47 protein-coding genes, 1 pseudogene and 1 riboswitch (1 of these 49 cut by a window edge) are annotated in these 56,518 nt (G+C 66.3%); of the genes and pseudogenes, 21 read left to right on the top strand and 27 right to left on the bottom strand.

The window, feature by feature from the left end; translation table 11 throughout:
* Positions 1-784: the final stretch of a DEAD/DEAH box helicase gene (locus AB4Y44_RS28405; RefSeq protein WP_368701468.1), read on the top strand. The gene continues 839 nt to the left of window position 1, outside the view; only the last 784 of its 1,623 coding nucleotides appear in the window; the start codon falls outside the window, past its left edge; it ends in the stop codon at positions 782-784.
* A 66-nt stretch (positions 785-850) separates the two neighbouring features.
* On the opposite strand, the gene AB4Y44_RS28400 is transcribed toward AB4Y44_RS28405, so the two are convergent.
* Positions 851-1,684, bottom strand: a complete 834-nt coding sequence (locus AB4Y44_RS28400) for a ferritin-like domain-containing protein (protein ID WP_342921210.1) — start codon at positions 1,682-1,684, stop codon at positions 851-853.
* 628 nt (positions 1,685-2,312) lie between these two features.
* Between AB4Y44_RS28400 and AB4Y44_RS28395 the strand changes: the two genes are divergently transcribed.
* Entirely contained in the window at positions 2,313-2,510 is a 198-nt protein-coding gene (locus AB4Y44_RS28395) for a hypothetical protein (protein WP_028205977.1), read from the top strand.
* Between the two features lie 258 nt (positions 2,511-2,768).
* Here AB4Y44_RS28395 and AB4Y44_RS28390 read toward each other — a convergent pair whose 3' ends face one another.
* Complete coding sequence (locus AB4Y44_RS28390) at positions 2,769-3,146, bottom strand: hypothetical protein (RefSeq protein WP_342921211.1); 378 nt, start codon at positions 3,144-3,146, stop codon at positions 2,769-2,771.
* A gap of 210 nt (positions 3,147-3,356) precedes the next feature.
* Between AB4Y44_RS28390 and glpK the strand changes: the two genes are divergently transcribed.
* Positions 3,357-4,892, top strand: coding sequence for a glycerol kinase GlpK (glpK, locus tag AB4Y44_RS28385; RefSeq protein WP_368701467.1), 1,536 nt, complete (start codon positions 3,357-3,359; stop codon positions 4,890-4,892).
* Between the two features lie 142 nt (positions 4,893-5,034).
* Complete coding sequence (locus AB4Y44_RS28380; RefSeq protein WP_069262876.1) at positions 5,035-5,721, top strand: HAD family phosphatase; 687 nt, start codon at positions 5,035-5,037, stop codon at positions 5,719-5,721.
* 11 nt (positions 5,722-5,732) lie between these two features.
* Here the strand turns inward: AB4Y44_RS28380 and ribB are convergent, their stop codons facing one another.
* From ribB to AB4Y44_RS28360, 4 genes are all read right to left on the bottom strand, one after another.
* Entirely contained in the window at positions 5,733-6,461 is a 729-nt protein-coding gene (gene ribB / locus AB4Y44_RS28375; protein ID WP_368701466.1) for a 3,4-dihydroxy-2-butanone-4-phosphate synthase, read from the bottom strand.
* A gap of 163 nt (positions 6,462-6,624) precedes the next feature.
* Positions 6,625-6,798, bottom strand: a riboswitch (FMN riboswitch).
* Between the two features lie 113 nt (positions 6,799-6,911).
* Positions 6,912-7,643, bottom strand: coding sequence for a helix-turn-helix domain-containing protein (locus AB4Y44_RS28370; RefSeq protein ID WP_368701465.1), 732 nt, complete (start codon positions 7,641-7,643; stop codon positions 6,912-6,914).
* A 202-nt stretch (positions 7,644-7,845) separates the two neighbouring features.
* Positions 7,846-9,033: an MFS transporter gene (locus tag AB4Y44_RS28365; RefSeq protein ID WP_368701464.1), complete on the bottom strand. Its 1,188-nt coding sequence runs from the start codon at positions 9,031-9,033 to the stop codon at positions 7,846-7,848.
* A gap of 57 nt (positions 9,034-9,090) precedes the next feature.
* Entirely contained in the window at positions 9,091-9,495 is a 405-nt protein-coding gene (locus AB4Y44_RS28360; protein ID WP_368701463.1) for a VOC family protein, read from the bottom strand.
* Between the two features lie 113 nt (positions 9,496-9,608).
* Between AB4Y44_RS28360 and AB4Y44_RS28355 the strand changes: the two genes are divergently transcribed.
* From AB4Y44_RS28355 to AB4Y44_RS28300, 12 genes are all read left to right on the top strand, one after another.
* Positions 9,609-10,592, top strand: coding sequence for a LysR family transcriptional regulator (locus tag AB4Y44_RS28355; RefSeq protein ID WP_368701462.1), 984 nt, complete (start codon positions 9,609-9,611; stop codon positions 10,590-10,592).
* Positions 10,593-10,872: 280 nt separating this feature from the next.
* A complete protein-coding gene (miaB, locus tag AB4Y44_RS28350) occupies positions 10,873-12,246 on the top strand; it encodes a tRNA (N6-isopentenyl adenosine(37)-C2)-methylthiotransferase MiaB (RefSeq protein ID WP_342921218.1) in 1,374 nt (457 codons plus the stop codon).
* Between the two features lie 45 nt (positions 12,247-12,291).
* A complete protein-coding gene (locus AB4Y44_RS28345) occupies positions 12,292-13,425 on the top strand; it encodes a PhoH family protein (protein WP_368701461.1) in 1,134 nt (377 codons plus the stop codon).
* Between the two features lie 35 nt (positions 13,426-13,460).
* Positions 13,461-13,922 (top strand): rRNA maturation RNase YbeY, encoded by a 462-nt coding sequence (ybeY, locus tag AB4Y44_RS28340; RefSeq protein ID WP_342921220.1) that lies wholly within the window; start codon positions 13,461-13,463, stop codon positions 13,920-13,922.
* Between the two features lie 9 nt (positions 13,923-13,931).
* Positions 13,932-14,621 (top strand): gamma-glutamylcyclotransferase, encoded by a 690-nt coding sequence (locus AB4Y44_RS28335; RefSeq protein ID WP_368701460.1) that lies wholly within the window; start codon positions 13,932-13,934, stop codon positions 14,619-14,621.
* Positions 14,622-14,797: 176 nt separating this feature from the next.
* Entirely contained in the window at positions 14,798-15,691 is an 894-nt protein-coding gene (locus AB4Y44_RS28330) for an HlyC/CorC family transporter (RefSeq protein ID WP_324155991.1), read from the top strand.
* A 198-nt stretch (positions 15,692-15,889) separates the two neighbouring features.
* Complete coding sequence (gene lnt / locus AB4Y44_RS28325) at positions 15,890-17,578, top strand: apolipoprotein N-acyltransferase (protein WP_368701459.1); 1,689 nt, start codon at positions 15,890-15,892, stop codon at positions 17,576-17,578.
* Positions 17,579-17,828: 250 nt separating this feature from the next.
* On the top strand, positions 17,829-18,836 hold the full coding sequence (glyQ, locus tag AB4Y44_RS28320; protein WP_342921223.1) for a glycine--tRNA ligase subunit alpha: 1,008 nt from the start codon (positions 17,829-17,831) through the stop codon (positions 18,834-18,836).
* 16 nt (positions 18,837-18,852) lie between these two features.
* Positions 18,853-20,952, top strand: a complete 2,100-nt coding sequence (glyS, locus tag AB4Y44_RS28315) for a glycine--tRNA ligase subunit beta (RefSeq protein WP_368701458.1) — start codon at positions 18,853-18,855, stop codon at positions 20,950-20,952.
* A 20-nt stretch (positions 20,953-20,972) separates the two neighbouring features.
* On the top strand, positions 20,973-21,536 hold the full coding sequence (gene gmhB, locus AB4Y44_RS28310) for a D-glycero-beta-D-manno-heptose 1,7-bisphosphate 7-phosphatase (protein WP_342921225.1): 564 nt from the start codon (positions 20,973-20,975) through the stop codon (positions 21,534-21,536).
* A 41-nt stretch (positions 21,537-21,577) separates the two neighbouring features.
* A complete protein-coding gene (locus AB4Y44_RS28305; protein ID WP_342921226.1) occupies positions 21,578-22,339 on the top strand; it encodes a lysophospholipid acyltransferase family protein in 762 nt (253 codons plus the stop codon).
* Positions 22,340-22,508: 169 nt separating this feature from the next.
* On the top strand, positions 22,509-23,408 hold the full coding sequence (locus AB4Y44_RS28300; RefSeq protein WP_342921257.1) for a SprT family zinc-dependent metalloprotease: 900 nt from the start codon (positions 22,509-22,511) through the stop codon (positions 23,406-23,408).
* Positions 23,409-23,516: 108 nt separating this feature from the next.
* Here AB4Y44_RS28300 and gloA read toward each other — a convergent pair whose 3' ends face one another.
* Positions 23,517-23,903 carry a lactoylglutathione lyase gene (gene gloA, locus AB4Y44_RS28295; protein ID WP_110855180.1) on the bottom strand — a complete coding sequence of 129 codons (387 nt, stop codon included), beginning with the start codon at positions 23,901-23,903 and terminating at the stop codon, positions 23,517-23,519.
* Between the two features lie 183 nt (positions 23,904-24,086).
* Between gloA and panE the strand changes: the two genes are divergently transcribed.
* Positions 24,087-25,037, top strand: a complete 951-nt coding sequence (gene panE / locus AB4Y44_RS28290) for a 2-dehydropantoate 2-reductase (protein WP_342921227.1) — start codon at positions 24,087-24,089, stop codon at positions 25,035-25,037.
* A gap of 42 nt (positions 25,038-25,079) precedes the next feature.
* On the opposite strand, the gene rsmA is transcribed toward panE, so the two are convergent.
* The 4 genes from rsmA to AB4Y44_RS28270 all read right to left on the bottom strand — a co-directional run bounded on the left by rsmA (position 25,080) and on the right by AB4Y44_RS28270 (position 30,813).
* Positions 25,080-25,907 carry a 16S rRNA (adenine(1518)-N(6)/adenine(1519)-N(6))-dimethyltransferase RsmA gene (gene rsmA, locus AB4Y44_RS28285; protein ID WP_342921228.1) on the bottom strand — a complete coding sequence of 276 codons (828 nt, stop codon included), beginning with the start codon at positions 25,905-25,907 and terminating at the stop codon, positions 25,080-25,082.
* A gap of 15 nt (positions 25,908-25,922) precedes the next feature.
* Positions 25,923-26,945, bottom strand: coding sequence for a 4-hydroxythreonine-4-phosphate dehydrogenase PdxA (gene pdxA / locus AB4Y44_RS28280; protein WP_342921229.1), 1,023 nt, complete (start codon positions 26,943-26,945; stop codon positions 25,923-25,925).
* A 21-nt stretch (positions 26,946-26,966) separates the two neighbouring features.
* A complete protein-coding gene (locus tag AB4Y44_RS28275) occupies positions 26,967-28,334 on the bottom strand; it encodes a peptidylprolyl isomerase (protein ID WP_342921230.1) in 1,368 nt (455 codons plus the stop codon).
* A 94-nt stretch (positions 28,335-28,428) separates the two neighbouring features.
* A complete protein-coding gene (locus AB4Y44_RS28270; protein ID WP_342921231.1) occupies positions 28,429-30,813 on the bottom strand; it encodes an LPS-assembly protein LptD in 2,385 nt (794 codons plus the stop codon).
* A gap of 247 nt (positions 30,814-31,060) precedes the next feature.
* Between AB4Y44_RS28270 and AB4Y44_RS28265 the strand changes: the two genes are divergently transcribed.
* Positions 31,061-32,134 carry an aminoglycoside phosphotransferase family protein gene (locus tag AB4Y44_RS28265; protein ID WP_368701457.1) on the top strand — a complete coding sequence of 358 codons (1,074 nt, stop codon included), beginning with the start codon at positions 31,061-31,063 and terminating at the stop codon, positions 32,132-32,134.
* A gap of 62 nt (positions 32,135-32,196) precedes the next feature.
* On the top strand, positions 32,197-32,907 hold the full coding sequence (gene murU / locus AB4Y44_RS28260; protein WP_342921258.1) for an N-acetylmuramate alpha-1-phosphate uridylyltransferase MurU: 711 nt from the start codon (positions 32,197-32,199) through the stop codon (positions 32,905-32,907).
* A 47-nt stretch (positions 32,908-32,954) separates the two neighbouring features.
* On the opposite strand, the gene AB4Y44_RS28255 is transcribed toward murU, so the two are convergent.
* A complete protein-coding gene (locus AB4Y44_RS28255) occupies positions 32,955-34,871 on the bottom strand; it encodes an ABC transporter ATP-binding protein/permease (RefSeq protein WP_368701456.1) in 1,917 nt (638 codons plus the stop codon).
* 279 nt (positions 34,872-35,150) lie between these two features.
* On the opposite strand from AB4Y44_RS28255, the gene AB4Y44_RS28250 reads away from it, so the two are divergent.
* Complete coding sequence (locus AB4Y44_RS28250; RefSeq protein WP_028206008.1) at positions 35,151-35,546, top strand: acyl-CoA thioesterase; 396 nt, start codon at positions 35,151-35,153, stop codon at positions 35,544-35,546.
* Between the two features lie 40 nt (positions 35,547-35,586).
* On the opposite strand, the gene AB4Y44_RS28245 is transcribed toward AB4Y44_RS28250, so the two are convergent.
* A complete protein-coding gene (locus AB4Y44_RS28245; protein ID WP_368701455.1) occupies positions 35,587-39,102 on the bottom strand; it encodes an EAL domain-containing protein in 3,516 nt (1,171 codons plus the stop codon).
* 248 nt (positions 39,103-39,350) lie between these two features.
* Entirely contained in the window at positions 39,351-39,833 is a 483-nt protein-coding gene (locus tag AB4Y44_RS28240) for a nitrate reductase associated protein (RefSeq protein WP_342921235.1), read from the bottom strand.
* A gap of 175 nt (positions 39,834-40,008) precedes the next feature.
* On the opposite strand from AB4Y44_RS28240, the gene fdhD reads away from it, so the two are divergent.
* The gene (gene fdhD, locus AB4Y44_RS28235) at positions 40,009-40,878 is read left to right on the top strand and encodes a formate dehydrogenase accessory sulfurtransferase FdhD (RefSeq protein WP_368701454.1); all 870 of its coding nucleotides are present in this window, start codon (positions 40,009-40,011) and stop codon (positions 40,876-40,878) included.
* A gap of 14 nt (positions 40,879-40,892) precedes the next feature.
* Here the strand turns inward: fdhD and AB4Y44_RS28230 are convergent, their stop codons facing one another.
* The 13 genes and pseudogenes from AB4Y44_RS28230 to AB4Y44_RS28170 form a co-directional block, all read right to left on the bottom strand.
* Positions 40,893-41,663: an enoyl-CoA hydratase gene (locus AB4Y44_RS28230; RefSeq protein WP_368701453.1), complete on the bottom strand. Its 771-nt coding sequence runs from the start codon at positions 41,661-41,663 to the stop codon at positions 40,893-40,895.
* A gap of 103 nt (positions 41,664-41,766) precedes the next feature.
* Complete coding sequence (locus tag AB4Y44_RS28225; RefSeq protein WP_368701452.1) at positions 41,767-42,966, bottom strand: acetyl-CoA C-acyltransferase; 1,200 nt, start codon at positions 42,964-42,966, stop codon at positions 41,767-41,769.
* Between the two features lie 34 nt (positions 42,967-43,000).
* Positions 43,001-45,442: a 3-hydroxyacyl-CoA dehydrogenase/enoyl-CoA hydratase family protein gene (locus AB4Y44_RS28220; RefSeq protein WP_368701451.1), complete on the bottom strand. Its 2,442-nt coding sequence runs from the start codon at positions 45,440-45,442 to the stop codon at positions 43,001-43,003.
* 127 nt (positions 45,443-45,569) lie between these two features.
* A complete protein-coding gene (locus AB4Y44_RS28215) occupies positions 45,570-47,357 on the bottom strand; it encodes an acyl-CoA dehydrogenase C-terminal domain-containing protein (protein WP_368701450.1) in 1,788 nt (595 codons plus the stop codon).
* A gap of 70 nt (positions 47,358-47,427) precedes the next feature.
* Entirely contained in the window at positions 47,428-48,027 is a 600-nt protein-coding gene (locus AB4Y44_RS28210) for a TetR/AcrR family transcriptional regulator (protein ID WP_028206015.1), read from the bottom strand.
* 242 nt (positions 48,028-48,269) lie between these two features.
* A pseudogene (locus AB4Y44_RS28205) lies at positions 48,270-49,562 on the bottom strand (phosphatidylserine/phosphatidylglycerophosphate/cardiolipin synthase family protein); the annotation flags it as partial.
* Positions 49,563-49,665: 103 nt separating this feature from the next.
* Positions 49,666-50,151: a dihydroneopterin triphosphate diphosphatase gene (gene nudB, locus AB4Y44_RS28200; RefSeq protein WP_368701449.1), complete on the bottom strand. Its 486-nt coding sequence runs from the start codon at positions 50,149-50,151 to the stop codon at positions 49,666-49,668.
* Positions 50,152-50,299: 148 nt separating this feature from the next.
* Positions 50,300-52,105 carry an aspartate--tRNA ligase gene (aspS, locus tag AB4Y44_RS28195; protein WP_342921242.1) on the bottom strand — a complete coding sequence of 602 codons (1,806 nt, stop codon included), beginning with the start codon at positions 52,103-52,105 and terminating at the stop codon, positions 50,300-50,302.
* 63 nt (positions 52,106-52,168) lie between these two features.
* Positions 52,169-52,810: a DUF502 domain-containing protein gene (locus tag AB4Y44_RS28190; RefSeq protein ID WP_042266455.1), complete on the bottom strand. Its 642-nt coding sequence runs from the start codon at positions 52,808-52,810 to the stop codon at positions 52,169-52,171.
* Positions 52,811-52,908: 98 nt separating this feature from the next.
* Entirely contained in the window at positions 52,909-53,256 is a 348-nt protein-coding gene (locus AB4Y44_RS28185) for an FmdB family zinc ribbon protein (RefSeq protein WP_368701448.1), read from the bottom strand.
* A gap of 216 nt (positions 53,257-53,472) precedes the next feature.
* Positions 53,473-54,123 carry a methyltransferase domain-containing protein gene (locus AB4Y44_RS28180; protein ID WP_342921244.1) on the bottom strand — a complete coding sequence of 217 codons (651 nt, stop codon included), beginning with the start codon at positions 54,121-54,123 and terminating at the stop codon, positions 53,473-53,475.
* 27 nt (positions 54,124-54,150) lie between these two features.
* Entirely contained in the window at positions 54,151-55,728 is a 1,578-nt protein-coding gene (ubiB, locus tag AB4Y44_RS28175; protein ID WP_368701447.1) for a ubiquinone biosynthesis regulatory protein kinase UbiB, read from the bottom strand.
* An 18-nt stretch (positions 55,729-55,746) separates the two neighbouring features.
* Positions 55,747-56,382 (bottom strand): SCP2 sterol-binding domain-containing protein, encoded by a 636-nt coding sequence (locus tag AB4Y44_RS28170; protein ID WP_342921259.1) that lies wholly within the window; start codon positions 56,380-56,382, stop codon positions 55,747-55,749.
* Between the last annotated feature and the right edge of the window lie 136 nt (positions 56,383-56,518).

The raw sequence follows: 56,518 nt of genomic DNA, 5'->3' as shown, positions 1-56,518 counted from the left end.
CCAGTCGGCACGCACGCGTGCCCTGAGCGAGTTCAAGGACGGCACGCTCCAGGTGCTCGTCGCGACCGACATCGCCGCACGCGGGATCGATATCGACCAGCTGCCGCACGTCGTCAACTACGATCTGCCCAACGTGCCCGAGGACTACGTGCACCGCATCGGCCGCACCGGCCGCGCGGGCGCGACGGGCGAAGCCGTGTCGCTCGTGTGCGTGGACGAGCATCAGCTGCTCAAGGACATCGAGAAGCTCATCAAGCGCGCGGTGCCCCAGGAGGTCATCGCGGGCTTCGAGCCGGACCCGAACGCGAAGCCCGAGCCGATCCAGCGCCGCAGCCAGCCCCAAGGGCGCTCGCCGCGCCAGGGGCAAGGCCAGGGCCGTGGTGCGTCGAATGGCGCCAATGCCGCGAACGGCGGACGCCCCGCGCAGGCGCGTGAACCGCGTGAATCGCGCGGCGGTAATCGCGAAGGCAACCGCGAAGGCAACCGTGAAGGCAACCGCGCGCATGCAGCCAACGGTGGCGGCAACGGCGGCCAGCGCCCGGCCAAGCCGGCCTCGAACGGCGGCGTGCGCACCGCCAAGCCCGTGAAACAGCAAGGCGCGAATCACGGTGCACAAGGCGCGCGGGGCGAGCATACGCGTCGCGAAAGCCAGCGCGGCGTTTCGCACGAAAGCGCACTGGGCCGCCCGCAACAACGCAAGCCGCAAGGCAACCCGGGCGCCCTGCTCGGCGGCCGCCCAGGCGGCAATTCGCGCCGCGACGGCAACGGCCAGCGCGATCGCTGATCTTTGCGCCCAGAAACGAAAAAGCCCGCTCCAGCAGCGGGCTTTTTGTTTTCGCGGGCCGATGTCCTAGCGGAAGAAAACGTGTTGTGTGATCTTCGCGAGCGGATAGTGCACGCCGGGCCGGATCTTCGCGGGCAGGTTGAGCGGCTTGAGCAGCATCTTCACGCACATGTCGGCGGAAAGATTGTGGCGCACCAGCCTGTTCACGCGCGCGGTGAGCTCGCGGCTATAGGCGTCGTCGCGCACGCGGTCGGGGTAGCGGCCCGCGTACACATGGCGCAGCGCGATCTCGGAATCTTCGTTCTTGATCTCCATCACGCGGCGCATGAGCGCGCCGAGCACGGCGAGACGCCCGTGCCCTTCTATCTGGTTGTACTTCTTGAAATAGCGGAAAAAGTGCTTGTAGTGACGCACTTCGTCGCTGCGAATGTTGTCGGTGATTTCCTTGAGCACGGGCTCGTCCGAATACTCGCCGATCGCGCGATAGAGCGTGGCGGTGCCGGTTTCGACGACGCAGCGCGCGACCATTTCGAGCGCGCGCGTTTTCTCGAACTCCTCGAACGAACAGGTCTTCGAATACTCTTCGATGAAGGTCTGAAACGCCGCGTCCCAGTCGAACTCGGGCCACACGTACTGAATGTACGTCTTCAGCGCGCGCCCATGCTGAAGCTCCTCGGGCTCCCATTCGCCGTTGAGCCACTCGGAGACCTCGGGGTCGCCGTTGAAGAACACGTTCAGGTTGCTCGTGTAAAGATCGGAACCGCTTTCAATGAACGAAGAGGCGGCGAGGAGCAGCATCAGGTCTTCGTTGGCGGCGGCACGTTGACGGTCGATACGGGTGAGATCGATGTCTTCGATGCGCCAGGGCATCACATGGCGAGGCTCATTGTCGTTACGCATTATGTCCTACTCCCGAAGCGGCGTTTTACGCTCACCACGCGCGGCGCCCTGCCCGAAGCCCGAGGCCCGGCGAGCTGCGCAAGTCACGCGGCGAACGTTACAAGCCATCCCTAATTCCATCTTAGCTGTACTTTCGCGTAGCTGCAGTCACAAAGCACAGACCGGGCCCGCTTCCCGCAGTTCCGGGAATAGACGACCTCTCCGCGTTACGTCATATGACGATCACTGGCCGACGCGCAAACGCAATACCCGCAGGCCTACCGTGCGTTTGATGCGTAGCGAATCGAAGCGGATTCGCGCGCTGTGTGCCGCGCTGCGGCATGAACTTCAAGTGATTTCGCGAATCTGGGCGGCTCGCACGACCGCTGCGTGCGGGCTCAAATGTCAAAGGGAAAATTTTCGGGGCGTGGTTTGTACAACGCAGCGGCGTTGACTACACTCCAGTTCCCCGAGGTAGATCCCGGGCTGGGTGCCGTTTGGGCCGCGCACAGGCGGTCCGGGCGGCCGGTCCCTCCAGTCAGTCGATCTGCCCGGTCGCAGGCTTTCGCTCACACCACCGCATTCCTGTCGCTGCGCCGCCCCGCGGGCCGCAACCGGCGACCTCTGATGCGGCAACACGGAGAGAACGATGCTGAGTCCGCATGAATTCGCCACCCTGCTGCTAGTACAGGACGCCCCCAACCAGCTCGACATGGAGCGAGAAGAACTGGACGCCTTGCTCGAACGACAGCTCGTCCAACTGGAGCGCCTTGCATCCGGCCTTCAGCAATGGCGACTAACCGAAATCGGCGACTCTGCGTTGCGCGCCATCAAACGGTGTTCGTAGCCTGATCCCGCGGGCCGAGCACCCGCGCAGCCACAGGCTCCATTGCCCTTTATCGATTTGCGCGGACGCATGGATCGTCCGCTAGCCCGACTTGTCGGGCACGTCCCCGATGCAGGCGCACGGCAGTAGACGTACGCGCCTGCAGTGCATGGTCACGCGGACCCGCGCGCTTCATGCCCGCGTGACCATTTTTTTGCGCATGCCTCCGTGCAGCGCGCGTGCGCGCGCACCCTGCCGCAGCGCTATTCGCCTGTTCGCCTACCCGGCTCTCAGCGTGGGGTCGACCGCCGACCGCCAGCTCAGCGCTTGGGCGCGCTGTGCGTTGAGGAAGTTCACCCACTCACCCCGCGCCTCGCCATTGCCGCTCTTGCCGAGCGTGGTGTATTGCTGCGCGAGCTGAGCCTGGAAGCCGCAAAACTGGTCCTGGGGCAGCCTGCCGCGCCGATTCGCCACCCACGCGTCGAAGATGGCCGCGTAGACGCCCGGCGCATACGCACCGAAATCGACCGTCTGGCCGCCGCACATCTGCTGCAAGGCGGCGAGCGACGGCGCGCGCCCCCCGCCTTCCGGGCCCGGCGGCGCGCCCACGCACCCCGCGAGCAGCACGGCCGCACCGATCATTGCAATTGCACGCATGATTGCCTCGTTATCGTTTTCGACTGGTTGAAACGACTGCATCCCGACTCGGTTATTGTCGCACCGCGCCGCGCGAGCGACACCCCGGCCGTTCCGTTGCGCCGAAGCGAGCGCAAATCGCTTTCGGGCTATGCTGGGTTCGATGCCACGCGCTTCAGTGCGCGCCGGTCGACGCGCGTACCGCCGCGCACCCTCCAGGGAGACTGCACGATGCCTCAGTCGCACGCCGAGTCGTACATCCTCGCGCTGGACCAGGGCACGACGAGTTCCCGCGCCCTGCTGCTCGAGCGCAGCGGCGCGATCGTCGCGCTCGCGCAGAAGGAGTTCGCGCAACTTTACCCGCGGCCCGGCTGGGTCGAGCATGACCCGCGCGACATCTGGTCGAGCCAGGCTGGCGTCGCGGCGGAAGCGCTCACGCGCGCGGGCGTCGGAGCCGCCGCGATTGCGGGCATCGGCATCACGAACCAGCGCGAAACGACCATCGTGTGGGACCGCGCGACGGGGCAGCCCGTGTACAACGCGATCGTCTGGCAGGACCGCCGCACGGCCGGCTATTGCGACGAACTGAAAGCGCGCGGGCTCGAGCCGATGGTGCGAGCGAAAACCGGCCTGCCGATCGACGCGTACTTTTCGGCCACGAAAATCCGCTGGATTCTCGATCATGTCGAGGGCGCGCGCGAAAAAGCGCGCGCGGGCCGGCTCGCGTTCGGCACCGTGGACGCCTGGCTGCTGTGGCACTTTGCACGCGGCGCGCTGCACGCCACCGACGTCACCAATGCCGCGCGCACGATGCTTTTCGACATCCACACGCTGCGCTGGGACGACGACCTGCTCGCGCTCTTCGAGATTCCGCGCAGCATGCTGCCGGAAGTGCGTTCGTCGTCGGAGGTCTATGCGCGCACGGCGGCGTCGCTCTTCGCGGCCGAAATACCGCTTGCCGGCGTGGCCGGCGACCAGCATGCGGCGCTCTTCGGGCAGATGTGCATGCGCCCCGGCATGGTGAAGAACACCTACGGCACCGGCTGCTTTCTCGTGATGAATACCGGCGCGCAACCTGTCGAGTCGAGCCACAATCTCGTCACGACCATCGCGTGGCAAGCGCTCGGGCAAACACAATACGCGCTGGAGGGCAGCATCTTTATCGCGGGCGCGGTGGTGCAATGGCTGCGCGACGGGCTCGGCATCATTCGCAGCGCAGCGGAAATCGAACCGCTCGCGGCCAGCGTGCCGCACAGCGACGGCGTATACCTCGTGCCCGCGTTCGCCGGCCTCGGCGCGCCGCACTGGAACGCGCACGCGCGCGGCACGCTGTTCGGGCTCACGCGCGGCACGACTGCGGCGCATATCGCACGCTCGGCGCTCGACTCGATCGCCTATCAGTCGTTCGACGTGCTCGACGCCATGGAGGCCGATTCCGGTATGCGTGTGAACGAATTGCGCGTGGATGGCGGCGCCAGCGCGAACGATCTGCTGATGCAGTTCCAGGCAGATCTGCTGGGCGTGAACGTGTTGCGGCCGCGCTCCAGCGAAAGCACCGCGCTGGGCGCGGGATATCTGGCCGGGCTCGCGGTGGGGTTCTGGCGCGATATCGATGAACTCCAGCAGCACTGGAGCCTCGAGCGCCGCTTCACGCCCTCGCTGCCGCGCGACGAGGCGGCAAGGTGCCTCGCCGGCTGGCAGCGCGCGATCGGCGCAGCAAAAGCGTGGGCCGACACCCGCGAGGCAAACGCAGCGGACGACCACTGAGCATCGCAGGCCGCGTGTGCGCTGCTTTCAAAAAGCAAAAGCACGTATGATTGGAGGTTTCCACCTTGCCCCCTGCCTGGCCCAGGCGCACGCACCGGCCGCCGTCCGCTGGCCGCGCGTTGCCCGGCCTCTCGTTTCACGCATGATCGACCATCTCATCTGCGACTGTGACGGCGTGCTCGTCGACAGCGAAGTCATCGCCGACCGCGTTCTGTTCGACACGCTCAGCAGCACCTTTCCCGGCATCGATTTTCACGCCGCCGTGAATGCGGCGTTCGGCCAGCAGACCTCGCGCTTTCTCGCCGACGTCGCCGCGCGCTTTGACCTCACGATGCCCGAGGACTTTCTCGAGACCATCGAACATCGTTGCGAAGCCGCGATTGCCGAGTCGGTGAGCCCGATCAACGGCGTGCGCGACGCCTTGCGCCGGGTGACGCTGCCTGCCGCCGTCGTTTCGAACAGCCGGCTCACGCGCGTGCACGCTTCGGTGCGGCGCGCCGGGCTCGACACGATCTTCGGCGAGCGCATCTTCAGCGCCGAGCAGGTCGCGCGGCCCAAGCCTTATCCGGACGTGTACCTGCACGCGGCGAAGCAACTCGGCGTAGAGCCGGCGCGCTGCATCGTCGTCGAAGACAGCATTTCGGGTTTGAACGCCGCGCGCGCCGCAGGCATGAAGACGATTGCGTTCGTGGGCGCGAGCCACATACCTTCGGGCTACGCCGACGTGCTGCGCGAGATGGGCATCACGCGCATCATGGCGCACATGGAAGAGCTGCCGGCGCTCGTCGAGGCCGGCGTGCGCGGCGAATTCGGCGACGTGCAGTCGTAAGGCCGCGCGTCTCAGGCCGGCTCGGCGCAGCGCTCGCGCGCCACGGCGAGCGACTCGCGAAACGCCACCAGCTCGGCAATCGAAAGCACCGGCAGATCGTGCAGCTTCGCGAAGTCGTCGACCTGCTTGCCACGCGCCATCGTGCCATCCGGGTTCATCAGCTCGCACAGCACGCCGGCGGGCGCGAGGCCCGCGAGCACCGCCAGATCGACGGTGCCTTCGGTGTGGCCGCGGCGCGCCAGCACGCCGCCCTTCTGGGCACGCAGCGGGAACACGTGGCCGGGGCGCACGATATCGGCAGGCTTCGCGTCCGCGGCGATCGCGGCGCGGATCGTCGTCACGCGGTCGGCGGCCGACACGCCCGTGCTCACGCCGTCGCGCGCTTCGATCGAGACCGTGAACGCGGTGCGGTTGCGGCTCTCGTTGTGGGCCACCATCGGCGGCAGTTCGAGCGCGCGCACTTTTTCGTCAGACAGACACAGGCACACGATGCCGCTGCATTCGCGGATGAAGAGCGCCATCGTTTCGGGCGTGAGGCGTTCGGCGGCGACGATCAGGTCGGCCTCGTCCTCGCGGTCGTGGTCGTCCTGCAGCACGACCGGGCGGCCTTCGCGCATGGCTTGCAACGCGGCGGCAATGCGCGGCGGCACCGGCTCGGAATCGATGAACGGGAGATCGGCGGCGGCGTCGAGCGGCGCGCCCTGGGATGCAGCGAGAGGGGTACTGGCAGTAAGGGACATGTGAAACGCTCCTCGCGAGAGTTAGGCGAAAAACGTTTCAGGGCATTGCAAACAGACAGGAATCCCCGGCGCGCGTGATTCGCACGGATGCCGCGCGCCCCGAAAATGCGGACGCACGCACATCGGCCGAAACGCCGCGGCGGATGGGCAAACATGACCATCTGCACATCTTCTTTCATCCGGACTATGACCGTCGGCTCTGGCTTCGCACCAGATCTGCTGACCCTGCGCACGACACAATGAAGCTCGCGCAGGCGCTCGCGGGCTCGTCGACCTTGCCTTGCGGCGCGGCCGGCATACCGCCGGTGGGGAATTTCGCCCCGCCCTGAAGACGCACTGATTACCGGCTTATTACCTGACTTAACCGGCGGGCAAAGGATACAACAGGCTGCGCAACTGTGCAGCGCAAAAAAGTACGACTAGAGAATTTTCTCGACGATGCGACGCGGCTCATGCAGGCTGCGCCGCCACGGCTGCGACCGCCTCCACCGTCCGGACCGCTTCGGCTGCCGATGCCGCTTCGCCGCCAGCCGTCCCGACCGGCACGTCCCAGCGCGGCGGCGTCTCGGCGTTGAGCGTCACGCGAAACACGCGCGCCTCGGTGTCGCCCGGGTTGCGCAGGCTGTGCGGCTGGTCGGCATCGAACAGGATCGCATCGCCGGTTGCGAGCAATTGGCGCCGATCGTGCACGCTCACTTCGAGCGTGCCCTCGCTCACCACGAGGTTCACCGTCGTGCCGGGCGGCCGGCGCACGCCGGGCTCGGTATGCAGCGGCGCGATGCGCAGTTCGTGAAATTCGGCGGCGGCGGGCTCCCCTTCCGGATAGAGCGCGCGCGCCGAATAGCGGCCGTCGGCGGAAACGAGACGCGACGCCCGCTCGGCGGGCAAATGCTCGAAGCCGTTCACGGCATGCCGCCGCAGGAACGCCGACACGGAAACTTTGAGCGCCGCCGCCACCTTGCACAGCACCTTGATCGACGGCACGCTGCGCGCCGACTCGACTTGAGCGAGCATCGCGCGCGAGACACCCGAGGCGCGTGCGAGCGCATCGAGCGAAAGCTGGCGTTCGGCGCGCAGCCGGGCGAGGTTGACGCCCACAAGATGTTCAAGCGTCTCGTAGGATCCTTCGGTGTGCGCAATATCGGGTCGTGCATCGCGTACGAGCGCGAGGGGTGAATGCATGGCTGCCTCCAGGCAGCGCCGCGTCATTGCGGCGCAAGAGCATGAATGGAGGCAAGACTAGCATCGCGATTTGCCGCGCCCAACGAAGTTATCTTCACACTGTTATCAGCATTGCAGAGCGCGAATCGTGGATTGCTTTCGCGCCCTGCGCATAAGGCGCGCTGCCTTCTGCACGGCCTTGCGCATTGCCCTCATCCGGCGCTCACGTATTCTGCCGCGCCGCCACGTGCGCGTCGCGCAGCGGTTCGGCGCGCGTGTCGAGCCGCGCCGCCGCCCATGTGAGCACGAGCGCCGCCACCGAGACGGCCGCGGCCACCCACGGCAGCGAGTCGAGCGCCACGCCGTGTGCAATGGCGAGCCCGCCCATCCATGCGCCCATTGCGTTACCCACGTTGAACGCGCCGATGTTCAGCGTCGAGGCGAGATTCGGCGCCGCCGCGGCCTTCGCGACCACGCGCATCTGCAACGGCGGCACGGTCGCGAACGCGGCGATGCCCCACACGAATACGGTGATCGCGGCGGGCCACATGGCGTGGCTCGTCTTCGTGAAGATGGCCATGATCACGGCGAGCACGACGAGAATGCCCATGAGCGAAGGCATCAGCGCGCGGTCTGCGAGCTTGCCGCCCAGTGTATTGCCAAGCGTCAGGCCTACGCCGAACAGCACGAGCATCAGCGTCACGCCGCGCGGCGAGAAGCCGCCCACCTGCTCGAGAATCGGCGCGATGTAGGTGAACACGACGAACACGCCGCCAAAGCCGAGCACCGTCATGCCGAGCGCGAGCCACACCTGCGGGTCGCGCAGCACGCGCACTTCGTGGCCGAGCCCGGCAGGGCCGCTGTCGTGATGGTTGGGCACCAGAGCCGTCACGCCGGCGAGCGAAATCACGCCAAGGCCGCTCACGATCCAGAACGCCACGCGCCAGCCGAACTGCTGGCCAATGGCTGTGCCGAACGGCACGCCCAGCACGGTGGCGAGCGTGAGCCCCGTGAACATCAGCGCGATGGCGCTCGCGCGCTTTTCCTGCGGCACGAGCGAGGCGGCCACGACGGCGCCGATGCCGAAGAACGAACCGTGCGCGAACGACGCGACGACGCGCGCAACCATCAAGAGCGAATAGTTCGACGCGACCGCGCACATCACGTTGCCGACGATGAACACGCCCATCAGCAGCTGCAGCGCGAGCTTGCGCGGCATGCGGCTCGTCAGCGCGGCAAGCAGCGGCGCGCCGGCCGCCACGCCGAGCGCATAGCCGGTCACGAGCAGGCCTGCGGCAGGAATCGTCACGTTCAGATCGCGCGCGACATCGGGCAACAGGCCCATGATGAGGAACTCGGTGGTGCCGATGGCAAAGGCGCTGATGGCCAGCGCGAGCAAGGGGATAGGCATCGAAATCTCCGAAAATCAGCCTGGATTCAAATGGGCTTCAGTGGCAGCCAGCGGCCGTCAAGCCGCCGCGCCGGCCGCCAGCGACGTCACGAACTCGACGACGACACCGGGCGCGAGCGCAACGAACAGCTGCACTTCCGCGCTCGCGGGCACCTCCGCCAGCTGGTACGGCACGCGGTGCGCGGCAAGCCGCTCGACGAGCGCGCGCCACTCGATGCCCGGCGCCACGCGAAACGCCACGTGGTCGATGCGCGGCGCGACAAGCGCAGACGCTCCGCCTGGCAACCGCGCGGGCTCGGTCGCATCGACCAGATGGATGACCGCGCGGCCGTTCGCGTAGAGCCAGTGGCCGTCCACGCGAAACGGCGGACGCGACCCGTCTTCGAGGCCGACGACGTCGCGAAAGAAGCGGCATGTGCCTTCAAGGTCTGGAGTGACGAGGGTGACGTGATCGAGTTGCATGGCGTGCGGGCCGAGGCCGTTGTCCTGAAAACACGCGCATTGTCGCGGCTGCGCTCGAATTTGATAATTGGCGTAGCATTTGAATCATTTTCAATCCATTTCTAATAATCGCGATGGACAACCTCGGCGACGTGCGCCTGTTCGTGGAGGCGGCACGCCTCGGCAGCCTTTCCGCGGCGGGCCGCAAGCTCGGCCTCACGCCCGCGGCGGCCAGTGCCCGGCTCGCGCGGCTCGAAGCGGAGCTGCGTGCGCGTCTGTTCGATCGCACCACCCGCCAGCTGCGCCTCACCGACGAAGGCCGTCTCTACCTCACCTGCAGCGAGCACGCGCTGCGCTCGCTCGATGACGCCAAGGCGGCCTTGCAGGAGGGCCAGAACGCGGTGCGCGGCAAGGTGCGCATTTCGGCGACCTCGGATTTCGGCCGCAATCTGCTGATGACCTGGCTCGACGAATTCCGCGCACTCTACCCCGACGTGCGTTTCTCGCTGATGCTGACCGACTCGCTCTCGAATCTCGTGCTCGAAGACATCGATCTCGCGATCCGCTTCGGCACGCCGCAGGACAGTTCGCTCGTGGCGCGCTGGCTCGCGCCGAACCGCCGCGTGCTGTGCGCCTCACCCGAGTACCTCGCACGCTGCGGCGAGCCGTGGGAGCCGAACGATCTGGCCAGTTTCGACTGCATCGTGATCGGGTCGGCGGCGGGGCCGGTCAACGAGTGGCGCTTCACGCGCGGCAGCGGTTCGCAGACCGAAACGCAGACCTATACGGTGCCGCTCGACGGCGCGCTCGAGTCGACGGATGGCGAAGTCGCGCGCCAGTGGGCACTGTGCGGCTACGGCCTCGCGGTGAAGTCGATCTGGGATGTCGCGGACGACCTGCGCGCCGGGCGGCTCAAGACCGTGATGCCCGAGTGGCGCTACCCCGACGCCCCGCTGCACGCGCTCTATCACCGCAACCGCTTTCTCGCGCCGCGCGTGCGGGCGCTGCTCGATTTCCTCAGCGAGCGCTTCGCGCAGACTTCGGGCGAACTCGAGGCGCTCGTCCCCTGCACGGATCCGGCCGAAGCGACGCAAAGCCGCAGACGCAAACGGATATAATGGCGGATTGCGCAGAAAGCGATCCGCAGCCGCATCCGCACTGGCCAGTATCGGCAAATGCGGCACCGGCAAAAACAACAAAAGAGCAACGCGGAACGTCCCAGGTCGCCAAACGCGCATGGCCAGAAACAGGATGCCAACGCCGGCCTCATAGCCGGTTTCGCCGCACCCCGATTCAGCCCCCATAAAACACCGTAGTCCTGACGTGCAGACCGTGCATCACGCGCGTGCATCAAGCGGACGACGCCCCCAGGTCAACCACTGCGAACGGCGAAACCCGATGACCAAGAAAGTTTATGTAAAGACCTTTGGCTGCCAGATGAACGAGTACGACTCCGACAAGATGGTCGACGTACTCGGCGCCGCCGAAGGTCTCGTGAAGACCGACACCCCCGAAGACGCGGACGTCATCCTCTTCAACACCTGTTCGGTGCGCGAAAAGGCGCAGGAGAAGGTCTTCTCCGACCTCGGCCGCGTGCGCGAGCTCAAGGAAGCGAACCCGAACCTGCTGATCGGCGTGGGCGGCTGTGTGGCGAGCCAGGAAGGCGCGGCGATCGTCGCGCGCGCGCCGTACGTGGACCTCGTGTTCGGCCCGCAAACGCTGCACCGCCTGCCGCAGATGATCGACGCGCGCCGCGCCTCGGGCCGCGCGCAGGTGGACATCACCTTCCCCGAAATCGAGAAGTTCGACCATCTGCCGCCCGCGCGCGTGGAAGGCCCGAGCGCGTTCGTCTCGATCATGGAAGGCTGCTCGAAATACTGCAGCTACTGCGTCGTGCCCTACACGCGCGGCGAGGAAGTCTCGCGTCCGCTCGACGACGTGCTCACCGAAATCGCGGGCCTCGCCGACCAGGGCGTGCGTGAAGTCACGCTGCTCGGCCAGAACGTCAACGCCTGGCGCGGCGCACTGACGGCCGGCGCGCACGACGCCGCCGACTTCGCCACGTTGATCGAATACGTCGCCGAGATCCCCGGCATCGAGCGCATCCGCTACACGACTTCGCACCCGAAGGAATTCACGCAGCGCCTGATCGACACCTACGCGAAGGTGCCCAAGCTCGTGAGCCATCTGCATCTACCGGTGCAGCACGGCTCGGACCGCGTGCTCATGGCGATGAAGCGCGGCTACACCGTGCTCGAGTACAAGTCGATCATCCGCAAGCTGCGCGCGATCCGCCCGGACCTGTCGCTCTCCACGGACTTCATCGTCGGCTTCCCCGGCGAGACCGAAGAGGACTTCCAGAAGATGATGGCGCTCGTCGAGGAGATGAGCTACGACACGAGCTTCTCGTTCATCTACAGCCCGCGCCCGGGGACCCCCGCCGCGAATCTCGAAGACGACACGCCGCGCGAGGTGAAGCTCAAGCGCCTGCAGCACCTGCAGGCCACGATCGAAGAGAACGTGGCGCGCATCAGCCAGTCGATGGTTGGCCGGGTCGAACGCATTCTCGTGGAAGGCCCTTCGCGCAAGGACCCGAGCGAACTCTCGGGCCGTACGCAGAACAACCGCGTGGTGAACTTCCCGGCGCCGCTCGCTTCGCACGCGCGCCTGATCGGCCAGATGATCGACGTGAAGATCAACCACGCGTACCCGCACTCGCTGCGCGGCGAACTCGTGCTCGCGCACGAAGACGCTTCGACGCTCGCGCACTAATCGGCTCGGCGCACCCAGCCAGGAATTCAGGAGTTCAGAGACACCTTGAAGCCCAATCAGCAGCATCTGGAATTCACCGCGCCGCGCGACGACAACGCGCGGCTCGCCAACCTCTGCGGCCCGCTCGACGAAAACCTGCGCCAGATCGAGCAAGCGCTCGACGTGACGCTCGCGCGGCGCGGCCATCGCATCACCATTCGCGGGCGTGGCGCCAGGCTGGCGCTCGCGGCGCTCGAGAACTTCTACAACCAGGCGCGCGATCCGCTCTCCGTCGACGACATTCAGCTCGCGCTCGTCGAGGCCCGGCACCCCGCGAACTTCGGCGGCAACTCGGCGAACGATCCGCGCGGCAATGGCAACGGTGGCGTGCGCGGCAAGGTGAACGGCGGCAACAGCGGCGGCAACGAAGCCGCCGAGATCGACCCGCGCTTTCGCGGCGACCCCGATCATCCGTTCGACGAGCCCGCGAGCGAAGGCGTCGATGTCGAGGAACTCGGCCCGAAGCTCTACACGCGGCGCGCCGACCTGCGCGGCCGCACGCCCGCGCAGCGCGAGTATCTGAAGCAGATCATCTCGCACGACGTGACGTTCGGCATCGGCCCCGCAGGCACCGGCAAGACCTATCTCGCCGTAGCCTGCGCCGTGGACGCGCTCGAGCGCGATCAGGTCAAGCGCATCGTGCTCACGCGTCCGGCCGTGGAAGCGGGCGAGCGTCTGGGCTTCCTGCCCGGCGATCTGTCGCAGAAGGTCGATCCGTATCTGCGTCCGCTGTACGACGCGCTTTACGATCTGCTCGGCTTCGACAAGACCGCGAAGATGTTCGAGCGCCAGATGATCGAAATCGCGCCGCTCGCCTACATGCGCGGACGCACGCTCAATCACGCGTTCATCATTCTCGACGAGGCACAGAACACCACGCCCGAGCAGATGAAGATGTTCCTCACGCGTATCGGCTTCGGCTCGAAGGCGGTCGTGACCGGCGACACCACGCAGATCGACTTGCCGCGCGGCCACAAGAGCGGCCTGATCGAAGCGCAGCATGTGCTGAAGGACGTGCGCGGCATTGCCGTCACGCACTTCACGAGTGCGGACGTCGTGCGCCACCCGCTCGTCGCGCGTATCGTCGAGGCGTATGACGCGCATTCGAAAAAGGACGAAGGCGTTGGCGATGCGCGCTAACGCCGCCGCCTGCGTCGTCTCACAGCTTTAGCCCCATGCCCCGCGCACCGAAACTCAAACTGACCGTGCAGTTCCCCGCCGCGAAGGCGTTCCCACAGCACAAGGCCGCGCTGCCGCGCGCCACCGTGGCGGCGTGGCTCAAGGCCGCGCTCTTCGCGGACGCGGAGCTGGCCGTGCGCTTCGTCGACGCCGAGGAAGGCCGCACGCTCAACCGCACGTATCGCGGCAAGGACTACGCGACCAACGTGCTCACCTTCGCCTATGCGGAGAGCGAGGACGATCCGGTCACGGGCGATCTGATCCTGTGCTGCCCCGTGGTGGAAAAGGAAGCCGCCGAGCAGGGCAAGCCGCTCGCCGCGCACTACGCGCATCTGCTCGTGCACGGCGCGCTGCACGCGCAGGGTTACGATCACGAAGACGAGACCGAAGCCGAAGAGATGGAAGGCATCGAAACCGAGGTCCTCAACTCGCTAGGCTTTCCTGATCCGTACAAGTAAGCCCCCGCCATGAACGACAAACGCACGCCCGATTTCGCCGAACCCTCAGCACTGCCCGAGGCGGGCGATGCGAGCGTGCCCTTCCCCGGCTACCCGCCGGCGCTCGGCGAGTCGCGGCTCCTGAGCGAAGACGAGTTGCGCGCCTCGCTCGACTGCACGCTGAAAGCGCGAGGCTGGGACAGCGCGAGCGACATCTGGCTGTTCGGCTATGGCTCGCTGATCTGGAACCCGGGGCTGCCCACCGTCGAGAACGTGCGTTCGCGCGTGCACGGCTACCATCGCGGGCTGTATCTGTGGTCGCGCGTGAACCGCGGCACGCCCGAACAGCCCGGCCTCGTGCTCGCGCTCGACCGCGGCGGCTCGTGCGCGGGCGTTGCGTTCCGGCTTGCGGCCGAGGGCGTGATGCCACACCTCGAAGCGCTCTGGCGCCGCGAGATGCCGATGGGCTCGTACCGCCCCGCCTGGCTGCCCTGCGTGCTCGCAGACGGCCGCCGCGTCGACGCGCTCGCCTTCGTCATGCGGCGCGATGTGGCCTCGTACACCGGCAAGCTTTCCGAAGCCACCGTGCGCACGGTGTTCGGCTGCGCGTCGGGCCGCTACGGCTCGACGCTCGACTACGTGCGCCGCACCGTGGATGCACTGCGCGAGAGCGGCATGCGCGACCGCGCGCTGGAGCGGCTGCTCGCGCGCTGCGCGTGAGGCCGGACTCACGCGCCGCTTTTTCGTCCACCGGGCGGCCACGCCACATCTGCGTTAGGATGGATCTGCCGGTGTGTGTCCTGCGTGTGGCATTACACGGTCGCGCCACAGGCATGTTGTATCCTTAACCCTCCGCAACAGCGCGCCCTGCCCCCAGCGGCAAAGGGCGCACCACCATGAACGACTCTTATCCCAGTCGACGCCAGACCGACAAACCGCAGGAAAAGCGCTCCCTACTCGAGCGGCTGACCGACTTCATCTCGCCCGAGCCCGACTCGCGCAGCGAGCTTCTCGAAATCCTCCAGGACGCGCACGCGCGCAACCTGATCGACGCCGATTCGCTTTCGATGATCGAAGGCGTGTTCCAGGTGTCCGAGCTTTGCGCGCGCGACATCATGATCCCTCGCGCCCAGATGGACGCGATCAACATCGCCGAAAGTCCTGACGAATTCATTCCGTTCGTGCTCGAGAAAGCGCACTCGCGCTACCCCGTGTACGACGGCAACCGCGACAACGTGATCGGCGTGCTGCTCGCGAAAGACCTGCTGCGCTACTACGCCGAAGAGGAATTCGACGTGCGCGGTATGCTGCGCCCGGCCGTGTTCATCCCCGAGTCCAAGCGCCTGAACGTGCTGCTGCACGACTTTCGCCAGAACCGCAATCACATCGCCATCGTCGTGGACGAATACGGCGGCGTGGCCGGGCTCATCACGATCGAGGACGTGCTGGAGCAGATCGTCGGCGACATCGAGGACGAGTACGACTTCGACGAGGAAAGCGGCAACATCATCGCCTCGCCCGACGGGCGGTTCCGCGTGCGCGCGCTCACCGAGATCGAGCAGTTCAACGAGGCGTTCGGCACCCATTACCCGGATGAAGAAGTCGATACGATCGGCGGCTTCGTCACGAATCACTTCGGGCACGTGCCGCATCGCGGGGAGAAGGTGCGCATCGATGACCTGATCTTCGAGGTGCTGCGCGCCGACGCGCGCCAGGTTCACATGCTGCTGGTGCGGCGCGACCCGCTGGCCGGCCAGCGCGAAGCTGCGCTGCAGCCGCCGGGCACCTGACGCAACGCGAGCGCGCCGCCTCTCGCGCAAACGACGCCAGCCTTCGGGCTGGCGTTTTTGCTTCGAGCGCGCCGACGCTTCGATCCGTCCCCAGGAGACCATCCCGGTACCGTCGCACGAAAGTGCTATCGTTGCGCTCGTCGCGCAATCCGCGCCCGCGCTTTTCAGCGCGCTTTCCATCGCATTCCACCGTACCGCATGGCCGAACCGATCGATACCCGCACGCACACCGAGACGCGCGCGAACGAAACCACCAACGGCGCCGCGCGCCGCGCGCTGCCCTTCTGGCACTATCTCGCTGCCGCCGCGCTGGGCGCGCTCAACACGCTGTCGTTCGCGCCCACGCCGCACGGCGGCTGGCTCGCCATTGCGATCTTTGCGCTGTTCTACGTCTGGCTCACGCGCACCACCGGCTGGAAGAGCGCGCTCTTCACGGGCTGGGCGTTCGGCTTCGGCAACTTCGTGAGCGGCGTCTGGTGGCTCTACGTGAGCATGCACTTCTACGGCGGCATGCCCGCGGTGCTCGCGGGCGCCGCGCTCGTGCTGTTCTCGCTTTACCTCGGTCTGTATCCGGCGCTCGCTGCACTCGTCTGGTCGTTTTGCGCGGGACACGCGAAGAACGGACGCAGCGGCGAATTGCCGTTCTCGCCCACGTGGCACGGCGCGTTCGCGTTCGCAAGCGCGTGGGCGCTCGGCGAATGGGCGCGCGGCTATGTGTTCACCGGCTTTCCCTGGCTTGCGAGCGGCTACGCGCAAGTGGACGGTCCGCTCGCCGGTTTTGCGCCGATCGTGGGCGTGTATGGCGTGGGCTGGGTGCTTGCGCTCGTCGCGGCGCTCATCGCGCAGGCGGTTTTGCGTGCAAGCGACGTGAAGCGGCGCGGCGCGGCGCCCCGGCGCGGTGCGGTGGCGACGCCGGCGCTGCTTGCTCTCGCCGTGATCGCCGCCGGCCTGCTGCTCTCGCTCGTCTCGTGGACGCAACCCTCCGGCACGCCACTCAACGTGCGGCTGCTGCAAGGCAACGTCAAGCAGGACATGAAGTTCTCCGAGCAGGGCATGATCGACGCGCTCAACGAGTTCCAGAAGCTGATTACCGAAAAGCCCGCCGATCTCGTCGTCACGCCCGAAACCGCGGTGCCGGTGCTCGTGCAGGAAATTCCCCAGAAGTTCGGGCGCGATGTCCGCGCCTTCGCCGACGGCACCAACACGGCCATCCTGTTCGGCGCAGTGGGCGGCACGATCACGTCCGATGGGCGCGTGATCGACTACACCAACAGCCTGTTCGGCATCACGCCGGGCCAGAACGGACTCTATCGCTACGACAAACATCACCTCGTGCCGTTCGGCGAATTCGTGCCCTGGGGCTTCCGCTGGTTCGTCAATCTCATGAACATCCCGCTCGGCGACTTCGCGCGCGGGGCGCCCGTGCAGCCGCCCTTCCGCGTGCACGGTGAGCTCGTGGCCGTGAACATCTGCTACGAGGACATCTTCGGCGAGGAAATCGCGCGCACCGTGCGCGAGAGCCCGACCTCGCCGGGCATCCTGATCAACTCGACGAACCTCGCGTGGTTCGGCGACACCATCGCGCTCGACCAGCACCTGCAGATCGCGCGCATGCGCTCGCTCGAAACCGGCCGCCCGATGCTGCGCGCGACCAATACGGGCGCCACCGCCGCCATCGACGCGAAAGGCCGCGTGATCGCGCGTTTGCCAACGTTCACGGTGGGCTCGCTCGACGTGAAGGTGGAAGGCACGAGCGGCTTCACGCCCTACGTGACGAGCGGCAACAATACGGTGATCGCCGTTTCGTTGCTGCTGCTGGCGCTCGGCTTCGCGTTCGGACCGGCCTTCAAGGGCGCGAAAGAGCGCAAGCCGGCGAACGAAAAATAAGCCGCGCGCAAAGCACACGCAACCTCGCGCCGACGACGCAACCATACCGCTGCCGGCCGCCCGAACCCCGTCCAGGTCTCAAGGCTCCGGCAATCCGGTAAAATTCGACGTTTTAGCACCTGGCCGCCTCACGGCCCGGGCCACGCAAGGGGAAGGGGCAAGGCTGAGCATCGCCGCCCCGCCGGCGCGCTCGCCTGGCTCCGGCCGCCGCATTCCGCCCCCGAAAGCCCGAAAGACACTGCAGGCACACATGCTCACGTTTCAGCAAATCATCCTGACGCTCCAGTCTTACTGGGACAAGCAGGGCTGCGCACTGCTCCAGCCGATCGACATGGAAGTCGGCGCCGGCACCTCGCACGTCCACACCTTCCTGCGCGCAATCGGCCCCGAGCCGTGGCGCGCGGCCTACGTGCAGCCTTCGCGCCGCCCGAAGGACGGCCGCTACGGCGAGAACCCGAACCGTCTGCAGCACTACTACCAGTACCAGGTGGTGCTCAAGCCCGCGCCGGAGAACATTCTCGACCTGTACCTCGGCTCGCTCGAGGCGCTCGGCTTCGACCTGAAGCAGAACGACGTGCGCTTCGTCGAAGACGACTGGGAGAACCCCACGCTCGGCGCCTGGGGCCTCGGCTGGGAAGTGTGGCTCAACGGCATGGAAGTCACGCAGTTCACCTACTTCCAGCAGGTGGGCGGCATCGACTGCAAGCCGGTGCTCGGCGAAATCACCTACGGTCTCGAGCGTCTCGCGATGTATCTGCAGAAGGTCGAGAACGTCTACGACCTCGTCTGGACCGAGTGGGAAGAGCAAGGCCCGAACGGCCCGGAAATGCGCCGCCTCACCTACGGCGACGTCTACCATCAGAACGAAGTCGAGCAATCGACCTACAACTTCGAGCACGCGAACGTCGACCTGCTGTTCACGTTTTTCAACGCGTACGAAGCCGAAGCGAAGCGCATGATCGATCTGCAGCTCGCGCTGCCCGCCTACGAACTCGTGCTCAAGGCCGGCCACACGTTCAACCTGCTCGACGCGCGCGGCGCGATCTCCGTGACGGAGCGTGCAGCGTACATCGGCCGCATTCGCGCGCTGTCGCGCAGCGTGGCGCAGTCGTACTACGAGTCGCGCGAAAAGCTCGGCTTCCCGATGCTCGGCAACCCCGTGCACGGCGTGCCAGGCCTCACCACCGACGAACAGGACGCCGCGATGCCCGCCTGGGCGCCGCCGCTGAAGGTCGAACGCAAGTTCGACGAGGCATGACCGGATCTCAAGAACAATGACGCAAGCTCATCACGCCACTCTCCTCGTCGAACTGCTGACCGAGGAACTGCCGCCGAAGGCCCTCGCGCGCCTGGGCGACGCGTTCGCCGAAGGCATCGCGCAGCGCCTCGCCGCGCGCGACCTGATCGAAGGCGATCTCTCGTTCGAACGTTACGCGACGCCGCGCCGCCTCGCCGTCACGATCAGGAACGTGCGCAGCGTCGCGCCCGAAAAGCAGGTGCGCGAAAAGGTGCTGCCCGTTTCGGTCGCGCTCGACGCCAACGGCCAGCCCACCGCGCCGCTCGCGAAGAAGCTCGCGGCGCTCGGCTTCCCCGATTTCCCCGTGAGCGACCTCGAGCGCGCGAGCGACGGCAAGAACGAAGCGTTCTTCCTGCGCTACTCGGCGCCGGGCGCCACGCTCGCCGACGGCCTGCAAGCCGTGCTCGACGAAGCGCTCGGCAAGCTGCCGATCCCGAAGGTCATGACCTACCAGCGTCCGGACGGCAGCAACGTGCAGTTCGTGCGTCCGGTGCATCGCCTCACGGTGCTGCACGGCGACCAGATCGTGCCGGTCACGGCATTCGGCGTCGACGCCGACGACACCACGCGCGGCCACCGCTTCCTCTCCGAAGGCCTGATCGCCATCCAGCACGCCGACGAGTACGCGCACACGCTCCAGCACAAGGGCTTCGTGATCGCGAGCTACGCCGATCGCCGCGAGTCGATCCGCGCGCAACTGATCGAACAGGCTGGCAGCGACAAGGTCGTCATGCCCGAGTCGCTGCTCGACGAAGTGAATTCGCTCGTCGAATGGCCGGTCGTGTACGCGTGCAAGTTCGAGGACGAATTCCTGCAAGTGCCGCAGGAATGCCTGATCCTCACGATGCAGACGAACCAGAAGTACTTCGCGCTCACCGACGACCAGGGGCGGCTGCGCTCGCGCTTCCTGATCGTCTCGAACATCGCGACGCAAACGCCCGACGAGATCGTCGAGGGCAACGAGCGCGTGGTGCGCCCGCGTCTGGCCGACGCGAAGTTCTTCTTCGAACAGGACAAGAAGAAGCCTCTCGCCGACCGTGTACCGCTGCTCGCGAACGTGGTGTATCACAACAAGCTCGGCTCGCAGCTGCAGCGCGTGGAGCGCCTCGAAGCGCTCGCCGGCCGGATCGCCTTGATGTGCAGCGCTGACATCGCGCTCGCGGAACGCGGCGCGCGCCTCGCGAAGGCCGACCTTTTGACCGACATGGTGGGCGAGTTCCCCGAGCTGCAAGGCACGATGGGCACCTACTACGCGCGCCACGACGGCGAGCCCGAAGAAGTGGCGATTGCGTGCTCCGAGCACTACCAGCCGCGCTTCTCCGGGGACGCCCTGCCCGCCACCACCACGGGCACGATCGTCGCGCTCGCGGACAAGCTGGAAACGCTCGTCGGCATCTGGGGCATCGGCCTCGCGCCGACAGGCGAAAAGGACCCGTTCGCGCTGCGCCGTCACGCGCTGGGCGTGCTGCGTATTCTCGTCGAGAAGCAGTTGCCGCTCGACCTCGTCGAGCTGCTGCGCACCACCTCCGCGCAATTTGCCGGCGTCGAGGCCGTGACGGAGTCGACCCAGGCCATCTACGAGTTCTGCATGGACCGCCTGCGCGGCATGCTGCGCGAACGCGGCTTCGCGGCCACCGAAGTGGACGCGGTGCTCGCGCTGAACCCCACGCGCTTCGACGACATCGTCTCGCGTCTCGACGCAGTGCGCGAATTCGCAGCGCTCGCGGAAGCGGCCTCGCTCGCGGCGGCCAACAAGCGCATCTCGAACATCCTCAAGAAGTCCGAGGGTGCGGAAGATGCCGGCGTGCAGATCGGCCTTTTCGTCGAATCCGCCGAGAAGGCGCTCTTCGCACAGCTCGAACAGGTCGCGCCGCGCGTGGAAACGCAACTCGCCGCACGCGAGTACACGGGCGCGCTCACCGCGCTCGCGGCGCTGCGCGAGACCGTGGACACGTTCTTCAACGACGTGATGGTCAACGCCGAAGACCCGGCGCTGCGGGCGAACCGCCTCGCGCTGCTCAAGGCGCTGCATCGCCAGATGAACAGCGTCGCGGACATCTCGCGGCTCGCTGCATAAGCGGAACTGAGCGAAACGCCATGCCGACCAGCACCACCAGAAAACTCGTGATCCTCGACCGCGACGGCGTGATCAACCTCGACTCCGACGCGTTCATCAAGTCGCCGGACGAATGGGTCGCGATACCCGGCAGCCTCGAAGCGATCGCGCGCCTGAACCAGGCGGGCTATCGCGTCGCGGTGGCGTCGAACCAGTCGGGCATCGGACGCGGACTGTTCGACATGGCCGCGCTCAACGCCATGCACGCGAAGATGCACCGCCAGGCGGCGGCCGTGGGCGGTCGCATCGACGCCGTGTTCTTCTGCCCGCACACGGCGCAGGACCATTGCGAGTGCCGCAAGCCGCAGCCGGGCATGCTCAAGATGATCGCGGAACGCTTCGAGATCGAACCGGCCGATACCCCGGTGGTGGGCGACTCGCTGCGCGACCTGCAGGCGGGCGCGGCGCTCGGCTTTCGCACGCACCTGGTGCGTTCGGGCAAGGGCGAGAAGACGCTCGCCGCGGGCGGTTTGCCCGAAGGCACGCTGATCCACGACGACCTGCGCGCTTTCGCGCTCGACTTTCTCGCGAACGTCCCTGCGTAAAGGCGCAGGCGGCACACGCGAACATTCAACCGGCTCGACCGATGCGCTTTCTCCGCTCCCTGCTGCTGTTCATCTACTTCATCGTCTACACGATGCCGTACGCGACGGCGTGCTTTATCGCGTTCCCGTTCCTGAACGCAACGCGGCGCTACTGGATGGCCGTGGGCTGGTGCCGCTCCACGCTGTTCGTTGCGCGCCACCTCAATGGCATTCGCTACCGCATCGAAGGCATGGAAAACCTGCCCAACGGGCCGGCCGTGCTGCTCGCGAAGCACCAGTCCGCATGGGAGACGCTGGCGTTCCCCGCGCTCATGCCGCGGCCGCTGTGCTACGTGTTCAAGCGCGAACTGCTGTTCGTGCCGTTCTTCGGCTGGGCGCTGGGCATGCTGAAGATGGTTCACATCAACCGCAAGGAAGGCAAGAACGCGTTCACCTCGGTGATCCGCCAGGGCAAGCAGCGCATGGCCGAAGGCGCATGGGTGATCATGTTCCCCGAAGGCACGCGCATCCCGGTGGGCAAGCAGGGCAAGTACAAGACCGGCGGCCCGCGCTTCGCCATCGAAACGGGCGCGCCCGTGGTGCCGATCGCGCACAACGCGGGCCACGTCTGGCCCCGAAACTCGTTCATCAAATATCCGGGTATAGTCACGGTGTCGATCGGCAAGCCGATCGAGACGACCGGACTCACGCCCGACGAAGTGAACACGCGCGTGGAAACGTGGATCGAAACGGAAATGCGGCGGATCGATCCTGAGGCATATCGCGAAACGGATGGCGCAGCGGCGAAAGCGGCACGGATTTGAGGCGCAGGGCGGGCTCAATCGCATCGCGCGAAGCGTCGTGGCGCGGATGTGGGCGCTGCTCGCCGCACGGCTTAGCGCGCCGCGCGACACGGCGCCAGCAGCCCCGCGCAAACGCCCCGCGAACGGCACACGTCCACGCCACGCACGCCCATCCGCACCAGGCCTGACGATGCAGAAGTCCCCCACGCCGCGCCCAAACGCGGCACTCGACAACCGGCAGCTCGACTTGCCGCTCTTTGCTGAACCGGCGCCTGTTGTGGCGCCTGATGCGTCCTCCCCCACTCTCACACCGCAGCCCGGAACTCCGCTGTCGCCCGAAAAGCCCGGCAAGGCACCGCTTGCGCCCGATGGCACGCGGCTGCGTACTGTCGTGCTCGGCGCGCGCACGCTGCACTACCGGCTCAAGCGCTCGTCGCGCAAGTCGATCGGGTTCGTGATCGATGGTACCGGGCTCAGCATCACGGCGCCCCGGTGGGTCACAATCGCTGATATCGAAACCGCTATCGCCGAGAAGCAGCGGTGGATCTTCGCCAAGATCGCCGAATGGCAGACGCGCACGGAGCAGCGCGCCTTGCCGCGCGTGGAATGGAGCGACGGGGCTGAACTGCCTTTTCTTGGCAAGCCGATTACGGTGAAGCTGGGGGCTTCTTTGCTCGCGTTCGATCACGAGACGCGCGTGCTTGCTTTGCCGCTGCCGCCTCACGCCGACGCGCAGCAGATCAAGGACCGCGTGACTGGGTGGCTGCAGGGTGAAGCGACGCGGATTTTTGGCGAGCGGCTCGAGGTGTATGCCGAGAAGCTTGGGGTTTCGTTCCGGTCTTATGCGCTTTCTTCGGCGGCGACGCGGTGGGGCAGCTGTTCAAGCGAAGGGAGGATTCGCTTGAACTGGCGGCTGATTCATTTTCCGCTCTCCGTTGTTGACTACGTGGTGGCGCATGAGCTCGCGCATTTGCGCGAGATGAATCACAGCCCGAGGTTCTGGCAGACGGTGGAGTCGATTTTTCCGGAATTTCGCGAGGCGAGGAAGCAGCTTAAGCAACATCCGCCGGAGATGGTGCCGGGGATGTGATATCCCCATTGCGAGTTCGCGAATTGAAGTTGAATTTCAATTCATTCGCAGTTCGAAGCAATTCACTGAAGAAGCAGGCTGGATTGCCAGCCTGTACTACCAACGTCCTTACTTCTTCCGCTGAATGAACTCGATCTTGTACCCATCCGGATCGGTCACGAACGCGATCACCGTAGTCCCATGCTTCATCGGGCCGGCTTCGCGCACCACGGTCCCACCCTGTTCCTTGATCTTCGCGCAGGCAGCGTAGGCATCCTCCACCTCGACCGCCAGATGGCCGAAGCCGGTCCCAAGATCGTACGAAGCGGTATCCCAGTTATGCGTCAGTTCGATCACGGTGCCGTCGCGCTCGTCCGTGTACCCGACGAAGGCCAGCGTGAACTTGCCATCGGGGTAGTCTTCGCGGCGCAGCAGTTTCATGCCGAGCAGTTCGGTATAGAACTTGATCGAGCGATCGAGGTCGCCGACCCGGATCATCGTGTGCAGCAGGCGCATGGTGTACTCCGTTTTGCCGTCGTCAAAAAACGGACTGTACCAAAAACACGCCGGCCCTGCCGGCGCCGGCAAGATACGCCGATTTGCTCTAGCATGGACGCCATCCCGAAATTGCCGCGGCAATTTCGCCAGCCAGGCGTAAGCAAACGCGCAAGCAACGAACATAAGGATCAAGGAGTAGACATGCGAATTCTGGTAGTCGGTGCGGGTGCCACGGGCGGCTATTTCGGCGGCCGGCTCGCCGCTGCGGGGCGTGACGTGACGTTTCTGGTACGCGAGGCGCGCGCCGCGCAACTGCGCGAAGCGGGGCTCGTCATCCGCAGTCCAGCGGGCGATCTGACGCTGCGCGACGTCAAGACCGTCACGCGCGAAGCGCTCGAGTCGCAAGGCGGCCAGCCGTTCGATCTCGTACTGCTGAGCTGCAAGGCCTACGACCTCGACAATGCCATCGATTCGTTCGCCGCAGCCGTCGGCCCGAACACGTTGATCCTGCCGCTGCTCAACGGCATGCGTCATCTCGAAGTCCTGCAGGCGCGCTTCGGTACGCAGGCGGTGCTGGGCGGTGTCTGCCTGATCGCGTCCACGCTCAACGACAAGCGCGAGATCGTGCATCTGAACGACGTGCAGGCCATCACGTTCGGCGAACTCGGCGGCGGCGTCTCGGCGCGCGTGCAAGCCGTGGCGGATCAGTTCGGCAATGCCGGCTTTCACGTCAAGGCGAGCGATCACATCCTTCAGGAGATGTGGGAGAAGTGGGTGTTCCTCGCGTCGCTCGCGGGCAGCACGTGTCTTTTCCGTGCGCCCATTGGCGTGATTCTCGCCACGCCCGACGGCGCCGCGATCATCGAGCGCCTGTTCGCCGAATGCCGCGCGATCGCAGCCGGCCACGGCCACGCCGTGCGCGACAGCTTCCTCGAGCGTTCGCGGGCGATGCTGTTCGCCAAGGGTTCGTCGCTCACCGCCTCGATGCTGCGCGACGTGCAGAACGGTTCGCGCATCGAGGCCGATCACGTGCTCGGCGACCTGATCCAGCGTGGCGGCGCGGCACAGCACGCGTCGAGCGAGCTTTCGGTGCTGCGCGTCGTCTACAGCCAGCTCAAGGCCTACGAGGCGCAGCGCGCCGAGGCGGCCTGAGCGACAGGCAGCGCGCCGGCAACGCGGCGCGCCACGCGCACATCACGCGCCGCCAGCCCCTTCCAGCGCCTGCGCGAGGCTCACATACTCCTCGACGGGCACTTCCTCGGCGCGGCGCGCCAGGTCGAAGCCCAGCGCGTCGAAGTCGAGGCGCTCGCGGTAATCGCTGAGCGTGTTGCGCAGCATCTTGCGGCGCTGTGAGAAGGCGGCCGTCACGAGTTCGCCGAGCATGGCGTCGTTCACCTTCGGCAGTTCGTGCGGCGCGTAGGGAATCATGCGCACGATCGCCGAATCCACCTTGGGCGGCGGCTGGAACGATTCGGGCGGCACGTCGATCAGCTTGTCGATCACATAGCGGTACTGGAGCATCACCGTGAGACGGCCGAACGCCTTGCTGCCCGGCTCCGCCACCATGCGCTCGACCACTTCGTTCTGCAGCATGAAGTGCTGGTCGATCACGCGCCCGGCGAACGTGGTGAGGTGAAACAGCAGCGGGCTCGAAATGTTGTACGGCAGGTTGCCGACAATGCGCAGCGAGGGCTTCTCGCCCGGCGCCGCGAGCGCGCCGAAGTCGAACGCGAGCGCGTCGCCCGCGTGGAGTTCGAGCAGCGGGCCGAACTTCTTCGTGAGGCGCGCGATCAGGTCGCGGTCCAGCTCGACCGCGTGCAGCGGCGATTCAGGCGTGGCGAGCCGTTCGATGAGCGGCTCGGTGAGCGCGCCGAGACCCGGCCCGATTTCGACCATGCGCTCGCCGCGCTGCGGGCGGATGACGTCGACGATCGAATCGATCACGCCCGTGTCGACGAGGAAGTTCTGGCCGAAGCGCTTGCGCGCGAAGTGGCCCTGGTGCTGTCTGCTGCTATTGGACATCTTCTCTGGAATCAATCAGATGGCGCGCCGGTGGCGCGCCATCGAAACGGCGGTGTCGAGGGCGGCGATCAGGCTCCCCGCGTCCGCGCGGCCAGTGCCGGCGAGGTCGAGCGCGGTGCCATGATCGACCGAGGTGCGCACGATCGGCAAGCCGAGCGTGACGTTGATGCCTTCGCCGAACGTCGCGTATTTCAGGACCGGCAGGCCCTGGTCGTGGAACATCGCCAGCACGCAGTCCGCGTCCTTGAGGTAGCGCGGCTGGAACAGCGTGTCGGCGGGGTACGGGCCGCGCGCGTCGATGCCTTGCGCAGCGGCGGCGGCCAGCGCCGGCGAAATCGTGTCGATTTCCTCGCGCCCCAGGTAGCCATTCTCGCCCGCATGCGGGTTGAGGCCGGTCACGAGGATGCGCGGCAGCGGCACGCCGAAATGATGGCGCAGGTCATGATCGATGATGCCAAGGGTTTCGACGAGCCCCTCGACGGTGAGCGCCGCCGACACGTCTTTGAGCGGCAAATGCGTCGTGGCGAGCGCCACGCGCAGCGGGCGCGCGCCGGTGCCCGCCAGCATCATGACCACGCGCGGCGTGTGCGTGCGTTCGGCGAGGTATTCGGTGTGGCCGGTGAACGGCACGCCAGCGTCGTTGATGGTGCTCTTTTGCAGCGGCGCGGTGACGATGGCGTCGAACTCGCCGGCCAGTGCGCCGTCGATGGCGCGGTCGAGCAGCGCCAGCACATAGCGGCCGTTGGCGGCGTCGAGCTTGCCGGGCCTGGCGGGCGTGGCGAGCGCCACATGCTCGACCTGCACCGGCTGGTTTGCCAGCAACGCGGCCCAGTCGACGCTCGCGGCCTGCGCGCGCGCTTCGAGCAGCGCACTGTCGCCGAGCACGACGAACTGCGCGTCGGGCCAGTGCGCCGAGGCGCCCGCCAGCGCGGCGGCGGTCAGCTCGGGGCCGACGCCGGCCGGCTCACCCGTGGTGATGGCAATGCGGATCGGCCCCGCCCTCCGCGGAGCCGGCGACGACGATGCGGAGGCGTTCATGGCTCGATCCCTTGATGACTCTTAGTTGTGCGGCGGCGTCATGCCGGCGATCTTGTAATCGACGTAGGCACTGTCGCGCAGCTGACGCAGCCAGTCGGCGTAGGCCTGCTCCGCCTTGCGCTGGCCGATGGCCTGGCGCGCGAGTTCCATTTGCTGCGCGATCGAGCCTTCGGCGTCGCGGCGGCCCAGCACCTGGATCAGGTGGTAGCCGTACTCGGTGCGCACCGGCTCGCTCAGCTGGCCGTCCTGCAGCGTATTCATGGCGCGCTCGAATTCAGGCACGGTCTCACCCGGGCTGATCCAGCCGAGGTCGCCGCCCTGCGAGGCCGAGCCGTCCTGCGAATAGGTGCGCGCGAACTTTGCGAAGTCGCCGCCCGCCGCGATTTCCTGGCGGATTTCGAGCAGCTTCTGGCGCGCCTGGGGCTCGGACATGCCGTCGCCCACGCGCAGCAGGATGTGGCGCACGTGCGTTTGCACGAGCTTGGGCGCGTCGGCGGCCGTGCCCTGGCCCTGGCGGCGCTCGACGAGGCGCACGACCTCGAAGCCGTCGTTGGTGCGGATCACCGAGGGGTTCACCTCGCCCGGACGCAGCGTGGAAGCGGCGGTCACGAATTCGGGCGGCAGCTTCGACTGCGGCAGGAAGCCCATGTCGCCGCCCTTGCCCGCGTCGCTCGCCTGCGAGTTCGACTTCGCGAGGCTCTCGAACTTGCTACCCGACTGCGCTTCCTTGAGCAGCGCATTGGCCTTCGCCTGCGCGGCTTCGATGTCGGTTTCCGAGGCGTTCAGCGGCGCCTTGATGAAGATGTGCTGGAAGTGCAGGTCGCTCGACTGGCCCGCGTTCGGTCCGCGCTGGCTCGCGATGTAGTTCGCGACTTCGGCGTCGGACACCGTGACCTTGCTGTCCACTTCCTTCTCGCGCAGCTTCGAGAGCGTGAGCTCCGTACGTGCGTCGCGCGTGAACGTGGTCCAGGGCACGCCGGCCGCCTCGATGCGCGCGCGATAGGTGGCGAGATCCATACCGTTGGCCTGGGCGAGGCGCTCCAGCGTGCGCTGCACGGCGGCGTCGTCGACGGTGATGCCGTCTTCCTTGGCCTTCTGGAGCTGAATGCGCTCGAGCACCATCTGGTTGAGCACCTGCGCGCGCAACTGCTCGTCGGGCGGAACCGGCGCGTTCTGCTGCTGCAGCCGGTGAGCAATCATTTCGGCGCGGCTGTCGAGCTCGCGCTGCGTGATCACGCCGTCATTGACGACTGCGGCGATCGTGTCGACCGTCTGGCCGTTGCCAGCCGGGAGACCTTGAGCTTGCGCCGGCGCGGCCGGCAACACGCCTGCAACGGCGAAGAGACTCGCAGCGTACGCTGCCAGGCGAAGCTTTTTCATGATTCCCACAGATACTCCAATGTTGGCGGGCACGCTTCGCCCGTCTCTATGCAACCGACACCGCGTTGCCCCGAGGCGCAAGCAAAGCGCTCCGGATCACGCGTTATTGATAATCAGTGAAGCGCGAGTCCGGCGGCGCCTGACCCGGCAGCTGCGTGTACCCCGGCACTGCCGTGCGGAACGCCGCCACCAGCCCGTTGTCGACGTTCGACAGTCCCTTGAGCGTAAGCTGCGCGAGAAACCGCGTTGACGAATTCGGCGTGCCCGACGTATTGAGCCCGTTCGCGTAACGCTGCAGGCCGACCCCGAGCACCCAGCAGTCGGCGTCGTACTGCATGCCGACCAGGCCGTCGACGATCCGATGGCCGTTCAGATCGTAGTTGAAGCGGCCCACGGCGTACACCCGGTGCGAGAACGGCCATTGAGCCGAGATCAGAACCTGATTGATCGGCTGGAAGTCGAGCGTCGTGTTCGCGCGCGTGTAGCGGTAGGCCACGTTCAGCACGCGGCTCGTTCCCGGGCTGTACCCGAAACCGATGCTCGCCTTGGTGAGCTGGTTGCTGTCGGCATTATATTGGAACGCCGTTTCCGAAGCGAAACCGGCCCCGATTTTCAGGGCGGCGCCCGCAATCAGGTCCGAATGCGTCGCCTGACTCGTGCTTTCGCCCGAGTTGAGCGTGACGCGCTGATCCTGGAAGTAGTACTGCTGCGCGATCACGAAACGCGCGCGCTCGTCGCCCGAAGCCGGGTCGATGAAGCGCGTGGTCAGCGCGGCCGTCAGGCGGTTCGCGTCGGCGATGCGGTCGTTGCCGACGAAGGTGTTCGGCGTGAAGATTTCCGCGAGGCCGAAGTCCGACTCGGCGGTATCGAAAAGGGGCGCGAACTGCTGGTTGCGGTACGGCGTGTACACGTAGTACAGGCGCGGTTCCAGTGTCTGGATGTAATCCTGACCGAACAGGTGGACCGAGCGGTCGAATACGAGGCCCGTGTCGAAACTGAAGGTCGGGATCGATTCGGTGAAGCTCTTCGGCGTGCCGACCGGCGAGCCGAAGGTCGTGCCCGCCGGGCCGATGTTGCTCAGGTTGTACGACGCGAAGTGCCACTGTACCTTCGGCGTGACGAAGTAACCCGGACCCATCAGGGAGTACGACACGTACGGGTTGAAGACGACGCGGTCGCCTTCGGTCGCATTGTCTTCCGTGATGCGGAAGCGCGAGTAGTCGGCTTCCATGCCGTAGTCGAAGCCGCCGACGTTGTACTTCGCGTACTTCACGTTCAACTGCGGCTCACGGCCATAGGGCGGCGTCGACGACTCGACCGTCTGCCAGTGCTGGTAGCGGCCCAGCACGGACCACGGCCCGTTGTTGTACGTGAGGCCGGCTTCCTGCTGGTACAGCGTCTGCGTACCGTTCAGGAACTGGTTGGCCGGCGACGACAGGTCCGACGGATAGGTGTTGTCCGAGACCTTGTTGTAGTAGACGTAACCGCCGAACCCGTTGCCGAAGTTCTGGTTGTGCTGGATGAACAGCGCGTAGCGGTTCGTCTTCGTAATCGCGTCGTCCGGCAGGAAGGTCCCGGTGATCGAGCCCGAGTAATTCGTCGAGAGATACCGGTAGTTGCCCTGCAGGAACACGCCGCGCTTCGAGATGATCTCGGGCGTGAACGTGAAGTCGCGGTTCGGCGCGATGTTGAAGTAATACGGCAGCGAGATTTCGTAGCCGTTCGTCGAGCTGACCGAGAACGTCGGCGGCAGCAGGCCGCTGCGGCGGTCGCCCGAAAGCGGGAACGACAGCCACGGGCTCGCGAAGATCGGCACGTCCTGGAAGAACAGCACGGCGTTGTGCGCGACGCCTTCGTCGCTGCCGGTGTCGAAATCGAACTCGCTGCCCTTGATGTACCAGGCCGGATTGGTCGAGCAGTGGCACGCGGTGTAGGTGCCGGTCGTGAGCACCGAGCGCTCGCTGTCCAGCAGGTCGGCGCGCGCGGCGCTGCCCGAGCCGCCCGTGAGCGTGAAATGGTACTTCGGCGCGGGCATGAAGCCCTCGTTCGCCTCGACCTTCAGATGCGCCTCGGGCCCCGAGAACGTCGTGCCGTTCTGCACGACCGTGACATTGCCGTAGGCATTGGCCATGTCGGTGTCCTGGTCGTAGTGCAGGGCGTCGCCCTTCACCACGTTCGAACCCTGACGCAGCTCGGACGCGCCTTTCACGGCGAGGTCGGTGTCCACCGTGCCCGTCGTCGAATCGCCGAGCACGAACGTCGCCGGGTGCTGGCCGGACGCATTGGGATGATCCTCGAGTTGCGGCGCGAGCCGCAGGCTCCACGGGCCGTCGAGCTGCTCGGGCTGCGCGGCCGCGCCCGAGAGCTGGGCGTGCGCGAGCGCGGGCACCAGACCCGGTACGGCCAGGAGTGCCGCGATGAGCCGCCGCTTGCCCGGCACGCCGTCGTCACTAGGGGAGATCGTCTGGAAAAACTGTCTGGGCGGCATGTATGGTTTTGGCGAATCGGCCCGGCCGCCTGCCCTCTCCATGATGGTGGCCCGCCTGGGCACCCGCCTCCCGATGAACCGGATCGAGGCCGGGCTGCAAACAAATAATTACAATTCATCGCCCCCCTGGAGCGACGATGAATGCGGCGAGCGAACCGTCATGCGGGCTTTGGCGCGAGTCGCGTCAAAAAAGTCGTGGGGTATTATATGGCAAGACGTTGATCCACTGATTTTGCCTCTGGCTTTCATGACCTTTTCTGCCGCGCATTCTCCCGCCGCTGCCCCTGGCGCCTCTCCGACCGACAATCGCCGCGACCTGCTCGCCGCCTGGCTCGGCAGCCACGCCGGCCAGTACGCCCTCGACCTCGCAACGCTCGCCCCGGCCTCGGCCGACGCGAGCTTTCGGCGCTATTTCCGCCTCGCGAGTGCGGGCGCGCACGGCGCGTCGCTGATCGCCGTCGACGCCCCGCCGCCCGAAAAAAGCCGCGAATTCGCCCAGATCGCACAGCTGCTCGAGGCGGCCGGCGTACACGTGCCGCGCGTGCTCGAAGCCGATTTCGACGCGGGCTTCATGCTCGTGACCGATCTCGGCACCGCGCCCTACCTGAATGCGCTGCAGGAAGCCGGCCCGGGCGCGCGCTCGCGCGAACTGATGCGCCACGCCATCGACGCGCTGATCCGCTGGCAGCTCAGTTCGCGGCCGGGCGTGCTGCCGGAGTTCGACGAAGCTTTCATGCGCCGCGAGATGGAGCTGATGCCCGAGTGGTATCTGGAGCGCCATCTTGGCCGCAAGGTGGACGAAGCCACGCGCGGCGTGCTCGAGCGCACCTTCGCCCTGCTCGTGGCGAGCGCCCGCGCGCAGCCGCAAAGCTTCATGCTGCGCGATTTCATGCCCCGCAACCTGATGATCGCCACGCCCAACCCCGGCGTGCTCGACTTCCAGGACGCCGTGTACGGCCCGATCACCTACGATGTCGTCTCGCTGCTGCGCGACGCGTTCCTGAGCTGGGACGAGGAGTTCGAACTCGACTGCTTCGCGCACTACTGGGAGCGCGCGAAGAAGGCGGGACTGCCCGTCGATGCCGACTTCGGCGAGTTCTACCGCCAGCTCGAGTGGATGGGACTGCAGCGCCACATCAAGGTGCTTGGCCTGTTCTGCCGCATCAACTATCGCGACGCCAAACCGCATTACATGGCCGACCTGCCGCGCTTTCTCGCCTACGCGAGCAAGGTCGCGCACCGCTACCGCCCGCTCGCGCCGTTCGCGCGGCTCATCGACGAGCTGCAGGGCAGCGCCGTCGAAGTCGCTTACACCTTCTGAAACGGGCCGTCATGACCCAATCGAATCACACGCCGGCCACGGCGGGCCACGGCCGCACCGCCATGATCTTCGCCGCCGGACGCGGCGAGCGCATGCGCCCGCTCACCGACACCTGCCCGAAGCCGCTCCTCGCCGTGGGCGGCAAACCGCTCGTCGTGTGGCAGATCGAGCGGCTCGCCGCGGCGGGCTACACGCGCATTGTCATCAATCACGCATGGCTCGGCGCGCAGATCGAAGCCGCGCTCGGCGACGGCGCGCGCTTTGGCGTGACGCTCCACTACTCGCCCGAGCACGACGCGCTCGAAACGGCGGGCGGCATTGCCCACGCGCTGCCGCTCATCGAGTCGATGGGCACGCCCGAGGTGTTCCTCGCGGTGAGCGGCGACGTCTACAGCGCTTACGATTTCGCGCGCCTGAACACGCACGCGCAAGCGCTCGCGGCGCAAGCGCAGCCGGGTATGCATCTCGTGATGGTGCCGAACCCGCCGTTCCACCCGAAGGGCGACTTCGCGCTGGGCGCCGACGGCCGACTCGCGCTCGACGGCGCGCCGCGCTACACGTTCGGCAATATCGGCCTCTATGACACGCGCATGTTCCGCGATCTCGCTCCCGGCACGAAGCGCGCGCTCACGCCGTACTATCGCGAGGCGATTGCGCAAGGACGCGTGAGCGGCGAGCTATACGAAGGCGTCTGGGAAAACGTCGGCACGCCCGCGCAGCTCGAAGCGCTCGACGCCGCGCTGCGCAATTCGACCCGCGCGCATCACGGCTGAAACCCGCGACGCAAAGCGTCGTGCCAACGCCGGCGCGGCGGGCTCCTTCAGTTTCCACCCGCCGCCGGCAACTCCACCTGCCCCTGTTGTGACTGCGACTGGGGCGCCTCACCCGCCTTCTGCTGCTGAAGCGCCCACATCTGCGCATAGTGTCCGCCCGCGTGCAGCAATTGCGCATGCGTGCCGCGCTCGACGATGCGCCCATGATCCATCACGATGATCTGCTGTGCGTGCACGACGGTCGAGAGCCGGTGCGCGATCACGAGCGTCGTGCGCTCGCGCGCGATCTGGTCGAGTTCGTGCTGGATGGCGCGCTCCGAGCGCGAATCGAGCGCTGACGTCGCCTCGTCGAACAGCAGGATCGGCGGATTCTTGAGCAGCGTGCGCGCGATCGCCACACGCTGCTTCTCGCCGCCCGAAAGCTTGAGGCCGCGCTCGCCCACGGGCGTGTCGTAGCCCTTGGGCAGGCTCTCGATGAACGCATGAATGTGCGCCGCGCGCGCCGCCGCGATCACTTCCTCGCGGGTCGCCGTGGGCCGGCCATAGGCGATGTTGTAGTAGATCGAGTCGTTGAACAGCACCGTGTCCTGCGGCACGATGCCGATCGAGGCGCGCAACGAATCCTGCGTGACGTCGCGGATATCCTGGCCGTCAATCGTAATGGCGCCGCCGCTTTTGCCAGGATCGGTGCGATCGAGATCGTAGAAGCGGAACAGAAGCCGCGCGAGCGTGGACTTGCCCGAGCCGCTATGCCCCACCACGGCTGTGGTCGTGCCCGCCGCAATCGTGAAGCTCAGGTCGTGCAGAATCTGACGCGACGGCTCATACGCGAAGTTCACGTGCGCAAAGCGCACCTCGCCGCCGCGCACCGCAAGCGCCTGCGCGCCGGGCACGTCGGCCACTTCGCGCTCGACGGTGAGCAGCGTGAACATGCGGTCCATGTCGGTGAGGCTTTGCTTGAGCTCCCGATACACCACGCCGAGAAAATTCAGCGGAATGTAGAGCTGCAGCATGAAGGTGTTGATGAGCACGAGGTCGCCGAGCGTGAGCCGCCCCGCCATCACGCCCTGGGTGGCGCGCCAGAGGATGAACACGAGCCCGGTGCCGATGATCGCCTGCTGCCCGAAGTTGAGCGCGGAAAGCGAGTGCTGCGACTTGATCGCGGCCTGCCGGTAGCGGTGCAGGTTCTCGTCGTAGCGCTTCGTCTCCCACTCTTCGTTGCCGAAGTACTTCACGGTCTCATAGTTGATGAGCGAATCGATCGCGCGTGCATTCGCGCGCGAATCGAGCTCGTTCATCGTGCGGCGGAAATGCGTGCGCCACTCCGTCACCTTCACCGTGAACAGGATGTAGGCCACGAGCGCGATGAGCGTGACGATCGCGTAGTACGCCTCGTACTTCACCACGAAGAAGCCGAGCACGAGGCCCACTTCCACGAGCGTCGGCAGGATGCTGTAGAGCGAGTACGAAATGAGCTGCGTAATGCCGCGCGTACCGCGCTCGATATCGCGCGACATGCCGCCCGTCTGCCGTTCAAGATGAAAGCGCAGCGAGAGCGCATGCAGATGGCGGAACACTTTGAGCGCGAGCTGACGCACGGCGCTCTCGGTCACCTTCGAAAAGAGGATTTCGCGCAGTTCGGTGAACAGCGACGTCGACAGACGCACGATGGCGTATGCCACCACGAGCAGTCCGATGCCGCCCGCGAGCACGATGCCGGGTGCGTGCTCCGCACGGCCGAGCGCCGTGAGATGACGTACCGAGGCGAGACCGTCGACGATGTGCTTCATCACGATCGGCACGCCGAGGTTGGCCACCTTCGCGCCGATCAGGCAGGTGAGCGCGAACGCCACGCGCCATTTGTAGGCCGTGAGGTAAGGCAGCAGCGAAACGATCGTCTGCCAGTCGTTGCGCGGCCCGGTGGCGGGCAGCGCGGGTTCGTTGGAAGCGGGAAAGCGGCGCATGGGACGAGATGCCTGTGCCAGATGGCGCGCCAGGGCCGGTTCGGGGACCGGAAGCTGGCGCGGCGCAAACGGCGCGGCGAGTCAAGTGGGGCTGATGTGAGGTTCCTGGCGACGGGTTTCGCGAAGGTGGAGGGCCCTAATCGACCGCCCGCCGCGCCTTAGGCTTTCCCGTACAATTCCTGATCAACGTATTGTCGCAGAAGGCGGCGCGCGCCGCTGGGCGCCCCAGGCCCGCGCCGCAACGCCCTGCGCCGTTCGATCCCTTTTCATGGAAGCCCGATGACCGACTCCTTCCCGCTCCCCCAAAAATCGCCTGCGCTGCGCGTCGTGCCGCAGCCTTCGGACGCCAACGTTCACGGCGACGTCTTCGGCGGCTGGATCATGGCGCAAGTCGACATTGCCGGCTCGATTCCGGCGAGCCGCCGCGCCAACGGACGCGTCGCGACCGTCGCGGTGAACTCGTTCGTGTTCAAGCAACCGGTGTTCGTGGGTGATCTGCTGAGCTTCTACGCCGACATCGTCAAGACCGGCAACACCTCGGTGACCGTCGAGGTCGAGGTGTACGCGCAGCGCATGCGCCTCCAGGAGGAAGTCGTCAAGGTGACGGAAGCCACGCTCACCTATGTCGCGACCGGCGCGGACCGCCGCCCGCGTCAGCTGCCGCCTATCGAATAAAAGGCAACGCAGCCGCGAACGCCCGGCCGCGGCGCCGGGCTCACCCCGTCCATGCGAGCCCGGGCGCTTCCTCGTAGGTTGCGCTCGCGCGCAACAGTGCCGCGGCCTCGTCGCCGGGTAGCGGCGGCGCGAAGAAGTAGCCTTGCAGCTCGTCGCACGCGCGCTCGCGCAGGAAGGCGAACTGCGCCGAAGTCTCCACCCCTTCCGCGATCACCTGCAACTGCAGCTCGTGCGCCAGCGCGATGATGGCCGCCGTGATCGTTTCGTCGTCGCTGCTCGTGCCGATGTCGGCCACGAACGAGCGGTCGATCTTGAGCCGGTCCACGGGCAGGCGCTTCAGGTAGCTCAGGCTCGAATAGCCGGTGCCGAAGTCGTCGATGGCGATGCCGATGCCCAGCGCGTGCAGCTCGTTCAACATCGACACGGCCTCTTCGGCGTTGCGCATGAGCGTGCTCTCGGTCAGCTCGATTTCGAGCCAGCAGGCTTCGAGGCCGGTTTCCTGCAGCACGTCCTTCACGAGCTGCGCGATGTCGCGCTGGTGGAACGTCTTCGCCGAGAAGTTCACGGACACGCGCACGGGCGGCAGCCCCGCGAGCTGCCACGCACGATTCTGCCGGCAGGCCTCGCGCAGCACCCAGTCGGAAAGCGGGCCGATCAGGCCGCTCTCCTCGGCCACGGGAATGAACTGCGCAGGCGACACGAGCCCCACCTCCGGATCGCGCCAACGCACCAGCGCCTCCATGCCGATGATGCGCCCGCCCTCGATCTCCACCTGCGGCTGGTAGTGCAGCAGGAACTCGCTGTCGCGCAGCGCGCGGCGCAGGCGCCGTTCGAGATTCAGGCGCGCGCCCACATTCGCGTTCATTTCGGGCTCGAAAAACTGGAACGTGTTGCGGCCCATGTCCTTCGCGCGGTACATCGCGACGTCGGCCTTCTTCATGAGCGTTTCGGCGTCGTTGCCGTCCTGCGGGTAGACGCTTGCACCCATGCTGCAGCCCACATACAGCTCGGTGCCGTCGATCCACACGGGCTCCGAGATCAGCGAGCGCGCCCGCTCCATCCAGCCGATCAGCGACTTCTCGTCAATGGTGTCGGTGAGCACGATCACAAACTCGTCGCCGCCATGGCGCGCGACCGTGTCGGCCGTGCGCGTGCAGCGCTGCAGCCGCTCGGCCACCACGCCCAGCAGCCGGTCGCCCACGCTGTGGCCGAGACTGTCGTTGACGTTCTTGAAGCCGTCGAGGTCGATGAACACCACGGCCACGCCCGTGTCGTGCCGCTGCGCCGCGAGCAGTGCGTGCTGGAGACGGTCGCGCAGCAGGTTGCGGTTGGGCAGCAGCGTGAGGCTGTCGTAGTTCGCCTGGTATTCGAGCTGCTCCTGGTAGCGGATCAACTCGGTCACGTCGTTGATGATGCCGATGTGATGCGTGATGCGGCCATCGAGATCGGGCACCGGCGCGATCAGCAACTGGTTCCAGAAGAGCGCGCCGTCCTTGCGGTAGTTGCGCAGCACGGCGCTCACTTCGCGATTGGACAGCAGCGCCTTGCGCACTGCGATGAGGCCGTCCTGATCGCGGTCGTCGCGCTGCAGGAGGCGGCAGTCCTGGCCGATCACCTCGGCCGGATCGAAGCCCGTGATGCGGCGAAACGCCGGATTCGCGTACTCGATCAGATTGCTGCCGCCCGGGCCCGGCGCGGTGATCAGAATGGCGTTCACGCACGCGTCGAGCGCGCGGCTTTGCAGGCGCAGCGCGAGGTCGGCGCGCTTGCTTTCGGTGGTGTCCGAGTACGAGCCGAGCACGCCGATCACGCGGCCATCGCCGTCGAGCAGCGGCAGCTTGCTCGTGAGCGTCGTGCGGTGCAGGCCGTCGATCGTGTGGTTGTCCTCATAGTTGATGCGCGGCAGCCCCGACTCGATCACCTCGCGGTCCTGTTCGCGCATGCCGTCGGCGTAGGCGCGCCACGGCAGGTCGTCGTCGGACTTGCCGATGATCTGCTCGGGATACGCGAGGCCCGCGTCGCGCGCAAAGGTCATGTTGCAGCCGAGATAGCGCGACTGCGCGTCCTTCCAGAAGATGCGCTGCGGGATGTTGTCGATCACCGACTCGAGCATCTGGTTCGAGCGCTGCGCCTCCGCTTCGGCCTTGATCTGCTCGGTCACGTCGTCGGCGAGCACGAACACGGCGTCGCGGCCGAGGAAGGTGAGCGAATGATGCGAGATGTCGGCGCTGATGATCGAGCCGTCGCGGCGGCGATGGTGCCAGATGCCGGCCATCATGCGCACGTTCTGCGTGACCATGTCCGAGCGCGTGAGGTGTTGCTCGAGCCGCGAGACGTCCTCGGCGGGACGGATATCGCGGATCGTCATGGTGAGGAACTCTTCCTCGGTGTAGCCGTACTGCTGGATCGCAGCGGCGTTCACGGCGAGAAAGCGCAGCGTCTCGCGGTCGAACACGTACATCGGCACCGGATGCGCGTCGAACAGGCCCTGAAAGCGCTCGCTGCGCAGGCGCATGCCGCTCACGGCGCGCAGCTTTTCGCGGGCGGCGCTCTCGCGCGCGCCGAACATGTAGATGAGGAGCGTCGCGCCCGCGAGCATCGTCACGATCAGCAGCAACAGCGCGCGGCCGCCCGAGCGCGCCGAGTCGGCGAGCGCCGCGGCGAGCGCCAGGTCCTCCGCGCGCTGCAGCGACGCGAGCTGCCCGTCGAGCTGGTCCACGAGGTTGTCGATGCGGATGTATTCGCCGGCGAGCCACGCGGCCGTGGCGGGCGACGGCGTTGCCGGGTCAGGCAGCGCAGCGGCCGCAGTGATGGGGTTCTGGGCACCGTTCGTGACAGCCGGTGCCACCGTCAGGGTATCCAGCGTCGCGGCGCTCGCCGCCTCATCCGCCGCGGCGTGCAGTGGCAGGATCGTGCCGGTCACGACATGACCGGCCATGCGCGCGTCTGCGGTGTTGCCGGGTTGAGTCGTCTTCGCGGCGCCGGCGTTGCGGGCGAGCGCCTCGCGGCCCCCCCACGGCGCTGCGGGCGAGCGCGCGGCATTCGCGGGCATGGCCGTGCCGAATTCCTGGCTGGCCGCGCCATCAGCCGGCACAACCTGCGCTGCCACGGTCCCGCTCGCCCCCGCCGCCACGGCCGCCTGCCCGCGCTCGTCGGCGACGCGCTGCCCGGCGCGCGCAAGCGTCACGTCGATCTCACTCGCAATCGTGGCGCCCTGCCCCGCCAAGGCGTCGAAGCCGGCTGCGAGGTCGGCGTTGCCGGCCAGCTCCGCGCGCAGGGCGCGGGTGGTTTCGTCGAGCATGGCGGTGCGCGCGGCGTGCGCGGCGGCTGACTCCGGCTGGCCCTGCACGGCGAAACGGCCCAGCGCGCTCACGCCGCTGCCAAGCGCGTCGCGATAGCGGTCGAGGTCGTGACGGATCGTCGCCGCCTGGCTCGCGCGCTGGTCGATCTCGCGCTGACCGTCGATCTGCGTCCAGGCGACAAAAGCGTTCGCGCCAACGGCCGCCGCGACGACAGCCAGATTAATGAGTTGGCGCTTCGAAAAAAGAAGGTTCATGAATGCCGAGCGTCGTTCGCGCCCGCGCCGTGAGCGCGGGATGATGGGTCACGACTGCGCGCGACCGGTCGGCGCCTGACGCGCCAACCCGAAATAACGGCAGGGCCGGCCGGGTCTTGAGGGTCAATGTGGAGAAAGAAGCGGAAAACGACGCGCGGCGGCGCGAGGCTGCCGCGGTCAGCGGGAATCGGGTAGGGATCGGCGATGAATCGTGGCGGGCAGACGCGGCGGGAATCAGCGGCTGGAAATCACCGCGGCACCGCCAGCCCGAACTCGTGCATCGCCGGCGCGAAGTCGTGATTGCTCTCGGGCTTGCGCGCGAGCTTCGCGAGCACGTAGCGCTGGAACGGATCGAGCTGCGCCCAGTCCTCGAGGCCGGGCGCCTGCAGGCTGGCAAGCTCGGACTGCAGCGCAATGCCGCCGGGCACCGCATTCACGTCGCGCCAGGCCGGCGCTTCTTCGGGCGCGAACCATTCGGGTTCGACGTTCGCGTGCGTGCGCATCATCTCGAAGAGCGCGTGGTCGAAATTGGGCTCGATCTGCGTGTCCTCGTCCACGGGGAAACACGCCAGCAGGCGGCGGTCCTCGTAAGGCAGCAGTTGCCATTGCGCGAGCGAAATGCGCAGACCAAAGCGATCCAGGTTGAAGCGCACGCACATCGGGATAAAGGTGAGGTTTTCCGACGAGTCGACCTCGAACCGGAAAAGCAGCGGAGCTTCGTTCAATGCCATGACGGTATCCTCGCGAGGCGGGCATAAGCGCGGGCGGCCCGCTTGAGGTATTTTAGAACCTTCCGCGCGCGGCGCGGCCCCGCTGTCCCCCGGCGGCGCTGCGGTTCCGCGCCGCACAAGGACTGATGGAGTTTTGCGCTTGCCCCCCTCAACTCGCACCCCAACCCGCACGCCAATGAGCACCGCAGACCGGCCGCAGATCACGACGACGAATCCGGCAACGCATCCCCTCGAAACCGAAGGCCAGCCTGGCGTCATCGAATTGCGCGTGCATCGGCACCGCGGCGGCGCCGTGGAAACACGCGAGGACCACGTGGGCCAGGAATGGCCTGTCGCGCTCGTCTTCAACGGCATTTCGCACGCGGTCATGATGTGCACGCCGCGCGACCTCGAAGCGTTCGCCGTGGGCTTCGCGATCTCCGAAGGCATCGTCGGGCGCAACGCCGATATTCAGGATATCGAGGTCTACTGGCACGAGAATGCGGACCTGCCGCACGCCGAAGTCCACTTGACCGTGGTGCAGCAGGCATTCGTCGAACTCAAGGAAAAGCGCCGCGCGCTCGCCGGGCGCAGCGGCTGCGGCGTGTGCGGCATCGAGAGCATCGACCTGCTCGACCTCGAACCCGAGCAGGTTCCCGATACGGGCTTCATTGCGCGCCTCGCGCCCGACGCCATCGCACGCGCCGCACGCGAGTTGCCGCAGCACCAGGCGCTCACGAAGCTCACAGGCGGGCTGCACGCCGCCGCGTGGTGCGACGAACACGGCGCGATCCTGCGCGCCTTCGAGGACGTGGGCCGCCACAACGCGCTCGACAAACTCATCGGCCAGCTCGTGATGGCGCGCGCCGACACGCAGCAGGGCTTCGTCTTCCTCTCGAGCCGCGCGAGCTACGAACTCGTGCGCAAGGCCGCGCGCGTGGGCATTCCGATGGTCGCGACGATCTCGGCGCCCTCCTCGCTCGCCATCGCCATCGCAAAGCGCGCCGGACTGCGGCTCGTGAGCTTTTGCCGCGAGTCCGGGTACGTCGATTACGAAACGGCCTGAAGCGCCGTTAGCGCTTAATCGAACTGCCGGAAATCCGGCTTGCGCTTCTCCAGAAACGCCGTGAACGCCTCGCGCGCTTCGGGCGCGAGCAGCATCTTGCCGAAGTGCACGAACTCTTCGCTCATGCGCGTCTTGACCTCATGCGTGTCCGCGCGCTTCATGAGCGACTTCGTCACGCGCAGCGACGCCGCCGGGAGCGCCACGAGCTTCGCCAGTTGGCCGCTAACGAACGCGTCGAGTTCGGCGGCCGGCAGCACGCGGTTCACGAAGCCCATGCGATGCGCTTCGGCCGCATCGAAGGTTTCGCCGAGCAGCAGCTTTTCTGCCGCGCCCTGGTGGCCCGCAATGCGCGGCAGCAGCAGCGACGAAGCTGCTTCGGGGCACAGCCCGAGTTGCGCGAACGGCACGGCAAAACGCGCGTTGTCGGCGGCGTAGACCATGTCGCAATGCAGCAGCAGCGTCGTGCCCACGCCGATCGCCGACCCTTTTACCGCGGCGATGAGCGGTTTCTCGAACGCCGCGATGGCGTCGAGAAAGCGGATCACGGGCGAATCGGCGCCCGCGGGCGGCCCCTTCAGAAAGTCTTCGATGTCGTTGCCGGCCGTGAAGATCTCGGCGTGGCCGCGCAGCAGCGCCGCGCGTACCGAGGCGTCCTTGTTCGCGCCGTTGAGCGTGTCGGCCATCGCCTGATACATCGCGGGCGTGAGCGCGTTCTTGCGCGCAGGCCGGTCGATGGTGATCGTGAGCACGCCGTTTTCGTGTCCTACCAAAATTTCGTTGCTCATAAACCTGTCTCCTCGCATCCCAATCGTGATACGAAAAACGGTCCGCAGACCGTGAAGTCTGCGAACCGTGTCGATAACGCCAATGCGTCAGTCGGATGAACGCTTACAGCCGCTCGATGATGCCCGCCGCACCCATGCCGGTGCCGACACACATCGTCACCATGCCGTACTTGTAGTTGCGGCGGCGCAGGCCGTGCACGACCGTCGAGGCGCGGATCGCGCCCGTTGCGCCGAGCGGGTGGCCCAGCGCGATCGCGCCGCCAAGCGGGTTGATCTTCGAAGGATCGAGGCCGAGGTCCTGGATCACCGCCAGCGACTGCGCGGCGAACGCCTCGTTGAGTTCGATCCAGTCGAGATCGTCCTGCTTCAAGCCCGCGGCCTTCAGCGCCGCCGGAATCGCTTCCTTCGGACCGATGCCCATGATCTCCGGCGGCACGCCGCGCACCGCGAAGCTCACGAAACGCGCGAGCGGCGTGAGGTTGAACTGCTTGAGGATCTTCTCGGAGACGACGATCAACGCGCCCGCGCCATCCGAAGTCTGCGAGCTGTTGCCTGCCGTGACCGAGCCCTTGTTCGCGAACACCGCGCGCAGCTTCGCGAGGCCTTCGAGCGTGGTGTCGGCACGCGGGCCCTCGTCGAGTTCGATCAGGCGCTCCTTGACCTTCACTTCGCCCGTGGCGAGATCGGGCGTGCGCTCGATGAGCGTGTACGGCGAGATCTCGTCCTTGAATTCGCCGGCCTGCTGCGCGGCGAGCGCGCGGCGGTGCGATTCGACCGAGAACGCGTCCTGCGCCTCGCGGCTCACCTTCCAGCGCTCCGCCACTTTCTCGGCCGTGAGGCCCATGCCGTAGGCGATGCCGATGTCTTCGTTACGATCGAAGATGTGCGGCGAGAGCGACGGCTTGTTGCCCATCATCGGCACCATGCTCATCGACTCGCAGCCGCCTGCGATCATCGCGTCCGACTCGCCCACGCGGATGCGGTCCGCGGCCATCGCGAGCGCCGTGAGGCCCGATGCGCAGAAGCGGTTGACGGTCACGCCGCCCACGCTCTGCGGCAGCCCCGCGAGCAGCGCGCCGATGCGCGCCACGTTCAGGCCCTGCTCGGCTTCGGGAATCGCGCAGCCGACGATGGCGTCTTCGATCACGCTCGTGTCGAGGCCAGGCACCTGCGCCACGGCCGACTTGATCGCGTGAACCAGCAGCTCGTCCGGGCGGGTGTTCCTGAACACGCCGCGCGGCGCCTTGCCGATGGGCGTGCGGCTCGCGGCGACGATGTATGCGTCCTGCAACTGTTTGCTCATCTCTTACTCCAGTATCTGGTGTGCGTCGTGCCGCTTAGTTGCGCACCGGCTTGCCGGTTTGCAGCATGCCCATGATGCGTTCCTGCGTCTTCTGCGTGCCGAGCAGATCGACGAAGGCGCGGCGCTCGAGCTTGAGCAGCCATTCTTCGTCGACGAGACTGCCCGCCTCGACGTCGCCGCCGCACACCGCTTCCGCGATGCGGCTCGCGATCAGGAAGTCGTGATCGCTGATGAAGCGGCCGTCGCGCATGTTCACGAGCGACGCCTTGATGGTCGAGATCGCCGAGCGGCCCGCCACCGGAATCTGCGTGGCGCGCAGCGGCGGACGGTAGCCCGCTGCGGAGAGTGCGCGCGCTTCCTTCTTCGCCGTATCGAGCAGTTCGAACACGTTGAAGACGATCGTGTCCGAAGGCTTCAGGTAGCCCATTGCGCGGGCTTCGTGCGCCGAGGCCGAAACCTTCGCCATCGCCGCGTTTTCGAACGACTTCTGCAGGAACCGGAGCAGATCGCTCGGTGCCGCGCCGATCGCCTGCGCGGCTTCGGCTGCGCGAATCGCCGCTTCCTTCAGGCCGCCGCCAGCGGGCACGAGACCCACGCCCACTTCCACGAGGCCGACATAGCTCTCGACGTGCGCCACGCGCTTCGCGCTTTGCAGCATGATTTCGCAGCCGCCGCCGAGCGCGATGCCCGACACCGCCGTGATCACCGGCACGTTCGCGTACTTCACGCGCAGCATCGTGTCCTGGAACTTCTTCACGAACGGCTCGATGCCCTTCGCGCCGCCCATCATGAACGCGGGCATCGCCTCTTCGAGGTTCGCGCCTGCCGAGAACGGGCCGCCCGGCGCGCCGAGCTTGAGCGACGTCGGTTGCCAGATCACGAGGCCCTTGTAGCCGTCTTCCGCAATGTCGATCGCCTTCACGAGCGAGTCGAGCAGGCCCGGGCCCATCGTGTTCATCTTGCTCTTGTACGAGACGATGACGACGTCGTCCTCGCCCGCGCGGTCGTCCACCCAGGCGCGCAGGTTGTCGTTCTCGAACAGCGTCTTGCCGTAGGTCTTCGGATCGCGTGCGCTCGTTTCACCGAACAGCGCCGCACGGAACACCTGACGCTCGTACACCGGCAAATTCGAGCGCGGCACGAAGCGCGCCTCGGCGGGCGACCACGAGCCTTCCGCACCGTGCACGCCGCCGTTCGCCGCGACCGGGCCTTCGAACACCCAGGCGGGCAGCGCTGCATTCGAGAGCGCCTTGCCCGCGTCGATGTCTTCCTTCACCCACTCGGCGACCTGCTTCCAGCCCGCGGCCTGCCAGCCTTCGAACGGACCTTCGTTCCAGCCGAAGCCCCAGCGGATCGCGAGATCGACATCGCGCGCGTTGTCCGCGATCGACTGCAGATGCACGCCGATGTAGTGGAACACGTCGCGGAAGATCGACCACAGGAACTGCGCCTGCGGGTGCTGCGTTTCGCGCAGCAGCTTCAGACGCTCGGCGGGCGGACGCTTGAGAATGCGGCCCACCAGTTCGTCGGCCTTGCCGCCGCCGTCGACGTACTCGCCCGTATTGGCGTCGAGCACCTTGATGGCCTTGCCTTCCTTGCGATAGAAGCCGCCGCCCGTCTTCTGGCCGAGCGCGCCCTTCGCCACGAGACCGGCGAGCACAGCCGGCGTCTCATACACAGGGAAGAACGGATCGTCCTTCAGGTTGTCCTGCATCGTCTTGATGACGTGCGCCATCGTGTCGAGGCCCACGACGTCCGCGGTGCGGAACGTCGCCGACTTTGCGCGGCCAAGGCGCGCGCCCGTGAGGTCATCGACTTCGTCGAAACGCAGACCGAACTTCTTCGCCTCGGCGATCACCGCGAGGATCGAGAACACGCCCACGCGGTTCGCGATGAAGTTCGGCGTATCCTTCGCGCGCACCACGCCCTTGCCCACCACGCTCGTGAGGAACGATTCGAGCTGGTCGAGGATTTCGGGCTTCGTCTGCGTCGTCGGGATCAGCTCGACGAGGTGCATGTAGCGCGGCGGGTTGAAGAAGTGCACGCCGCAGAAGCGCGCCTTCAACGCATCGTCGAAGCCATGCGAGAGTTCGGTGATCGACAGGCCCGAGGTATTGGTCGCGAAAATCGCCTTCGGGCCGAGGTGCGGCGCGACCTTCTTGTAGAGGTCGTGCTTCCAGTCCATGCGCTCGGCGATCGCCTCGATCACCACGTCGCATTCCGCGAGCTTCGCGATGTCGTCTTCGTAGTTCGCGGGCGTGATGTATTGCGCGTCGTCCTTCACGCCGAACGGCGCGGGCGAGAGCTTCTTGAGCGTCTCGATCGCCTTCAGCGCGATCGCGTTCTTCGGGCCTTCTTTCGCGGGCAGATCGAACAGCAGCACGGGCACGCGGGCGTTGATCAGGTGCGCGGCGATCTGCGCGCCCATCACGCCGGCGCCGAGCACGGCCACCTTGCGAATATTGAGGTTGCTCACGTTGTTCCTCCAGCGGGTATGCAATGTCGAGCGGATTGAGGTGTGAGGGCGGCGCGCATCGACGTGGGCCGCCTCTGGACATCGTGTTGACTGGGCGCGCCTTTGCAAAGCGCGCGCCCGTTGGCTCTTAGAACAGCGCTTCGTCGACTTCCATCAGCGTCTTCGAACCCGCGCGCGCCTGGCGGATCGACGTGGCCGTTTCGGGCAGCAGCTTCGCGAAGTAGAAACGCGCCGTGGCCAGCTTCGACTTGTAGAACGGATCGCCCGAGCTTTCCTTGTCGAGCGCGATGCGCGCCATGCGGGCCCAGAAGTACGCGAACACGAGGTGGCCCGCCGTGCGCAGGTACGGCACCGCGGCCGCGCCCACTTCGTCCGGGTTCTGCATCGCCTTCATGCCGATTTCCATCGTGAGCTTCTGCATCTTGTCGCCGATGTCGGCGAGCGGATTCACGAACTCCTGCATTTCCGGCTTGATGCCTTCGGCTTCGACGAAATCCGTCACGAGCTTGCCGAACTTCTTGAGCTTCGCGCCCATGTCGCCCAGCACCTTGCGGCCCAGCAGGTCGAGCGACTGGATCGTGTTCGTGCCTTCGTAGATCTGGTTGATACGCGCGTCGCGCACGTACTGCTCCATGCCCCACTCGGAGATGAAGCCGTGGCCGCCGAACACCTGCATGCCGAGGTTGGTGCTCTCGAAGGCGTTGTCGGTGAGGAAGGCCTTGATGATCGGCGTGAGCAGTGCGACGAGATCCGCCGCTTCCTTGCGCTCGCCTTCGTCGCCGTGCGAAAGCTCCTTGTCGATCTGCAGCGCCGACCAGTACGTGAAGGCGCGCGCGCCTTCGGCCCAGGCCTTCTGCGTGAGCAGCATGCGGCGCACGTCCGGATGCACGATGATCGGGTCGGCGGCCTTCTCGGGCGCCTTCGGGCCGGTCAGCGCGCGCATCTGCAGGCGCTCCTTCGCGTACACGAGCGAGTTCTGGTACGCGACTTCGGTGAGGCCGAGACCTTGCATGCCGACGCCCAGACGCGCCGCATTCATCATCACGAACATGGCGTTCAAGCCCTTGTTCGGCTCGCCGACGAGCCAGCCCTTCGCGCCGTCGAGATTCATCACGCAGGTCGCGTTGCCGTGAATGCCCATCTTGTGCTCGATCGAGCCGCACTTGATGCCGTTGCGCTCGCCCACTTCGCCCGCTGCCGTGGGGATGAACTTCGGCACGACGAACAGCGAGATGCCCTTGGTTCCCGGCGGCGCATCAGGCAGGCGCGCGAGCACGAGGTGGATGATGTTCTCGGCCATGTCGTGCTCACCGCTCGAGATGAAGATCTTCGTGCCGGTGATCGCGTACGAGCCGTCGCCGTTCGGCTCGGCCTTGGTGCGCAGGATGCCGAGGTCGGTGCCGCAGTGCGGCTCGGTCAGGCACATCGTGCCGGTCCACACGCCTTCGACGAGCTTCGGCAGATAGGCCTTCTGGAGTTCGGGCGTGCCGTGTGCATGCAGACACTCGTAGGCGCCATGCGAGAGACCCGGGTACATGGTCCACGCCTGGTTCGCCGAGTTCAGCATTTCGTAGAGCGCGTTGTTCACGAACGCGGGCAGGCCCTGGCCGCCGTAGTCGGGATCGCAGCCGAGCGCGGGCCAGCCGGCTTCGACGTATTGCCTGTACGCTTCCTTGAAACCAGCAGGCGTGGTGACGACGCCGTCGCCGGCGTAGGTGCAGCCTTCACGGTCGCCGACCTGGTTCAGCGGAAACAGCACCTCGGAGCAGAATTTGCCGGCTTCTTCGAGCACCTGGTTGATGGTGTCGGCGTCGAGGTCGGCGTGCTTCGGCATCTGCTTCACTTCGCCTTCCACGTTCAGCAGTTCGTGCAGAACGAACTGCATGTCGCGCAGCGGCGCGGTGTACTGTCCCATGTCTTCTCTCCAAAATATGAGCTTCGGGTCCCTCGCGCGCCGCCGCGACTACGATGTTGCGGCCTGGACGCTACTGGGTCTCGCTCTGATACGAAACAATCAGCTTCTCGAACGCGGCCCACGTATGCTCGACCGCGTCCGGCAGATGCAGGAAGCGGCCGTCATGATGCAGGCCGAGCGTCACGCTATACAGTTCGAAGAGCATCAGCGCGGGATCGGTCTCCTTGCGCAAATGGCCTTCTTCGATTGCCTGCGAAATGGCCCTCAGGAGCGCCGCACGCCACATCGACACGCTGGCGACCAGCGTCTCGCGCACCTGGCTGTCCGCGCGGTCGTCGTACTCGACGGCGCCGCTGATGTAGATGCAGCCGGTCGTGACTTCGTGAATGCGCTTCTCGAACCATCGCGACAGCATCGCACGCAGACGCGGCAAACCACGTGGCTCGCGCAAACTCGGAAAGAAGACTTCTTCCTCGAATCGACGGTGGTACTCGCGCACCACCTCGACCTGCAGGTCTTCCCGGGACCCGAAGTGAGCGAAGACGCCACTCTTGCTCATCTGCATGCGCTCGGCGAGCAGGCCGATGGTCAGGCCTTCAAGGCCATCGCGACCTGCGAGGTCGAGTGCTGCATCCAGAATGGCGGCTCGTGTCTGTTCGCCTTTTCGCATAGCTTTCTTTACCGTAACGATGTGGCCGCGATGTCGCTGTCAACTGCTCATTAACTGCTTACATCTCGACCTGAATTAAATCGAACGGCCGTACTATTGTTGAGGACAGCCGTCCGCGAAACAAGGACTTTATTAGAAACCGATTTCTAACCGGTACTCTAATTTTCGGGGTTCGGGCGCCGCGCGCAAGCCGACATTCTCTCGATTGCACGCGCGTGGATTCGTATGGCAGCGTTCTGTTTCTAGTCGTAGCCGCCCACGGTGATGAGTTTCATGAGCCCACGATAGAATGCCCATGCGAGCCAGTTCACGGCGCGCACGTGCCACGGGCGCGCCTCGTAACGCGCGCGGTCGATCTGCGCGGCGTCGCCGAACGCGGCGAGGATCTCGCCGCGCAGCTGTTCGATCTGCGGATGCTGCACGAGCAGCACGTTGGCCTCGTTGTTGAGCACGAGGCTGAGCGCATCGAGGTTCGAAGAACCTACGGTGCCCCAGCTCGAGTCGACGACGGCCACCTTGCCGTGGAGCATCGTTTTCTCGTACTCGGCAATCTGCACGCCCGCGCTCAGGAGCTGGTGATAGAGGAATGGCACCCCGTAGTCGAGCACCTTGAATTCCTTTCGTCCGACCAGAAGCTTGACCGCCACGCCGCGCTCCGCGGCGCTCACGAGCGCGCGACGCAGCCGCCGGCCCGGCATGAAGTACGGATTGGCGAGCAGCACTTCCTTGCGCGCCTCGCCGATGGCGTCGAGATAAGCCTTTTCGATCGCGCGCCGGTTCACCACGTTGTCGCGCGCGACGAACGCCACGCAGGGCACCTGCGCCGCGCGCGGATCGCGCACGCTCGCGCGCAGGCGCTCGCGCAGACGCGTGAAGAAGCGCTTCGCGCGCGACGAGCGCACGGTGGGCGCAAGCGCGCGCAGCGCGTCGTCGACGATCTGCGCGGGGCGCCCCACCGTGTGGCCGGTGGGATGCGGCGACATGAAGCCCGCGCTCGCGGGCACGCCGGGTGAGACCTGCTGGGGCAGCGGCGGCCGGTAGCCGAGCCGGATACGCCGCCACTGCTGCTCGATCGCGAGTCGCACGTCCACGACCACGGGGCCAGACAGCTCGACGGCGAAATCCCAGCGCGCATACGGCAGCCGGTGGCCGTCCTGCTCGAAATCGTCGATCACGTTGATGCCGCCGCAAAAGGCGAACTGGTCGTCGATCACGGCGAGCTTGCGGTGCGTGCGCGAAAAGCCGAAGCGCCCGAAGATGTGCGGGTTGTAGACGCGGTGTTCCACCCCCGCGCCCGGCCAGGTCTCGAACAGCGCGATGCGCGGCGAGCCGATGCCGTCGGTGATGACGCGCACGCGCACGCCGCGCGCCGCCGCGCGCATGAGCGCGTCGGAGAGCGCGCGGCCGATGTCGTCGTCGCAGAAGATATAGGTTTCGAGCGCGACGTCGCGCTCGGCGGCGTCGATGCGTTCGATCATCGCGCCGAACAGACCGGTGCTCGAGCCGAACAGGCGCACGTCGTTGCCGCTCGTGAAGCGATAGCGCGAACGATAGCGCCGGCCAAGCAGCGCCTCGCGCAGCCTCACCACGCGCTGCGATTCAATGCCGGGATCGGTACTGGTTTCGCTCATGTTGCGCTCACCCGCGTCCCTCGAGTCCTTCACGTAGCCGCATGGGCAGTTGCAGAATGGCCTCGCGGTTCGACCACGAGAAGCACTTCGCCGCCGCCTGCTCGTAAGGCAGCCACACATAAGCCGTATGCTCGCGCGGCGCGAGCGTGACGACTGTGTCCGTGGGCACTTCCAGGCTGAACCAGTGCTCGGTGTTGCGCGTGACGCCGGGCGCGTAGCGATGGCGCCACACGGGATAGATTTCGTACTCGATCTCGTGGTGCCAGTCGAGCAGCGCCGCCTGCGGAACGTCCTGCCCACCGACAGCAATCCCCGTCTCCTCGCCCACTTCGCGCACGGCGGTTTCGGCGAACGGCTCGTCGAGGCGATCTTTCGAGCCGGTGACCGACTGCCAGAAACCCGGCCGGTCGGCGCGTTCGATGATCAGAACCTCCAGTTGCGGCGTATGGATGACGACGAGTACGGATTCCGGAATCTTCGGCGGCTTCTGCATGGCGATGGAGCGTGGGGAGGAACGCGCGCTGCGCGCTCGCGGCGCGTCTAAAGGTAATTTAACGCAAAAAGCAAAAAAGGCGCACGATGCGCCTTTTTTGTTGTTGCGATGCAAAAGCCCTGACGGGCCCTCGCAGCAGGAGTGCAGCTTACTGCGCCGTCTTCTGCTCGGGCTGACGCAGACGGATGTGCAGCTCGCGCAGCTGGCGCTCGTCCACCGGGCTCGGGGCCTGCGTGAGCAGATCCTGCGCGCGTTGCGTCTTCGGGAACGCGATCACGTCGCGAATCGAATCGGCGCCGGCCATCATCGTGACGATGCGGTCCAGACCGAACGCGATACCGCCGTGCGGCGGAGCGCCGTATTGCAGCGCGTCGAGCAGGAAGCCGAACTTCGCGCGCGCTTCTTCCGCATTGATCTTGAGCGCGCGGAACACCTTGCTCTGCACGTCTTCCTGATAGATACGCACCGAGCCGCCGCCGATTTCCCAGCCGTTCAGCACCATGTCGTAAGCCTTGGCGAGGCAGCGGCCCGGATCCGTTTCGAGGTATTCCAGGTGCTCGTCCTTCGGGCTCGTGAACGGGTGGTGCGCGGCCACGTAGCGGTTTTCTTCCTCGTCGTACTCGAACATCGGGAAGTCGATCACCCACAGCGGCTTCCAGCCCTTCTCGACGAGGCCGTTCGTCTTGCCGAACTCCGAGTGGCCGATCTTCAGGCGCAGTGCGCCGAGGCTGTCGTTCACGACCTTCGCGCGGTCTGCCGCGAAGAAGATGATGTCGCCGTCCTGCGCGCCGGTGCGCTCGAGGATCGCGGTGATTGCGGCGTCGTGCAGGTTCTTGACGATCGGGCTTTGCAGACCGTCACGGCCCTTCGCGGCTTCGTTGACCTTGATCCACGCGAGACCCTTCGCGCCATAGATGCGCACGAATTCCGTGTAGCCGTCGATGTCGCCGCGCGACAGCTCGCCGCCCTTCGGCACGCGCAGCGCCGCGACACGGCCGTCCTTCGTGTTGGCCGGTGCGCTGAACACCTTGAAGTCGACGTCCTTCATGGCGTCGGTCAGCTCGGTGAATTCGAGCTTCACGCGCAGGTCCGGCTTGTCCGAACCAAAGCGGCTCATGGCTTCGGCGTATGGCATGATCGGGAACTTCGCGTCGAGCTCGACATCGATCGTTTCCTTGAACACGTGACGCGCCATGTCTTCGAACAGGTCGCGAATTTCCTGCTCGCCGAGGAACGACGTTTCGCAGTCGATCTGCGTGAATTCGGGCTGACGGTCGGCGCGCAGGTCTTCGTCGCGGAAGCACTTGACGATCTGGTAGTAGCGATCGAAGTTCGCCACCATCAGGAGCTGCTTGAAGAGCTGCGGCGACTGCGGCAGCGCGAAGAACTGGCCCGCGTTCACGCGCGACGGCACGAGATAGTCACGCGCGCCTTCCGGCGTGCTCTTCGTGAGCATCGGCGTTTCGATGTCGATGAAGCCGAGCGCGTCGAGATACTTGCGCACGGCCATCGTCACGCGGTAGCGCAGACGCAGGTTGTGCTGCATCTGCGGACGGCGCAGGTCGAGCACGCGATGCGTGAGGCGCGTGGTTTCCGAGAGGTTGTCGTCGTCGAGCTGGAACGGCGGCGTGACCGACGCGTTGAGCACCACGATTTCGTGGCACAGCACTTCGATCTTGCCGCTCGTGAGGTTCGCGTTGACCGTGCCTTCCGGACGATTGCGAACGAGACCCTTGACCTGCACGCAGAACTCGTTGCGCACGCCTTCGGCGATCTTGAACATTTCCGCGCGGTCCGGATCGCAGACGACCTGAACGAGGCCCTCGCGGTCGCGCAGGTCGATGAAGATGACGCCGCCATGGTCGCGGCGGCGCTGCACCCATCCGCACAGCGAAACAGTTTGGCCCAGCAGCTGTTCGGTCACCAGACCGCAGTATTCAGATCTCATCGACATGATGTTCGTCTTTCGTTATGCATGAATGAACGGGAGCGGCGCGCGGCTGCGCGTCGTCCGGTATTAAAGCGGAGGATCGATGGGGCGGCGTGGTGAGGTTGCCGGCGCGACCACGCCCATCGAAACAATATACTTGAGCGCGGCGTCGACGGTCATGTCCAGCTCGACCACCTCGCTCTTTGGCACCATCAGGAAAAAGCCCGACGTCGGATTCGGCGTAGTCGGGACATAGACGCTCACGTGATCTTCCTGCAGGTGGTTGACCACGTCGCCGCCGGGAATGCCGGTGAGAAACGCGATCGTCCACGAACCCTTGCGCGGGTATTCGATCAGGAGCGCTTTGCGAAATGCATTGCCGTTGCTCGAAAGCAGTGTATCGGAAACCTGCTGGATGCTGCCGTACAGCGGTCCGATGATCGGAATGCGGCGCACCAGCGCGTTCCACCACTCCACCAGCTTCTGCCCGATGAAGTTGTGCGTGAGCAGACCGACCCCGAAGATGAACGCGAGCGTCAGCACCGCGCCGAGTCCCGGCAGGCGCACGCCGAACATGCGCTCCGGCCGCCACGATTCAGGCAGCAGCAGCAGCGTCTGATCCATCGTACCGATGACGAGGTTCAGCACCCACAGCGTGATGGCCAACGGCACCAGCACCAGCAGGCCGGTCAGGAATACCGATTTGAACGTCGCTTTCTTGATCGTCATGTACACCGCCATGCGGGCCGCGCGCGGCAAACGGGCTGCCGGCGCGGCTTCGGCGCGGCGCGTGTCCCCGGGAATGCAGGGATCGCGCCGCAGGTTTTTCAGGTCGAGGCTGCCGGACCAGGCGTGCTCGCTGGGCTGCTCGCGGCGGGCGCGGCTGCGCCCGCATCGCTGGAAGCGCTCGCGGCGGCCTCGCCGGCCGGCTTGCTGCCCTCCGCCGACGCGTTTTCGCCAGCCGCCTTCGCGCCACTTGGCGCTGCGCTATTGCCGCCGCGGAAATCGGTGACGTACCAGCCCGAACCCTTCAGCTGGAAGCCCGCTGCGGTGACCTGCTTGCGAAACGTGTCCGCGCCGCAGCTCGGGCACTGCGTCAGGGGCGCATCGCTCATCTTTTGGAGCACGTCCTTGTCGAAGCCGCACGACTCGCAGCGATAAGCGTAGATCGGCATGATCTCTATCCTGATGAAAATCTGATAATTGCTTGCAAAGCCTTGAATTATAGCCGCAAACCAGGATCGCCCCTGGCATTTACCGGGGTTGGGTGTCCGGCGGGGAGGGTCGGAGGGTTGCGGCCGCCTCAATACAGATGAGGGCAGGTTGCGCGCACATCAAGAGCGCGCGGCCATGGAAGGCGGCAAGCGCACGGCGTGAGCGCGTCGGACCGCTCAAACGTGCGACGGCGCGACGTCGTTGCGGCGCCACACGAGCCAGCGCTCGCGCCCGACGAACACGGGCAGCGAGTCGGCCACGGGCTGATCGTCGGCCAGCGTGAAGTACGGCGTGAGCAAGGCGTCGAGTTCGTCGCGCGCGATGGCGAACGGCGGCCCCTTGGGCGTCTCGCCGATGAAGAAGTAGCCCGCGAGCAACGCGCCGGGCTGCAACAGCTGGGCCATGCGGGTGGCGTAGCTCGCGCGCTGCGCTTTGGGCAGCGCGCACAGGAAGGCGCGCTCGAATACCCAGGCCGGCGTGAACGGCGGCGTGTAGGCGTAGAAGTCCGCCTCCTCGACGACACCGGCGTACTGCCCCAGCGCCGCGCGCGCGCTCGCGACCGCGGCCGGCGCGAAGTCGATGGCGCGCACCGTGCGGCCGCGCTCGGCGAGCCAGCGGGCCTCCCAGGCGTTGCCGCAGCCCGGAATCAGCACCGCGGCCTCGGGGTGCGCCGCGGCGAAAGCTTCGAACTGGCGCTGCACGCCCGCCTGATCCCACGGCGTGAAGCCGCGCTCGAAGCGCTCATCCCAGAACGAGGGCGACGCCGGGTCGCGGGTTTCGAACTCGGGCACGTCGCCCGGTTGCGGCGGCAGGGTCGGGTCGCTCATCGTCTCACTCCTTGTTCTCGTGGTCCGTCAGCCGCCGTAGGCAAACGCGAGCCACGCGCGCGCCGCCACCATGCCCACGCCCACAGCCACGCCGAACACGAGCAGGCCCTGCAGCAGCCGGTTCGTGCGGCGTTGCTCGGCGAGCATCGCGCGGATCGTCTCGTCGTTCGCGAAGCCGCCCGGCTCCTGGCGATGCAGCAGCACCTGATGCACGAGGCGCGGCAATTGCGGCAGCGTCTTGCTCCATTGCGGCGCTTCGATCTTGAAGCGCTCGTACCAGCCGCGCAGGCCGATCTGCTCGGTCATCCAGCGCTCGAGATACGGCTTCGCCGTTTTCCAGAGATCGAGCTCCGGATCGAGCGAGCGCCCGAGGCCCTCGACGTTGAGCATGGTCTTTTGCAGCAGCACGAGCTGCGGCTGGATTTCCACGTTGAAGCGCCGCGAGGTCTGGAACAGGCGCAGCAGCACCTGGCCGAGCGAAATGTCCTTCAACGCCCGGTCGAAATACGGTTCGCACACGGCGCGAATCGCGCTTTCCAGCTCTTCCACGCGCGTATTGGGCGGCACCCAACCCGACTCGATATGCAGCGTCGCCACGCGGTGATAGTCGCGCTTGAAGAACGCGAGAAAGTTCTGCGCGAGGTAGTTCTTGTCGAAGTCCGACAGCGCGCCGACGATGCCGAAATCGAGCGCGATATAGCGGCCGAAATGCACGGGATCGAGACTCACCTGAATGTTGCCGGGGTGCATGTCGGCGTGAAAGAAGCCGTCGCGGAACACCTGCGTGAAGAAGATCTCCACGCCCTCGCGCGCGAGCTTCGGAATGTCCACGCCCGCCGCCCGCAGCTTGTCCACCTGGCTGATCGGCACGCCGACCATGCGCTCCATCACGAGCACGTTGGCCGTGCTGAATTCCCAGTACATTTCCGGCACGAGCAGCAAGTCGAGGCCCGCGAAATTGCGGCGCAGCTGGCTGCCGTTGGCGGCCTCGCGCATGAGGTCGAGTTCGTCGTGCAGGTACTTGTCGAACTCGGCCACCACTTCGCGCGGCTTCAGGCGCTTGCCGTCGGCCCACAGGCGCTCGGCCCACACGGCGATGTCGCGCAGCAGCGCGAGGTCGGAATCGATGACCGGACGCATGTTCGGCCGCAGCACCTTCACGGCCACCGGCTTGCCCGCGTGCTGGCCCGACTTCACCTTGGCGAAGTGCACCTGGGCAATCGACGCACTCGCCACCGGCACGCGCTCGAACTCGTCGAAGATCGTGTCGACCGGTGCGCCCAGCGACTTCTCGATCAGGCCGATCGCCACGTTCGAATCGAACGGCGGCACCTGGTCCTGCAGCTTCGCCAGTTCGTTGGCGATATCGGGCGGCAGGAGATCGCGGCGCGTGGAGAGCACCTGGCCGAACTTCACGAAGATCGGGCCGAGGCTTTCCAGCGCGAGACGCAGGCGCAAGCCGGGCGGGTCGTCGAAGCGACGGCCGATCGTGGTGATGCGCAGGAGCAGCGCGACACGCCGGTCGTTGATCCGGCTCAACATCATCTCGTCCAGGCCGAAGCGGATGACGGTGAAGAAAATCTTGAGGAAACGCAGAAAACGCATGTCTGGGGGGCCTGTTGACTAGCGCGAACCGCGCGGCGCAGCGCTTTGGCTCCCGCCGCCGGCCGGTGATTTTTGTTCGAGCCGCTCGATGCGCTTTTCCACGCGCGCCAGCGCATCGCGTGCGCGCGACAGTTCTTCATTGAAGCCGTCGAGCTCGGCGCGCCGCACGAGCTGCGGATTTTCATCGAGCAGATATTCCGTGACCGAGCCGAGCACGTTGCGCCCGGTGCGCAGGGCCTGCTCGCTCGCGGCGCGCGCGAGCGTGGCGATGCGTGAAGCCGGCGCGTCGCCGATCAGCTTCGCGAGGTCCTCTTCGGGCTCCCAGCGCAGATGCTCGGCGAGCTTGCCGATGACCTGCGCAAACTCGGCATCGCCCTCGATCTTCACGTGCTTCATCACGGCCGCCTGGCCGCCCTGCATGAATGACGAGAGCGCGCCTGCGGGCAGCGACAGCGTCACATCGACGTCGCCTGCATCGTGGTCCTCGACCGCGCCCAGATAGCCGTCCGGCTGCACGAGCAGCGTGAGCACGACGGGCGGACAGATGAGACGGGCCGTCTTGCCGGCATAGGGGGCGAGACGCTCGCGTGCCCACGTTTCGCGGGCGAGCAGGTGATTGACGGCAGCAGCGAAGGGCTTGGCGGCAAGAGTCATCGGCATGGAATAAGAAAACCCGCACGGGCACAAGCCCGGGCGGGTTCCTATTGTAACGTTCGAGCCACAGGATCGCGCCGCCGCCCTGCCCTGTGCCATGCGGTGCGGCGCGATCCTGTGGCTCGAACGTTACAAT

Source organism: Paraburkholderia sp. BR10937, assembly GCF_040965695.1.
In the GTDB taxonomy this organism is placed as follows: domain Bacteria; phylum Pseudomonadota; class Gammaproteobacteria; order Burkholderiales; family Burkholderiaceae; genus Paraburkholderia.
This window is presented reverse-complemented; position numbering and strand designations above follow the sequence as displayed.

What these genes read in the sequence shown, in the direction of transcription:
- AB4Y44_RS28185 (WP_368701448.1), bottom strand. Translation starts at nt 53,256, where the DNA reads ATGCCGATCTACGCTTATCGCTGCGAGTCGTGCGGCTTCGACAAGGAC.
- AB4Y44_RS28210 (WP_028206015.1), bottom strand. Translation starts at nt 48,027, where the DNA reads ATGCGAAAAGGCGAACAGACACGAGCCGCCATTCTGGATGCAGCACTC.
- pdxA (WP_342921229.1), bottom strand. Translation starts at nt 26,945, where the DNA reads ATGAACGCCTCCGCATCGTCGTCGCCGGCTCCGCGGAGGGCGGGGCCG.
- AB4Y44_RS28365 (WP_368701464.1), bottom strand. Translation starts at nt 9,033, where the DNA reads ATGCCTATCCCCTTGCTCGCGCTGGCCATCAGCGCCTTTGCCATCGGC.
- AB4Y44_RS28230 (WP_368701453.1), bottom strand. Translation starts at nt 41,663, where the DNA reads ATGAGCAACGAAATTTTGGTAGGACACGAAAACGGCGTGCTCACGATC.
- nudB (WP_368701449.1), bottom strand. Translation starts at nt 50,151, where the DNA reads ATGCAGAAGCCGCCGAAGATTCCGGAATCCGTACTCGTCGTCATCCAT.
- gloA (WP_110855180.1), bottom strand. Translation starts at nt 23,903, where the DNA reads ATGCGCCTGCTGCACACGATGATCCGGGTCGGCGACCTCGATCGCTCG.
- AB4Y44_RS28270 (WP_342921231.1), bottom strand. Translation starts at nt 30,813, where the DNA reads ATGCCGCCCAGACAGTTTTTCCAGACGATCTCCCCTAGTGACGACGGC.
- ribB (WP_368701466.1), bottom strand. Translation starts at nt 6,461, where the DNA reads ATGTCCCTTACTGCCAGTACCCCTCTCGCTGCATCCCAGGGCGCGCCG.
- murU (WP_342921258.1), top strand. Translation starts at nt 32,197, where the DNA reads ATGATCTTCGCCGCCGGACGCGGCGAGCGCATGCGCCCGCTCACCGAC.
- AB4Y44_RS28335 (WP_368701460.1), top strand. Translation starts at nt 13,932, where the DNA reads ATGAACGACAAACGCACGCCCGATTTCGCCGAACCCTCAGCACTGCCC.
- AB4Y44_RS28330 (WP_324155991.1), top strand. Translation starts at nt 14,798, where the DNA reads ATGAACGACTCTTATCCCAGTCGACGCCAGACCGACAAACCGCAGGAA.
- AB4Y44_RS28255 (WP_368701456.1), bottom strand. Translation starts at nt 34,871, where the DNA reads ATGCGCCGCTTTCCCGCTTCCAACGAACCCGCGCTGCCCGCCACCGGG.
- fdhD (WP_368701454.1), top strand. Translation starts at nt 40,009, where the DNA reads ATGAGCACCGCAGACCGGCCGCAGATCACGACGACGAATCCGGCAACG.
- AB4Y44_RS28355 (WP_368701462.1), top strand. Translation starts at nt 9,609, where the DNA reads ATGGACAACCTCGGCGACGTGCGCCTGTTCGTGGAGGCGGCACGCCTC.
- lnt (WP_368701459.1), top strand. Translation starts at nt 15,890, where the DNA reads ATGGCCGAACCGATCGATACCCGCACGCACACCGAGACGCGCGCGAAC.
- AB4Y44_RS28370 (WP_368701465.1), bottom strand. Translation starts at nt 7,643, where the DNA reads ATGCATTCACCCCTCGCGCTCGTACGCGATGCACGACCCGATATTGCG.
- AB4Y44_RS28215 (WP_368701450.1), bottom strand. Translation starts at nt 47,357, where the DNA reads ATGGGACAGTACACCGCGCCGCTGCGCGACATGCAGTTCGTTCTGCAC.
- AB4Y44_RS28190 (WP_042266455.1), bottom strand. Translation starts at nt 52,810, where the DNA reads ATGACGATCAAGAAAGCGACGTTCAAATCGGTATTCCTGACCGGCCTG.
- AB4Y44_RS28170 (WP_342921259.1), bottom strand. Translation starts at nt 56,382, where the DNA reads ATGACTCTTGCCGCCAAGCCCTTCGCTGCTGCCGTCAATCACCTGCTC.
- AB4Y44_RS28180 (WP_342921244.1), bottom strand. Translation starts at nt 54,123, where the DNA reads ATGAGCGACCCGACCCTGCCGCCGCAACCGGGCGACGTGCCCGAGTTC.
- AB4Y44_RS28395 (WP_028205977.1), top strand. Translation starts at nt 2,313, where the DNA reads ATGCTGAGTCCGCATGAATTCGCCACCCTGCTGCTAGTACAGGACGCC.
- AB4Y44_RS28240 (WP_342921235.1), bottom strand. Translation starts at nt 39,833, where the DNA reads ATGGCATTGAACGAAGCTCCGCTGCTTTTCCGGTTCGAGGTCGACTCG.
- AB4Y44_RS28400 (WP_342921210.1), bottom strand. Translation starts at nt 1,684, where the DNA reads ATGCGTAACGACAATGAGCCTCGCCATGTGATGCCCTGGCGCATCGAA.
- AB4Y44_RS28245 (WP_368701455.1), bottom strand. Translation starts at nt 39,102, where the DNA reads ATGAACCTTCTTTTTTCGAAGCGCCAACTCATTAATCTGGCTGTCGTC.
- AB4Y44_RS28380 (WP_069262876.1), top strand. Translation starts at nt 5,035, where the DNA reads ATGATCGACCATCTCATCTGCGACTGTGACGGCGTGCTCGTCGACAGC.
- glyS (WP_368701458.1), top strand. Translation starts at nt 18,853, where the DNA reads ATGACGCAAGCTCATCACGCCACTCTCCTCGTCGAACTGCTGACCGAG.
- rsmA (WP_342921228.1), bottom strand. Translation starts at nt 25,907, where the DNA reads ATGTCCAATAGCAGCAGACAGCACCAGGGCCACTTCGCGCGCAAGCGC.
- miaB (WP_342921218.1), top strand. Translation starts at nt 10,873, where the DNA reads ATGACCAAGAAAGTTTATGTAAAGACCTTTGGCTGCCAGATGAACGAG.
- glpK (WP_368701467.1), top strand. Translation starts at nt 3,357, where the DNA reads ATGCCTCAGTCGCACGCCGAGTCGTACATCCTCGCGCTGGACCAGGGC.
- AB4Y44_RS28305 (WP_342921226.1), top strand. Translation starts at nt 21,578, where the DNA reads ATGCGCTTTCTCCGCTCCCTGCTGCTGTTCATCTACTTCATCGTCTAC.
- ybeY (WP_342921220.1), top strand. Translation starts at nt 13,461, where the DNA reads ATGCCCCGCGCACCGAAACTCAAACTGACCGTGCAGTTCCCCGCCGCG.
- AB4Y44_RS28225 (WP_368701452.1), bottom strand. Translation starts at nt 42,966, where the DNA reads ATGAGCAAACAGTTGCAGGACGCATACATCGTCGCCGCGAGCCGCACG.
- AB4Y44_RS28265 (WP_368701457.1), top strand. Translation starts at nt 31,061, where the DNA reads ATGACCTTTTCTGCCGCGCATTCTCCCGCCGCTGCCCCTGGCGCCTCT.
- AB4Y44_RS28390 (WP_342921211.1), bottom strand. Translation starts at nt 3,146, where the DNA reads ATGCGTGCAATTGCAATGATCGGTGCGGCCGTGCTGCTCGCGGGGTGC.
- gmhB (WP_342921225.1), top strand. Translation starts at nt 20,973, where the DNA reads ATGCCGACCAGCACCACCAGAAAACTCGTGATCCTCGACCGCGACGGC.
- AB4Y44_RS28250 (WP_028206008.1), top strand. Translation starts at nt 35,151, where the DNA reads ATGACCGACTCCTTCCCGCTCCCCCAAAAATCGCCTGCGCTGCGCGTC.
- AB4Y44_RS28300 (WP_342921257.1), top strand. Translation starts at nt 22,509, where the DNA reads ATGCAGAAGTCCCCCACGCCGCGCCCAAACGCGGCACTCGACAACCGG.
- glyQ (WP_342921223.1), top strand. Translation starts at nt 17,829, where the DNA reads ATGCTCACGTTTCAGCAAATCATCCTGACGCTCCAGTCTTACTGGGAC.
- ubiB (WP_368701447.1), bottom strand. Translation starts at nt 55,728, where the DNA reads ATGCGTTTTCTGCGTTTCCTCAAGATTTTCTTCACCGTCATCCGCTTC.
- AB4Y44_RS28360 (WP_368701463.1), bottom strand. Translation starts at nt 9,495, where the DNA reads ATGCAACTCGATCACGTCACCCTCGTCACTCCAGACCTTGAAGGCACA.
- aspS (WP_342921242.1), bottom strand. Translation starts at nt 52,105, where the DNA reads ATGTCGATGAGATCTGAATACTGCGGTCTGGTGACCGAACAGCTGCTG.
- panE (WP_342921227.1), top strand. Translation starts at nt 24,087, where the DNA reads ATGCGAATTCTGGTAGTCGGTGCGGGTGCCACGGGCGGCTATTTCGGC.